Source organism: Parafrankia irregularis (assembly GCF_001536285.1).
Taxonomy (GTDB): Bacteria; Actinomycetota; Actinomycetes; order Frankiales; family Frankiaceae; genus Parafrankia; species Parafrankia irregularis.
The window spans coordinates 1-56,672 of record NZ_FAOZ01000024.1; the positions used below are offsets into that span (position 1 = coordinate 1).

The window sequence follows — 56,672 nt, forward strand, 5'->3', positions numbered from 1 at the left end:
CGGGCACGGCCGACAACGCCGCCGGAGCCGCAACGCCGCCACCGCCGCCGCCGCCAGTTCCGGTCCCGCCGCCGCCACCGCCAGTTCCGGTCCCGCCGCCGCCGCCAGTTCCGGTACCAGTGCCGCCACCGCCACCGCCGCCGGTTCCTGTTCCGCCCCCGCCCGTGCCCGTGCCGCCGCCCCCACCGGTTCCGCCGCCGCTGGAACCGGTGCCGGTTCCGCTGCCACCGCCACCGGTCCCACCGCCACCGGTCCCACCGCCACCGGTCCCACCGCCACCGGTCCCACCGCCACCGGTTCCGCCGCCACCGGTTCCGCCGCCGCTACCGGTACCGCCCGTGCCCACACCGCCGGTGCCGCCCCCGGTGCTCCCACCTCCGGAGCCGCCGGGTGTCGCTGTGGCCGTCCCGCCGCCCGCGCCGGTTCCTCCGGTCGACGTCCCGGTTCCACCCCCGCCGCCGGTTCCCGGGGTGCGGGTGGCGACGCCGCCGCCGGCCCCACCCCCGACGCCGGCCTTCGTCGGGCTCGCACCGATGCCCGGCCCGCCCGAGCAGTTGGAGACACCGACCGCTGGGACCGTGACGAGCAGGCGTCCCGTGGCCGCGCTCCACGGCGAGGCGATGACCGCGAGCGCGCGTGTTGGCAGGGTCATCGACTCGCCCGGCGCGATGGTGGAGATCCCGGAGCCCTGGCTGGTGTCGAACCAGCCGAAACCGTAGGCGTCGGTGGAGTGGTTTCTGATTTTCCAGAGCGGGCCCTGTGCGGTGCACGTGTACGTGAGCGCCAGCGGGTTGACCTCGAAATCCTCGATGCCGTTGATTTCCCGGTCGAAGGGAATCGTGAACGGCAGCAGGGAAAGGAACTGGTCGAGTGTGGCGTCACCGGTTCCGCCGCCGACCGGCCTCGCGGACGGGCTGGTGATCACGGCTCCCATGCTGGGGGCCGCAGTTGTGGCCAGCGGGCTTGCGCTGGCGCTGGGGGTGGCGCTGGGTGACCCGGTCGGGTCCAGGCCGATGGTTATTCCGTCCTGCGCGGGCCAGGTTGCCTCCGGAGTGGCGAAGATACTGCTCATGATGTCGGTGGTCGCGGTTGCCGTCGGCGTGGGCTCGGCCGAGGCGGGCAGAGCCGCCGCCGTGAGTGCCGCGCCGAGAACGCCGGCCGTCACGGCCCGCATTCTGTTGATGCGCATGAATCCCTCTCCCTGACTGTGGCGAGTCGCCAGGGCACTCGCCGACGGCGCCCGCCGAACCACCGGTTTTCCGGATGTGGTGGTTGTGCAGGGTGCGGATCAGCGCCTGCCGGACAGGCTCGACTGACGCAGAAAGCTACCCCGTTTGGTTAGAGATGGCCTAGTCAGGTCCGGTCCAGAAAAGACGTGCGAGTGTCCGTCCGCACTAATCGCGTACTGTCCGTCCGGCCTGCGGTCGCCACCGGTGGAGCGATCGACGCAGGTGGATGAATGATCACCAGGAAGATCTTTCCTGCTGGCTGGTCGGTGCTCGATCCGACGGCATCACAGGTGTCTTCGGGCTGATGACCTGTCCTTATGTCCGTAAATGCGGCGTTTCGGGGCGATCGGTGGCGGCTGCTCATCGTGCGTGAACGAGTCGCCGCTGTGACTGGTGTCGTCGCCGACCGGAGCCCCGGAGGGGGTAGGGCGAACGGGGAGCTCGAATGTGCCGCCGCTATTCTCGGCACCAACGGGTAGGCAAGTTCGGGTAGGAACCGAAGGTGTCCACCGGTACGGGGGGCAAGGCGGTACGGCGCGCTTCACGGCTCTTCCGACGGACCTGGAAGACCCCCTCGAACGGGGGTTTACAGGATGTCACTCACCGCATTGTTAACCGCTTCGGATCGACTTGTTTCGGCCCTGTCCTGGGGCGATGGCAAGGGCTGTTCTCAATGCTGGCCGTGGTCATACCCGACATCCGGTGCGCAGCCGGCTTCTCCCGCGGCCGGTGCAGACAGGAGGGCCGTGTCACGGTGAGGTAAATTCGCATGGCGGTCGGTCCGAGGTGGCAGGATTTTCGCAGATTCCGGTGCTCCATGGTGTCGGGTGCTCGGTGCCGTCGACAGCGCCCGGGAGGTGTGAAGATCTGGTCACCCCGGTGCCTCCGTGTCTCGGCGTGTCCAATCACGGGTCCTGGGGTGTAGGGAAATCCCGACCTTCGGGCCGCTGCTGCTGCCGACCAAAATCCTCGGATCTTCGAGTTCCGGCCGCGGGTTGCCGCTGCTTCCGGGCACGGGTCGCCAGGCCACTGCGCCGGCCTCCACGGATGCAGGGAGGAACAGGGCCGCCACACCTGGCCGATCAAGCCCCGACCCGCGGCTCGCGTCGGTTTCTCGGGTCAGGATGGCGCCAGCCGGGTTTTGGCGGGATCTGACCACTACCGGCTACTACCCGGCGACCATGGGGGGCGGGAGGGGTTGGAAGCCGGGAAGATCAAGGGATTTTGGTCGTTGTGACGACCAAAATCCCTTGATCTTGTCCGATGGCAACCGCGGACGCGGACGCAGACGCAGACGCGGTTGCGGTGGCGGCCGCGGCGCACGGCCAGATCAGTCGGACGGAGGCGGCGAACCTGTGTGCGCTGTCCTCCAGCCAGGCGTCCAGGCTCCTGCGGGAGATGGCTCGCGACGAGGGGCCACTGCTGGCCACCGGCGCAGGGCGCGCGACCGCGTACACCCGCCGCCCCTGGGCCCCTGGGCCCGAGCTCGCAGCGCGTCTGGGTCGGGGGCGGGTGCGCGATTAGATCGCGCATTAGAAAAATCGATCGCGCGCGCGAAAATGCGCGCAAGCGCCGGGCCGTGCGTGCGGACCGGCGGCTGGTGGCAGCCGCCGGTGTGGCCGGGGCGGGGGTCGCTTCGGGGATCGTCAGTCGGTGGTGAGCGGCGGGGCCGTCCAGTCGATCAGGTGCTCGGTCGCGGTCAGCCGGGCGGCGAGCAGGACCGCACCGGTGGCCGGGGAGATGCGCGGCCAGACGAAGCGTGCGCCGGGGCTCTCGGCCGTCACGTGGCCGGTGAACGAGTCGAGGAAGGCGGGGCCGGAGCGGAAGGCACCGCCGACCATCGAGACGGGGAAGTCGCCGGTCAGGCCCGTGCGGCGGATGACGGTCAGGGTCTGCTCGGCGAGCAGGCGGCCGGAGTCGGCGAGGATCCGGCGGGCGACGTCGTCGCCGGCGGCGGCTGCCGCGGCGACCTCGGTGGCGAACGCGGCAATCCCCGACTTGTCGAGGGTGCCGTAGATCAGATCGTCGATGTCCTCGATCAGGCTGAGGCCGTAGAAGGCGAGCAGGCGGGGGACGACGGCCGACCAGGGGGCCCGCCCGTCGCGGTACGTCACCGCCGCGCGCAGCCCTTCCAGGCCGATCCAGTAGCCCGAGCCCTCGTCGCCGAGCAGGTGGCCCCAGCCGCCGCAGCGCCAGGTCCGGCCGTCGGCGGCCACCCCGAGGGTGTTGCTGCCGGTGCCGCTGATGACCGCGACCCCCGGTTCGCCGAGCGTGCCGGCGGCCCAGGCCGCGACGGTGTCGTTGAGCACCAGCGTGTTCTCGGCCGGCGCGAGAACGGGCAGCTTGGCCAGCAGGCCGGCCTGGTTCTCCTCGGAGTCCGCGCTGGCGATCGCGAGCACCGCGCCGGCGAGGTCGCCGACGCCTGCCCCCGCCGCGTCGAGCGCCCCGAGGATCGCGTCCGTGATCGAGGCGGCGGCGGCCTCGATCCCGTTGACGTCGGGGTTGCTCGGCCCGGCGGTGAAGGTGCTCAGGGCCAGGCGCTCGACGTCGAGCACGGCTGCGGTGGTCTTGGTGCCGCCGCCGTCCACCCCCAGCAGGTGCGTGCCCGGCCGGGTGGGCCGTCGGGCCTCACCGCGGCTGGACGGACGCAGGGCCGGCGGCAGGATGATCAGTGGGCTCAGGTTCTCCCGCGGTGGGCTGTGCACCTGTGCTGTGCCTCGCAATCGGCGTCGTTCCCGGAGCCGTTCGGGTCCGGTCGATGATCTTTGTACTTCACGATCTACAAGCGTTCGCTTACGTGTGCTCGCTCTCCGGTACCCGTCCGTGGAGGCCGGACGGGGCCGGTGGCGTCGGCCCGGGCGTGGTCCGAGCGTCGCCTGAAGGTGGCTGGAACGGCCGCGTACGCCGGGCACCGGGCGAGTCGTCCGGCTGGGAGTTCGGGCGATGGAGCGGACGTCCTGGCGGCGGCGCCGGCCGCCCGGCCTGCGGTGACGTGGACGGGGCTGCCCGAGCGGCGGTGGCCGGGCGGCTTGCGCGTGGCCAGGGCCGTGTGCTTCATCCTGCCCCGGTGGGACCTCTGTATCCCTGTGCGTCCGGCCACTCCAGGTCTCGTTCCGGCTTCGCTGGGAGACGGTAGTGGGGTGACCGATGACGACGACGACTGGGCACCGCCACCCGTGCCGGACGGAGACGGCGACCCGGTGGCCGCCGTGGACGAGGCGTTCACCGAGGCCGAGCTGGCGCTGGTCGCCTTCGAGTGGCTGCCGGACGACGATGAGCTCGACGCTGCGGCGACGATCCTGCACCACACCGACCAGGCTCGTCGGCGGCCGGACATGCCCCTGCGCAGAGTGCTGCACCAGGCGCTTGGCGAGACCTACCCGCAGCTGACCGCCTGGCGGCCGCGGCCGCACTACCTGTACGCGGTGGTCAAGACGCTGCACCAGCTCGCGTCGGACCGGGCGGCCCAGGAGGACTCCGCGGCCCTGCTTGTCGGCTGGGACAGGCTGATCGTGCTGCTTCGTCAGGTGATCGAGTCGGCGGACGACGCGGGTGGCGCGGGCGGTGCGGGTGGTTCGGGTGGTTCGGGTGGTGCGCCGTCGGGTTTCGAGGGGCCGGGCGCGCGTTCATAGTCGACGTGACGACTCGGGTACGGCGGGGATCTTCAGCCGCTTCCGCGACGGAAAAGGGAAACCAGGTGGTGTTGGGAGCACTCCTCACCGAGTATCTGTCTCGTGTCCATTCCACGGCAGGGGTCCACGTCCAAAGGCGATCGTGTGAGGGGTGAACGTTCCGGGGGCGGCGCCGGCGACCTCCCCTTCGTCGTCGCCCTCGACGACTCGGACACGCCCTACGACGTCGTCGACGCCCTCGCGCTGGCGCCGTTCACCAACGGGGACCAGCCCTGGGCCCGCAGCGTGCGCATCGACCGGCTGCGGCCGGGGGCGAGCCTGCTGCCGATCGGTGCCGAGATCGTGCGCACGGTGGTGGAGGATTCGCGTGACTCCCGCCTGGCGACCGGTGACGGCTGGACGGTCCGTGCGGTGCGCTGGCGCGGCGGCAGCGCCGAGGTCCTGGTGACGGCGGTCAGCGAGGAGCTGGCCCGGACGGTGCTGGACGGCGTGGTCCGTCAGGCGGCGGCCGAACCCGGCACCGAAGGCACCGTGACCATGGGGTTCTGGTATCTCTCCGCCCAGCGCGGCCCGACCCGGATCATCCGCCGCGCCGCGACGACGGACTGGCCGTCGATCCGGCGGAACTACCCGGCATCCTCGCTGGAAGCCCTCGACCGCCTGATGACGATGCGCCCCGAATCGCTGGTGGGCCGTCTGATCCTGCTGCACGGGCCGGCAGGCACCGGCAAGACGACGATTCTGCGTGCGCTGGCGCACGAGTGGCGGCGCTGGTGCCAGGTCGACTGCGTCCTCGACCCGGAGGCCCTCTTCGGCGACCCCGGCTATCTGATGGAGGTCGCGATCGGGTCGGATGACAGCGACGACGACGAGGCCGCCAGCGGGGCGAGCATGGCGTTGGAGGCCCCGGCGGGCAAATCCGAGGATGGCACCGGGAGTGCCATGGCCGAGCTCGCCGACGCCGCCGATCCCGATGTCGGGAAGTCCGATCCCGACGCCGGGGAGCACGACGAGCACGACGAGCACGAGGAGCACGACGAGGACGACGAGGACGACGAGGACGACGAGGACGACCGGGCCGATGGCGGGGACGACGGCGGGGCCGAGGCCGCGGCGGAGGCGGAGCGGCCGCGGCGCCGCTGGCGGCTGCTCGTGATCGAGGACTGCGACGAACTGCTGCGCGGTGACGCCCGAAGCGTCTCCGGGCAGGCGCTGTCCCGGCTGCTGAACCTCACCGACGGTCTGGTCGGCCAGGGGCGGGAGGTTCTGGTCGCGCTCACGACCAACGAGCCGCTGGCACGGCTGCACCCGGCGATCGTCCGCCCGGGGCGCTGCCTGGCGCAGGTGGAGGTCGGTGCGCTCCCGCATGAGGAGGCCGTCGCCTGGCTGGGAAGCACGTCGGGCGTCCTGCCGTCGATGACCCTCGCCGAGCTGTTCGCCCTGCGGGACGGGCGGCTGCCCGCGGCCATACCGGACCGGGATGGTCATACCGGCCTTTATCTGTAGTACGTTCTCCGGCGGCGCGACCTCGGGTCGCGCCGCCTTTTCTTTATGCCCTGATGTTCCTCTTCCGGGGTATGGTCGTGGCTTTCGTGATTAGTCCGGAAGGCGAAGAAGTGGTGCCGGCTGCGGTTGGGGTGGCCGGTGGTGGCGCCGATGGGGGCGAGCCCGGCCAATTTTCGGTGATCGCTATCGCGCAATTCTCTGGCTGAATTCACCGTCGAGCGAATCGGGTAACACGCCTGGTGTCGTCCCTGTGGGACGGAACAGGTGCCGATCGACTACTATTCCAATCGCGGGAAGGGCATTTGGGGATGCTCTGTTCTCGCTGAATCATCGATCGATAAAAATGTGGGGGGTTGGTTCCGGGGTCCGACCGAGAACCGCAGGGGGAATCACTGACAGTGCCGCATAGTGTGACGCCGCATGCTGCGGCGCCGCAGCATGCGGACGGGGCCGTGGGCCCCCGTGTACGCATGCCCTGGCGCAGCGGCGGAGCGCCGTATTGCGGAGGCGTCGCGAAGCAGGCCGGGCGGGCCGCGCGTGCGGCGAACACCTGAGAGCAGCAAGTCCACAGTTTGTCATGCCCATCTCCGGCGGACGTCAGCCGCCGATCAGGAAGAAACCAACCGCGGACCGGGGCGGCGCAGTGAGCCCTGCCGCATCACCGTCTCGGACGTCATCGTCCGCCGTCGCTCGATACCGCCTGGTCATTCAGCGCCCGGGCGGCCCCAAGGAGCTTGAGAAGATGCGAATCTTTGTAGTTGGATCCGGCGTGGTGGGCACGGCCACCGGCAAAGGTCTGCTCGAGGCCGGCAACCAGGTGACCTTCGTCGACGTCGCGCCGGAGCGTGTTTCCCTTCTGCAGGGGCTCGGCCTGGACGCACGGGCCGAGCTCGATCTCCGGGCAGAGCGGGATTCCTTCATCTTCCTCACGCTGCCGACGCCCAACGTCGGCAGCCGTTACGACCTGTCGGCGTTCGTCGCAGGCACCCGCGGGGTCGGGCAGGCGCTGCGCGTGAGCGGTGGCCGTCATACCGTCGTCGTACGCAGCACCGTCGATCCGGGCACTACGGATGGCCTGGTCGGCCCGTTGCTGGAGCAGGAATCCGGCCTTCGCCAGGGCGACGGATTCCTGCTCGCCAGCAATCCCGAGTTCCTGCGTGCCGCCTCTGCGGCCGAGGACTTCCGCTGGCCGTGGATGACCGTGATCGGATCCCGGAACCGGCGCGTCCAGGAGCGGCTCGCGGAGCTCTTCGCCCCCTTCGGCGGGAGTCTGCGCATCTTCGACGACCCGATGACCGCCGAGTTCGTGAAGTGCGCGCACAACCTCTTCAACGCGACCAAGATCTCGTTCTGGAACGAGATGTACACCGTCGCCGATCGGCTGCGGCTCGACCTCGGCGCGATCGCGGACACGGTCTCGCGGTCGGCCGAGGCGTCCTTCAACCCCGCCTATGGCACCCGGGGCGGGGCACCCTACGGCGGTGTGTGCCTGCCGAAGGACACCATGGCCTTCCTCGGGTTCGCGGCGGGGGTCGGAGTGGACATGCCGATCCTGCGGTCGGTCATCGAGACGAACTCCAGATTCGTCGACCGGACCGACCGGACCGACCAGGGCGACCTGGGTGACCGGGTCGACCGGGGCGACCTCGACGGGAGCGAGGGGACCGACGGCATCGACGTCGACGGCGTCGACTACTTCCGGGAGCCGCTGCCCGGGCGTTCCGGCGCCGCGGACCGCGGGCTGGGCTCGACCGGGCGTCGGACCGGGGCCGCGGTGCTGGCCGCCGAGGCGGGGGAGCGCGGCGTCCGCTGGTCCACCAACGAGATTCGGGCGGCCGACGAGATCCCGCGCCACGCCACGGACCCGTTCGGACTCGAGCCGACGGACGGTACGCAGCGATGAGGACCGTGCTGCCGTGGCTGCTTCTCGTGGCCTTTCTGCGACCACTGATGGAGATCTTCATCCTGGCCGCCGGTGAATGGTGGTTCCACACGACCTTCCGGCAGAACCGGGACCTCTTCTCCCGCTACATAATCCAGATCACCACCGTCGGCCGGGAACAGGACAGGGTCAACGAGATCATTCGGGAGATCCGGTCCTACCCGATGACGATGGACTACGAGATCTGGGTTACCAACGAGCCCGGCAACGGGGATGTCTACCCCGACGCCGACCGGGTCATCACCGTCCCGACCGACTTCAGCTGCGTGGCGCAGTACAAGGCCCGGGCGCTGGAGTTCAGCCGTATCGTCCGCCAGCATCTCGGCTACGACACGGCGGACACCAAGATTACATTCCTGGACGATGACACCTCACCGACCTGGGAATATCTGGAGACGGCCTATGCGGCCGACTACGACATCTGTCAGGGGGTGACGGCGCCGCGAATCGACTACGGCCGGGGGCCGTTCGCGCACTTCCTGCTGAGCCACATCGACGATCTGCGCTTCCACAACTGCATGACCTACTGCTCGTCGTTCCAGGGAATTCTGGGCCGCCCGCTGTTCGTCCACGGTGAGGGCCTGACCATCACCGGCCACACCGAGCGGACCGTCACCTGGGACTGGCGGATCTTCGCCTCCGAGGATCTCACGTTCGGTTGCAACGCCGCCGCCGCCGGGCTGCGGTGGGGCTTCTTCCACGAGTACATCCAGCTGACCTCCCCGTGGACGTGGAAGGCGTACTTCAAGCAGCGCCGCCGGTGGATGTGGGGGAACATCCACGCCATCGTGAACCGGGACGTCCTGCCGCTCGGCGCGGCGATCCGGATAGCGATCCGGTATTTCCTCAGCCTCTTCACGTTCCTCGCGTCGGGTACCGCGGTCGTGCTGATCCTCACCGACGTCATCGAGGTGGCCGGCTGGGCACACTCGCTGTTCTGGTGCTCGCTCGTGGTCTGGCTTGTGAACTTCGGGCTGAGTGGCTGGGTCAACGCCGGGCTGCGCCGGCCCGGCCAGAGCAGCGCGAGCTTCTGGACCAACCGGGTCCTGCAGACCCTCGCCGCGGTCGTGCTCGCCCCGGTCACCGCGACCTTCACCATCGTCGCCCTCATCACCACCCTCTACATGGGCAACCCGCGCAGCTTCGAGGTCATCGCCAAGACCGCGGCGACCAGCGACCAGCGCGAGCGCGACGGCCGTGACGGCGACGGCCGTGACAGCCGCGGTGACCAGACCACCGCGCCGACCATCCCGACGGCCCGGGGCGCCTCCACCACGGATGACACCCAGCGGGTGCCCTCCACGATCGGGGAGCGGCTCCGATGACCACGAGATCCCCGGCCCCGGCCGCCGGCTCGGCGAACGACCTGCTGACGGCGAACCACGCGCTGACGGCGGCCCTGCTGCGCCGTGAGCGGTCCCGCAGGCGGGGTGTCCACCTGCTCATGGTGGTGATGACGCTGCTGTGCGCCGTGACGCTCAGTGTCACCGTCGGGCGCCAGTACCGGGAGCTGCAGTCCACCAGCGAGTTCTTCCACCGGCATGCCTACGTGCCGTCCTACGACCCGCTCAGCAACGTGATCCTCGGCCTGCCGCCCGACACCATCGACGTCCGGGACAGCGCGCCGGCGCCGGACATCCGCGGCATCACGCTGCGCCGGACCGAGATCGCCCTCGTCGCGGGGGGTGAACTGGTCCGCAGTATCCCGCTGACGGGCCCGGTGACCGGCCTGCCGGATGTCGTCCGGGCGGTCGACGATCCATCCTGGATCGATCAGGACGGGCACGGGAAGGTCACGCTGCACGCGGCGCTGATCGTGTCACCGGGGGGGTCGCTGACCGTGACCGCGCCGGTCACGGATCTGGTGATGACCGTTCGTCGGGGGGTGCTGCTCGGCGTCGACGGCGGCCGGCTGACCCTCAACGGCGTCAACGTCCGGCCGGACACTGTCGGTGGGGACGTCAACCGCCACGCCGTCGACGAGCGGCGCCCGTTCATCGTCGCCACCCACCAGGCACATCTCGCGATCACCCGCAGCCACCTGAGCTACCTGGGCCGGGACTGGAACAGCTCCTACGGCGTCGCCTGGTCGGACGGCTCCACCGGGAGCATGACCCATTCCGAGGTGGACCACAGCTTCATCGGGACGTACACGGACCACGCCCGGGACGTGTTGATCGAGCAGAACTGGTTCCACGACAACACGCTCTACGGCGTCGACCCGCACAGCTATTCCACCAACATCTCCGTCCGGCACAACGTGAGTGAGCGCAACGGCCGGCACGGAATCATCTTCTCGGACTTCGTCACCGGCGGCGTCGTCGAAGGCAACATCACCCGGGACAACCGGCTCAACGGCATCATGATGGACGCCTCCAGCACCGGTAACCGGATCATCGGCAACACGTCCACCGGGAACCGGGGCGACGGCATCGTGCTCGCCTCCTCGCCGGACAACGTGCTCGCGAACAACATGGTCACCGGCAACCGGGTCGGCATCCACGCTCGGGGCGACCGTGCGAACGTCCAGGTCCGCGGGAACACGGTCGAGGGCAACCAGCTGGCCAGCCAGAGCGTCGAGCTGGCCGGAAACACCGTGCGGGACAACGGCGACCAGTGGCGGCCGCGGGTCCTGATCGGGATCTGGTCGGCGGTGCCGCTGGTCGTGGTGCTGCTGGCCGGCGTGACCGGGCTGGCGCGCCGGCGGCGGGACCGGATGAGCGGCCGCCCGGCGCTGGCGGTCGGGGCCTGACTTGGCCGCCGGTGGAGGCACACCGACCGTGCCCGGCCCACGGGCGTCCGACCAGCGATCCCTGGGCACGACGTTCGCCTATCCGGGCCTGCTCTACCCGCGGGTGACCGACGCGCGGCCGCCCACCCCGGCCGCGCCCGTCGGCACCGGGCCCGCTCCGGCCGTACCCGTCGCGGACACGCCGGACAGCCCCGACCGGGCCGGCGGTCCCGACCGGGCCGGCGGTCCCGACCGGGCCGGCGGGCTGGACACGACGGACGGGTCGCCTGGTCGGCTCAGAAAGTTCCGGCCGGATATCGAGGGCCTGCGCGCGGTCGCGGTGATTTTGGTCGTCCTCGGCCACTCCGGACTGGCCCTTCCCGGTGGCTTCGTCGGGGTCGACGTGTTCTTCGTGATCTCCGGCTTTCTCATCACCCGGCAGTTGATCACGGAAAGATCCGCCCGCGGACGAATCTCGCTGGCCGGGTTCTACGCCCGCCGGGCCCGGCGGATCGTGCCGGCCGCCACGGTCGTGATCGTGGCGACGATGCTCGGCGCCTGGCGGTGGGTGTCGCCGCTGCGCATCCACTCGACCGGTGTCGACGCGGCGCTGTCGGCCGTGTCTGCGATCAATATCCGGCTGGCCCAGGCCGGCACCGACTACCTCCGGGCGGAAGGCCCGCCCTCGCCGTTCCAGCATTTCTGGTCGCTGGCGGTCGAGGAGCAGTTCTACGCGGTGTGGCCGTTGCTGCTCGTCGTGACGGCCGCGCTGGTCGGCCCGGCCCGACGGCGGCGCACCGGCCCGGTCGCGGTGCTGCTGCTCGTGGTGGTGGCGGCGTCGCTGACCCTCAGCGCGCTCCTCACGCCGCGGTCGGCGCCCTGGGCCTACTTCGGCAGCCACACCCGGGCCTGGGAGCTGGCACTGGGCGCGCTGGTCGCGTTGGGAGCACCGCGGCTGGGCCGGCTGCGGCCAGCCCTGTCCGCACAGCTGACCTGGCTGGGGCTCGCCGGCATCCTGGTGGCCGCCTGCGTGTTCGGCGAGGACACGCTGTACCCCGGGCTGGTGGCAGTGCTGCCGGTCGCGGGGTCGGCACTGGTCATCGCCGGCGGGTGCGCCGCGCCGCGCCGCGGCGCCGAACTGCTGCTGCGCCGGCGGCCGTGCCAGCTGGTGGGACGGGTCAGCTACTCCTGGTACCTGTGGCACTGGCCGGTGCTGGTTCTCTGGCCGCTGGCCTCCGGGGAGCCGCTGCGCACGGGTGAGAAGCTCGCCGCAATCGCACTGTCGCTGGTGCTCGCGGTCCTCACGTACCACCTGGTCGAGAACCCGATCCGGCGCAGGCCGGTGCTGGCCCGGCGGCCGGCGCTGGGGCTGGGGCTCGGCCTGGTCTCGTCCGGTGCCGCGGTGGTGGTCGCGCTCCTCGTCGCTCAGGCCGCCGCGCTGCCCACGGGCGGCCCGACGGCGACCACCAGCCTGGCCGCGGCCGTCGGGGCGACGGTCGGCCCCGGCCCGCTCAGCCCGGACGGACCGGCCGCCTCAGGTGCCGACCCGGCTGCCTCAGGTGCCGACCCGGCCGGCACGGGTGCCGTCACGGTTCGGTCCGCGGCGCTCACCGGGCTGATCGAGCAGTCACTGGACCTCGGCGACCTGCCGGGGGGCCTGCGGCCGTCGCTGGAGCAGGCCCCGAACGACTACAAGTCGAACCGGTGCTACACCTCGATCACCAGCGGCACCCCGACGGACTGCGTCTACGGCGACCCGCAGGGCCGGCGGACGGTGGTGCTGTTCGGTGACTCCCACGCCAACCAGTGGTTCAACGCGATGGACGAGGTGAGCCGGCGGAACGGCTGGCGGCTCGTCCCGTACACGAAGGGCGGCTGCCCGCCGGCGGACTACCCGAACTTCGTCCTGGAGACCCTCAAGCGGGTCTACACCGAGTGCAACACCTGGCGTGCCGACGTGCTGGGCCGGATCAGGGCACTGTCGCCCGACCTGGTGGTCATCGGCTCGGAGGCGCGGACGGAGGCGATTCGGGTCGGGCCCGGGGGCATGACGAAGGTCGTGCGCGACCTGCGCTCGACCGGGGCCAAGGTCGTCCTCATCGAGGACACCCCCTACCCGGGCTTCGACGTGCCGGACTGCCTGGCCCGGAACCCGACGAACGTTCGCAGGTGCATTGTTCGGGTCGCCGGCGCGAAACTGACCGAACCGCAGCGCGCCATCGAGATCAGGGGTGCGGCGGCCGGCGGGGCGATGCTCGTCGACCCGGTTCCGTGGCTGTGCACGAAGGACGAGTGCCCGCCGATTATCGGTGACACCATCGTGTACTACGACAAGAGCCACATAACCGGGACGTATTCGACGGCGTTGGCGTCCTATCTCGGTCCGGCCCTTGTGCGGCTGGCCGGCTGACCTGACCGGTCCGCAGGTGTTTCACCGGCGATACTGAGCCTTTTCCATCTCACGGAGCACGGTCAGCGATGCCGCGGATCCGAGTCGACGATGGAAAAGGCTCAGCCGGGCGCGGCCTGCACCGCCCCGGGCCGCTGTCAGGAGCAACATGTGGTCCTGCGCCCGCGGGGAACGGGTGACGCCCAGCGGCAGAAGAGACAAAACGCGGGTCGGGGGAGAACGCGGTGAGTGCAGGGTCGCGACGGAGTGTGCTGCTGGCGGCGCTGCTCGGTGCCGGTGCCGGTGCCTTGGCGGGCTGTACGTCCGGTCCGCGGCACGGTGATCCCGAACGTGCTCCCGAGGTGCCGCTGCTGGCTCCGGCGACCACGCCCGTCGCCCCGCGTCTGCAGAGCTTCTTCGGGCCCGAGCTGGTCATCCGCCGGCACGGCTCCTACGGCCTGGAGCGGGTGGCCGTGCGGCCGGCCGGCGCGGGCTGCGGGTGGAGGTCCATCCGGGTCGGCTACCCGGCCGGGTCGGCCAGTCAGCTGTCGGTCGAGCGCGACGGTGCGCCCTCCGGCGGCGCGCAGGCCTATCTCCTTTTTCGGGACGGCCCCCGCGACGACGTCCACCTCAGCTACCGGATCCGTTTTCAGGAAGGTTTCCAGTTTGCCCGGGGTGGCAAGCTGCCAGGTCTTTTCGGTGGTGACCACGTGGCTGGTGGGCACACTCCGGACGGCACCAACGGATTCTCCACGAGATACATGTGGCGTGCCGGCGGAAAAGGGCAGGTGTATGCCTACCTGCCGACGTCGACGGATTACGGGACGACTCTGGGCCTGGGTACCTGGGAATTCGTCCCGGGGCGCTGGGCGGTGGTGCAGCAGCAGGTTCGGCTCAACACCCCGGGCCTGGCCGACGGTTCGGTGGTCGTCTGGGTGGACGGCCACGAGGTCTTCCGCCAGGACGGAGTGCTCTTCCGTACCACGCCGGCGCTGCGGATCGAGGGGGTCTTCTTCTCCACCTTCTTCGGCGGCGACGACCTGAGCTGGGCCAGCCCAATCAATCAGTACGCGGACTTCGCGACCTTCGTGGTCTCGGACCGCTTCATCGAGGCGGCTCCCGCCGGCCTGTGCTGAGACGATTCTGGTCGTTGGGGAGCCTGCCGCGAGATCCCGGGCCTCGGCTTTTGGCTGCTGCCGAGCAAGAGTTGAGGATTTTGGTCGTCCTGGCAGCCAAAATCCTCAACTCCTGCGTATTGCCAAACGGTCCTGCGCCCGTTTTATCTTTCTTGAGGTGAATTGCCGGCGCGGTGCGACGGCGCCGGATGTACCGAATGCTGACCAGGCCCGGCGGCCGCGCATGGGCGCGCACGGCTGTGCGCCCATGCGCGGCCAGCTACCGACGGCCGCGGCGTCGGCTGTCCCGGCTGTCGTTGCCGCTGTCTCCCAGGGTGACCTCGTTTCCGGTCACCAGACCCGCGCGGCGCAGCGCGTCGGCCAGCGCGCCGTCGGTACGCCCGCCGCCGCGCTGACCGCCGCCGCCACGCTGGCCGCCACCGCCACCACCACCGCGCTGGCCGCCACCGTCGCGCTGGCCACCGCCACCGCCGCCACGACGCTGGCCGCCACCGCCACCGCGCCCGCCGGCCGACTCACCCGAGGACCCTCCGGCCGCCTGGCCGCCGTCCCGCCCGGCGCCACCGCGGCCGGCCCCGCCTCGGCCGCCACCGCGACCCGTGCGCCGCTCGCCCTGGCCACCGCCACCGCCACCGCCGGCCTCCGCCGTGCCCGGTGCCGCGTCGTCCAGCCGCAGGGTGAGCGAGATCCGCTTGCGCGGGATGTCGACGTCGAGCACCTTCACCCGCACGATGTCACCGGGCTTGGCGACATCCCGGGGGTCGCTGACGAAGTTCTTCGACATCGCCGAGACATGGACGAGCCCGTCCTGGTGCACGCCGATGTCGATGAAGGCACCGAACGCCGCGACGTTCGTGACGACGCCCTCCAGGACCATGCCGGGCGTCAGGTCGGCGAGCGTCTCCACGCCTTCGGTGAACTCCGCGGTGCGGAACGCCGGCCGCGGGTCACGGCCGGGCTTCTCCAGCTCGGCCAGGATGTCCGTCACGGTCGGCAGACCGACGGCGTCGTCGACGAAGTCCGTCGGCCGCAGCCCGCGCAGGGTCTTCGTGTCACCGATCAGGGCCGCCAGCTCGCCGCCGGCGACGGACAGGATGCGGCGCACGACCGGGTATGACTCCGGGTGCACGCTGGAGCTGTCGAGCGGGTCGTCGCCGCCGCGGATGCGCAGGAAGCCGGCGCACTGCTCGAACGCCTTGGGCCCGAGCCGCGGGACGTCGAGCAGGCCCGTCCTGGACCGGAACGGGCCGTTGGCGTCACGGTGGCGGACGATGTTGTCGGCCAGTCCGCCGCCGATGCCGGAGACGCGGGCCAGCAGCGGCGCCGAGGCGGTGTTGACGTCCACCCCGACCGCGTTCACGCAGTCCTCGACGACCGCGTCCAGCGAGGAGGACAGCCGGGTCTCGGACAGGTCGTGCTGGTACTGACCGACCCCGATCGACTTCGGGTCGATCTTGACGAGCTCGGCCAGCGGGTCCTGCAGCCGGCGCGCGATCGACACCGCACCGCGCAGGGAGACGTCCAGCGCGGGCAGTTCCTGCGAGGCGAAGGCCGACGCCGAGTACACCGACGCACCGGCCTCGGAGACCATGACCTTGGTCAGCTTCAGGTCCGGGTGCCGGCGGATCAGGTCCTCGGCGAGCTTGTCGGTCTCCCGCGACGCGGTGCCGTTGCCGATGGCGACCAGGTCGACGTTGTGATCGGTGGCGAGCCGCGCCAGGGTGGCGATCGACTCGTCCCAGCGGCGGGCCGGCACGTGCGGGTAGATGGTGTCGGTCGCGACGACCTTGCCGGTGGCGTCGACCACCGCCACCTTCACGCCGGTGCGGAAGCCGGGGTCGAGGCCGAGAGTGCGCCGCTCCCCGGCGGGGGCGGCGAGCAGCAGGTCGCGCAGGTTCGCGGCGAAGACCCGCACGGCGGTGTCCTCGGCGGCTGTCCACAGCCGCATCCGCAGGTCCACGCCGAGGTGGACGAGGATCCGCGTCCGCCAGGCCCAGCGGACGCTGTCGAGCAGCCAACGGTCGGCCGGACGGCCCTCGTCGGCGATGTCGAAGCGGTCGGCGATGCGCCGCTCGTAGTCGCTGGGGCCGGCCGCCGCCGGTTCGGCCGGGTCGACGGGCGCGTCCGGCTCCAGGCTGAGGTCGAGCGCCTCCTCCTTCTCACCGCGGAACATCGCGAGGATGCGGTGCGACGGGAGCTTGGTGAAGGGCTCGGCGAAGTCGAAGTAGTCGGCGAACTTGGCGCCGTCGGACTCCTTGCCCTCGCGCACCCGGCTGACGAGGAAACCGCGCGACCACATCCGCTCCCGCAGGTCGCCGATCAGGTCGGCGTCCTCCGCGAAGCGCTCGACCAGGATGGCGCGGGCGCCTTCCAGCGCGGCGGTCTCGTCGGCGACGCCCTTCTCCGCGTCGACGTAGGCCGCGGCGGCCGTACGCGGGTCGAGGGTGCGGTCGGCGAGCAGGGCATCGGCGAGCGGCTCCAGCCCGGCCTCGCGCGCGATCTGCGCCTTCGTGCGGCGCTTCGGCTTGTAGGGGAGGTAGATGTCCTCCAGCCGGGCCTTCGTCTCGGCGGCCATGATCTGCGCCTCGAGCGCGTCGTCAAGCTTGCCCTGACTGCGGATGGAGTCGAGGATCGCCGCCCGGCGCTCCTCGAGCTCCCGCAGGTAGCGCAGCCGCTCCTCCAGCGCGCGCAGCTGCGCGTCGTCGAGGGTGCCGGTCGCCTCCTTGCGGTACCGGGCGATGAACGGCACGGTCGCCCCGCCGTCGAGCAGTTCGATCGCCGAGGCCACCTGCCCCTCGCGTACGCCCAGCTCCGCGGCGATCCGCGCCTGGACAGTCACCGTCTCCGGGAGGGACACCGTCGTCACGATCCGCAACCGCCTTTGCCTGTGTCCTCATCGTCCCCGCCGGTACCTCTCCCGGGGGTTGGTACTCCAGATAATCCCTCTTCACCGATCGCCCGTGGCGGTCGGGGGGAGCACGGTGCCCCGGCGGGACTCGTTGGTGCGGGCACGCGCACATGGTCACGTCTGTACTTTTTGTGCTTATTCGGCGTGCTGGGCGCGCTTCGTCCCCCGGCTCGGGGATGCCACCGCCGGGCAGCCTCGGGCAGCCCCGAGCCGTGGCGCAGGTCTGTGCCCGCACCGGGCCCGCCCTGTGCCCGCCCTGGAAGTGCCCCGCTGTGATCCGGTGGCCTTCCGCGCGGCCACGCCGGGGATGGATACGGACCGTGACCGTGGTCCGCCGGTCGCCCGGTCGCCCGGTCGCCGGCGTTGGCGCGTTGCCGCTGGCCGGGTCAGTGCAGCCTGGCCTCAAGCCCGTCCAGGACGGCGTTGCTCAGCTTGCGGATGCCGATCGGGGCGAAGGTCTTCTCGAAGAAGCCGCCGATGCCGCTCGCGCCATCCCAGGTGGTGTGCGCCGACACCGTGCTGCCGCCCGCCCCGGCGGCCCGGACGGACCACTCGGTGCGCAGTGACGAACGTTGGTCGGCCTCCAGCAGCTTGCCGGCCGACGGGGTGCTGACGAGCGCGTCCACCTCGCGCACCCGCTTGCGGGTCGCGTGCAGCTGGTAGGTGATGCGGGTACCGGCGCCCTCGCCGCCCTCGACCACCCGATAGTCGGTGATCATCTCGGGCCACAGCTGCGGCCGGGTGCCCGCGTAGTCGGACAGCAGGGCCAGCACCCGCTCCGGTGACCCGCCGACGATCCGCTCCACCTCGACACTGATACGTGCCATTCGCCACTCCGTCCGTTCGGCTGGGCCCTGATGGCCGTCCTCCGCGCAATGCCGAGACTATCCCAGGGGCCGCAAATGCGGTGCGCGAGCCCATCGCCGCGGCCGCCGCCGGCGAATTGTGGGAACGCCGCCCGGTCGATAATGTGACCGCGCTGCCCGGCGGCGGGACCCGTCGCGCGCGGTCCGTTTGTGGAGAAGGCAGCACGAAACCTGTGTCGTGCCGGTTGGACGGGGGTCCTGTGCAACATTCTCCGCAGACGTCCAGTAATCCTGGGGAAGAAGCGGCTCCGTCGCGCGGACCGCTGCGCGCGGTCGGTGACACCCTGGTCTTCCTCGCGGGCGCACAGCCGAAATTCCTGCCACCGGCCGACCGGGCCCGGTTCGTCACCGCGGGCGTGCTGATGCTGCTGACCTCGGCACTCGCCACGTATGCCGGCGCGACTGTGGTGTCCGTAGGTTTCGGCACCGGAATGTTCCGCGCGCTTCCCTACGGGCTCTTCTACGCCCTGTTCATATTCTTCATCGACCGCTCCGTCCTGCTGACGCAGTCGTCCTACCGGTATGACGCGGAGGGTGGCGTCAAAACGACCGGACCGGGCTTCTCCGTGATGGTCCGGGTCTTCATCGCGGTGTGCGGGGCAATTATCGTCGGTGAGGCCATACTGCTCCGCATCTTCGAAACCTCGATCGCCACCACCGTCACCGAGATCCAGCAGGAGGAGAACGGTCGGATCATGGCCTCCTGGGATGCGAACCAGGAGGGTGAGCTGGCCGCCCGCACCGCTGATCTGGCCGCGAAGAAAAGGGGGCTGGATGCGGCCAGCTCACTCGTCGAGGCCAAGACCGCGGAGGTGAACTGCCAGCTCACCGGTGGCCCTTCCTGCCTCGTCGGGGCCGGGCCGATCTACCAGATCAAGCTGGCCGAGCTGGCCGCGGCCACCGCCGCCGTCGGTGACGCCACCCGGCTGCGGGACACCGCCCAGCGTGGTCTGGACGAGTTCCGCGCCACCCAGGAGAAGAACCGGACCGCCTTCGCCCGGACCGCCGCCAGCACCAGCGGGGCGGCAAACGACCTGCTCATGCGGGAGAAGGCGTTCTGGAGACTGACCACGCGGGACCGCTCGGTGCTCGCCTGGCGGCTGCTGCTGACCCTGCTGCTGCTCGGAGTGGACCTCGCGCCACTGCTGTCCAAGCGCGGTCTGGACGCGAGCCCGTACCGGCGCCGGGAACGCCTCGCCCGGTGGCGGGACGAGACATCCGCCGAGGTCGAGGCACTGCAGGTGGGTCACAACGCGCGCGAGCGGCGGGATCTCGCGCCCGCGGTGGCGGCCCGGCTCGCGGCCCGATGGGAGGACTACCAGATGCGGCGGGACGGAGTGGAAGGCGCGGTCCGCTGGACGGCCGACACCGCCGACGCACGTCTGGCCGAGGAGGAGATCAGCGCGGATCGGCAGTCGCAGCTGCTGGAGCTGCGTGCCCGGCACGGCATCGTCGCGGTCCCGCGCACACCAGGCCTTCCGACGGCTCAGGTGCCACCGGCCGCGCCACCGTCGGCTCAGGTGCCACCGGCGGCGGCACAACCGAGCCCGACGGCATCGCCGAGGCCACCGGCGGACGCCGCCGAGCACTGACCGTTGCTCACCCGGGGCTAGTTGTGACCGCGCCGGTGGCGGCGGCGTGCGACGACAGCGGTCAGGACGCCGAGCGCGGCCGCGCCGCCAGCCGCGGAGCCGGCGATTCGCGGGTTCTCCCGGGCCCGGTCCCGACCCACCATCGCCAGCGAGGTCGCCTTCGTGCGTCCCGCCGTGCCAGCACCGGCCACCTTGGTCTTCACGCCCTGCGCGGTGCGTCCGGCGACCTTGTGCGGGCGGAGCCGGTCGGACAGCACGTCAAGGTCCTGGCCGAGCTGCGCACGGGTCGCCTCGATCTCAGAACGGATTTCGTCGGGCTTGGTGCTGGTCACGTGCGCCATCCTTTCGACGATGCCGGGTGCCTGCCGTGCCGGATGCCTGCCGTGCCGGGTGCCGGCGCGGGGTGGTCAGTGCCGCGGGGTGGTCAGTGCCGCCGGTTCTGGGCCCAGTGGATGTCCTCGCGCAGCGTCTCCACCGTCTGCTTCGGTGCAGGGTGCACCGCCTTGACCGTCCGGCGGCCCAGCAGTGCCAGTGCGCCCGCCGCGGCGGCCAACACGACGCCCACGATCAGCGCGGCCCATCCCAGGGCCATGACTGAGCCGAGCCCGAACATGACGGCGAGCAGGACGAAGACGAGTGCGAAGAAGCCGGCGCCGCCGGCCGCCGCGAACATGCCGGCACCCTTGCCGGCCTTTGTCGCCTCCTCGCGCAGCTCGGCCTTGGCGAGGGCGACCTCCTGGCGGAACAGCGTCGAGACGTCGCTTGCCACCTCGGCGACGAGATGCCCGGTCGACGCCGGTCGTCGACGTTCGAGGCCGGCACCGGTCGCGCTCCCGGCCTCGGTGCCGACGGCGACGGCCCCAGAGCCGGGGCCGGAGCCGGGGTGAACGGCGGTGCCGGCGCCGACACCGGATGCCGTCGGGGTGGCTGTGGCGGTCCCGTGCGGGCTGGCTCCCCGTGCGACCGTGCTCGCCCGGCGCGCTCCCGTGGCCGCGTTCGCCGGGGGTGAGCCGTCGACCGGCACACGCACGGTGACCTGCGCGTCCGGCGGTATCCCCGTGCGGTCCACGGGGGGTGTGGCCGGTGTCGTCGGCTGGCGGCTGAGTGTGCTGGTCATGCCATCCCCTTCTCAACCGGACCGGAGACCCGCCCTCCGGCGGTGTCCATACGGATCGGTGTAGACCCGGATGCCCGCCGGTCGCCGTATAAACCGTGGTCGGGGGGGACGGATCGGGGCGACGAGGGGGTGGGGAGGCGTCAGTCGGCGCGTTCCTGCGGGGACGAGTGCTCCCAGTCGGCGAGAATGGTGCGAATCCCGGTGACCAGTGACAACGGCTGGTCGAGCATCACGTGGTGCCCGGCGAGCGGAATCTCGATCACTGGCGCGACCCGGCCGAGCAGGTTGTACATCAGGTGGCCGATGTCCGGTGTCACCAGGCCCTTCTCGGCGCGGAACAGCACGACCCGGCAGTGGACCTTGCGCAGGATCTCGGGGGACGGTGTCCGGTTGCCGAACACGTTGGGGTCGAACTTCCAGGCCCAGCCGCCCAACATCGCCCCCATCGAGTTCCGTGCGATGTGATCGATGATGTAGGAAAGGCTGTTCGGCTGTTCGGGAACCGTGCGGAACCGGGCCAGCGCGTCGGCCGCGGTCGCGTAGACCCGAAGGGGGCCGAACGCCGTCCGCTCCCGCGCCGCCCGCTCCTCGGGGGTGGACTCCTTCACCGGCGAGTCGATGACGACGATTCCGGCGACCCGGTCCGGGTACTCCGCCGCGGTGGTGATCGTGACCCAGCCACCCATGCTGTGGCCGATCACGATCGGCGGAGAGGTGATCCCCGCGTGGTCGATCACCGCGATGACCTCGGACGCCCAGGTGCTCAGCGAGTACTCTTCGCGCCGGCCGCTGTCGCCGTGACCGGACAGGTCCAGCGCCAGGACCCGGTACTCGGCCGGGATCAGCGGCGCGATGTGGTCCCACCAGCCGGCGTGGGCCGCCCCGCCGTGCACCAGCACGATCGCGGGCCCGTCGACCGGCCCCCAGCACCGGTAGCTGATGGCCGTCCCGTCGACCTCGGTTTCCAGCCGATCGGGGCGAGTATCGATGGCGGCCTCGAACCAGGCCGGTGCTTCGTCATACATCCATGTCTGCCGTTCGGCTCGTCGTTGTGGTCCTCGGCGACTGCCGCATCCCTGATGAAACACCGTGGACGAGCTCGCGCCGGTGTCTGCCGGTTCGGTGACGGATTCGTCGGATTTCCGACTCACCGGTGGAGACGGAATCGCACCTGCTCCAGAACCCTCCGGAATCGGTCGCATGGTTGCCGCCACGCTGCGTTGGCGCAGCCGTACCGTTCATCGTGGCAGGGCGCGGTAGAAGGCCACATGCCGGGACGCGGCGAGGTCCCAGCTGAAGCGGCTGGCCACCGCCCGGCCGGCGGCGGTCCGGGCGGGATCCGGCAACGTGCCCGGCCACGGCTCGGCCGCGTCGAGAACCCGGTCCAACGCGGCCGCGAAGCCCGTCGGGGACGACGCGAAGGACACGGCGCTCCCGGCCGCGCCGAGCACCTCGCGCAGCACCGGCAGGTCGCGGGTCACGACGGGCACCCCGGCGGCGAGCGCCTCCAACGCGGCGAGCCCGAAGCCCTCCTTCGCGGACGGGAACGCGAACACGCTCGCCGCGGCGACCAGGGCGGGCAGCTCCTCGTCCGGCACCGGCCCGAGCAGGACGGGCTCGATGCCGAGCTCGGCGGCGCGGGCCAGCACATGATCACGGTAGGCACGGTAGTCGAACAGCGTCTCCCCGCCGGCGAGGACCAGCGACACCGGCGTCGAGCGGCCGCGTAGCAGCGCGAACGCCTCGATCAGGTCGGCCGTCCCCTTGCGGGGCTCGATCCCGCCGACGGTGAGGACATACCGGCCGAGCCGGGACTGCCAGCGTTCCCGGGCCGCCCGGGCGGGGCCCTGCGGGGCCGCCGCGGCGGTGAACCGGGCCGCGTCCACGCCGTTCGGGATGACGGTGGCGTTGATGCCCCATCCGGCCGCCAGCTCCGCGGCGACGGCGGTCGAGACGCACACGTGCGCCCGCGGGCGGCGCAGCGCGCGTTCATGGCAGGTGACCAGCTCAGGGGTGGTGAACGTGTCGAGGTGGTGCACCGTGCGGACGCAGTCGGCCACCGCGTTCGCGGAGATGCAGTCCTGGGCATGTACGACGTCGTAGGCCGTGCCGGAACCGGAACCGGAACCGGTGCCGGTGCCGGTGCCGGTGCCGCGGTGCGTGTCGAACGCCTCGCCGAGTACGGCGATCGAGCGCAGGATGCGCTGCCCGACCGACTCGTCGTCCGGGGCATCCGGGAACGGCACCGCACGCACGCGCACGGCGGGGTCGACCGGCCGGAAGAAACCCGTGTCGCCGCCGCGGGCCAGCGTCCACAGGTCGACCTGGTGCCCGGCCCGCGCCAGCGCCTCGGCGAGCGCGAGGGTTGCCACCACCCCGCCGCGTGGCCGGGTCGAGTAGGTCAGCAGTGCCACCGAGAGCGGCCCGGTGCCGCTCGGCCCGTTCCCGCTCGTGGTGGCGCCGCGCTCAGTTCCCACGGGCACGGGCGCCGGCGCCCTCCTGGGCGAGGGCCTCGGTCGCGACTCCCATCAGCTCCCCGTGGCTGGGGCCGGGTACGGGATCCGGCCGCCAGCCCGTCGCCAGGACGTCGCGGACCCGAGCGACGAACGTGCTGTCGGTCAGCACGGCGGACGGCGGCAGCAGCGCGTTCTGCAGGCGGGTGAAGCGGTCCCACACCCAGGGGTCGCGGCGGGCGGCCAGGTACGCCTCACCGTTGGTGACGCCGGCCCCGGCCGCGGCCAGGGCGCCCGCCCCCCACTCGGGTCGCGGTGGCCACGGGGTGTATCCAGTCGGCAGCGCACCATTGGTGGGCGACGGGTGGCCGCCGCTGCGTACGCCCGGATTGTCCGGCCGCCACCGCAGCAGGCGGGCGGCGTCCTGGTGGACGGAGTCCTCGAACCAGGGGGCGAACTCCGTGCGCAGCGACTGGTCGAGGGCGAGCGCCCGGTCGGCCGGGTCGCGGATCGCCCGGACCGTCTCGGCCAGCCGCACGGCGCCCAGCAGCGCGAGCGTCACCCCCCGCGTGTGCGCGGGGTTCGTGATGATCGCCGCGTCGCCGACCGTGAGCAGGCCGAGCACCCCTGGACGCCCGTCCGCCACCAGCGGCCGTAGCCGGTTGCTCAGATGCGACATCGCGGTGACGGGTGAGACCGGCACGACCTGCTCGGCGTCAAGCCATGGCACGAACATCTCGATGGCCCGGGCCGCCGCGTCGAAGGCCGCGCCGTGACGAAGCACCCGGATGTCGCCGTCCTCCGGCAGGACGCCGAAGGTCATCGAGAAGACGTCCCGGTCGGCGGGGAACATCAGGCAGGAGTAGCGGTCGAAGGACGCGCCGGCGGTGTGCCCGCGGTTGAGCGCCACGGCGGGCTCGGGGCCGCGCCGCCGGTAGAAGCGCGAGTAGTAGGCGATGCCGCAGTCGACCTCGGCCGGCGGTGGCAGCTCCGCTCCCGCGTCGACGAGCCAGCGGCGGACCGGCGACAGCCGCCCCGCGGCATCGACGACCAGGTCGGCGGTGCGGCTGCTGCCGTTGGCAAGGCGCACGCCGCGAACCACCAGCGGCGCACCCGCCCCCGACGCGGAACCCGCTCCCGACGCAGACCCCGACCCGTGCGCTTCGGTCAGCAGCCCGGCGACCCGGGCACCGGACCGGATGGTGACACCGGGCTCCCTGCTGACCACCTCCCGCATCACCCAGTCCAGGGTGGCGCGGCGGCACCCGAGCACGACGAGCTCGTCGTCCTCCGGTGGGACGTCGGTCAGCGTCGGCGGGGCATGCTCGCTCAGCCGCGTCTCCCGGACACCCACGGCCCGCAGGCCGTCGAGGATCTCCGGGGCGTGCTCGCGGAGCAGGGACCGGCCACGGGCCAGGAAGGCGTGCGAGTGCCAGGTCTGTGTCGCGCCCGGGCGATGCCAGTCCGCCACGTCCGCGAGGTCGGAAGGCCGGTCGTCGGGGTCGCGATCGAGGACGTCGACGCGCCAGCCGCCGCGGGCCAGCAGCAGGGCGACGGCCAGCCCGGAGGCCCCGGCGCCGATCACGATGGCGCCTGGTATCAGTGCGTCCGGCATCAGCGGGCCACCGCGCCGAAGCGCCGGGGGTCGTACGGGTCACCGGCCAGCAGGCACGGCGGCTGGTAGGTCGCGGCACGCCGGTCGGCCAGCAGGTTCATCCCGCCGCGTGCGCGGCGCAGCGCCTCGGTGACGTCGATGGTCGTGACAGCCTGGCCTTCGGCCGTGCCGGTGGTGGCCAGCACCGAGCCGTCCGGATGGACGACCTTCGCGTTGCCCACGAACCGCAGCGACCCGAAAGCGCCGGTCTGGTTCGACGCCACCCAGACAACCTGGTTCTCCAACGCGCGAACCTGGTCGTAGAGATTGAACCGGTGCAGGGAGCGGTCGTCACCGACCTCCTGGGCCGGCTGGGTGCTGGAGATCGGCCACGCTGACAGACAGGCGATGATCGCCGCGTCGGCGAGGGCGAGGCTCCGCCCGGCTTCCGGGAACGCCTTGTCGTAGCAGATCATCATTCCCATCCGGCCGAGCGGGCTGTCGAAGGCGGTGAAGGAGCGGCCGGCCTCGAACACAAGGCCCTCGCCGAGTGGCTGGTGCACCTTGCGGTGGCGGCCCAGCACGCCGTCACCGTGGACACACACCGCACTGTTGTACCGGTAAGGACCGTCACGCTCCGTGTAGCCGGCGCAGACCACCATATCTTGGGCGAGCGTGACGAGCCTGGCGATTTCCGGTCCGTCCGGATCGAGTGCGGGCGGCCCGCCGTCCAGCGCCAGATCGGTGCCGCTGGGCGGCAACGTGTGCAGGTAGCCGCCGAGTGCGGCCTCGGGCAGGACGAGGAGATCCACGCCGCGCTGCCGGGCCGCGTCGATGTGCGTACCGATTCTCGCGAAGCATTCGTCCAGGTCACGGCCGAACGGCGCGGCGACCGCGGCGATGGTCACCCGGCGGCGGGTGGGCCGCGCCCACCCGCCGCGCGCCTGCGGGCGCCGCGTCGTGCTCACGCGTGGCCCAGCCCCGTCACATGGCCTGACAGCGCCGGGGTGAGGACTCCGTCCGGCCAGCGCAGCGTCACCCCGGAGCCGTTGAGCAGGCGGCCGCAACGCCCCGAGGTCGCCGGGCGGGGCGCCGGCACCGGGCGGTCGTCGACGTCCGCCGTAAGCATGGCGTAACCGGGGAAGCAGGTGAGCCAGTCACCGACAGTCGCCTGCGCCGGCCGGGGAACCGCGGCGACGTCCAGCTCGGCGGCGCAGCCGCTCGCCTCGGCGAGCATGCCGAGCGTGCCGACGATGCCGACCATGCTGACATCCTTGGCGGCGCACGGCCGGTGCCGGCGGGGCAGGTCCAGCATCGCGCGCAGCTCGGCGGTGCGCCGTGTGGACGTCGAGTCCCACTGCCGGCCGGAGTACCCGGCCCGCCAGTCCCCGCCCAGGTCGGCGGTGAGGGTGACCGCGTGCCCGGGCAGGCCCCCGCCGGCGGGGACCGGCTGGTCGGAGCGGCCCAGCGCGGTGACGGACAGTGCCGAGGCCACTCCGAGCTGGGTGTGCCCGCCCAGTATGGGGACGCCGTACCGCTCGGCGGCGGCCCGCAGCCCGCCGATCACCCGGGCCACCCGGGAAGCGGTTGGCCCGGCGACCGCGTCGAGCAGGCCCACCGGCCGCGCGCCCATCGCCGCCAGGTCGTTCAGATTGACCAGCACTCCGCACCAGCCGGCCCAGTACGGGTCACGTTCGACCATGGACGGGATGATCGCGTCGCAGGCGGCGACGACGTCGGTGCCGGGCACCGGCGCGCCGTCGTCGCCGACGAAGCCGGGGCCGCCCGGACGCAGGCCGGCCAGCAGGTTCGCCAACGGTGCCTTGATCGAGGCGGCGACCGCGGCCAGCCGGTTGATCGGCCAGCGCATCAGCACATGGGGGCGGCCCGCGACCGTCGTCGTCCCGGCGATCATCCAGCCGAGGCGGCCGAAGAAGCGGACACGCTCGGGCTGCACCGCCGCGTCGAAGCGCAGCACCCCCTCGTTCTCGGCCCGTGCGCAGGCCGCCCGCACCAGTGCGGCACCGACCCCCGCGTACCGGGCGCGCGCCGCGGCCGCGACGACGAGCCGGCCGCCCTGCCAGGCGCCGATGTCCTCACCGCGCCAGATGGGTGCGAGCCGTACGCCGCCGATGACGACCCCGTCATCCGGGCCGCCGACCACCCGGGCCACCAGGACGATGCTGCGCGGATCGGTGTCGACCTCGTCGAGGTCGCCGGCGACGCCGGCGGGGAAGAGGCCCTGCTCGTCGACGAAGACCTCGCGCCGCAGCCGCGCATAGGCGGTGAAGGTCGCCAGGTCGTCGGCCTGTTCGACGCGGTAGGGCGGCTGTGCGTCCAGCGTGCGCCGGTCGCCCCAGACGGCCAGCGTGTCCACCGTCTCCGCCCGGTTCCGGGATGGAGCGCGATCTCCCGGCAACAGACCGTACATGATCATCCCCCGGCCTGGGGCAGCGCCGAGCACGCCCCGCAGGCCGCGCAGCCGGCGCCCTGATCGGCACCACGCATCCCGGCCGCCGCCAGCGCTGCCGCGACGCGGGCCGTCACGTCCGAGACGAGCTCGGGGTCGGGCGCCTGGGCGCCGTCGCGTGCCGCGAGCGTTCCAGCCAGCGGCCGGAACGGGACGACGAAGGGGTACACGCCCAGCGAGATGAGCCGGCGTGCGCCCTCGACCAGCTCCTGGGGGTCCTCCCCGAGCCCGACCAGCAGATAGGTCGACACCCGGTTCCAGCCGAAGACCCGAACCGCTTCCGCCCAGGCCCGCTCGTATTCCGCGAGGCTGACGGTCGCCTTGCCGGGCGTCCAGCGGCGCCGGACCTCGTCGTCCAGCGACTCGATGTGGATGCCGATCGTGCTCGCCCCGGCGGCGCGCAGCTCACCGAGGACGGCCAGGTCCTCCGGTGGCTCGCACTGCACCTGGACGGGCAGGCCGGGAACGGCGGCCACCACCGCGCGCACACAGTCGGCGAGCAGCTTCGCTCCCCGGTCGGGGCCGGCGGTGCTGCCCGTGGTCATGACCATCTGACGGACACCGTCGAGCGTGACCGCGGCCCGCGCCACCTCGGCGAGCTGCTCCGGGGTCTTGAGCCTCGTCGTCGCGTCGGCGCGCAGTGACTCCTCGATGGCGCAGAAGCGGCAGCGGTCGGGCTCGCGGTACCGGACGCAGGTCTGCAACACGGTGGTGGCCAGGACGTCCGCGCTGTGCAGGCGGGCGAGCCGCGAATACGGCACCCCGTCCGCGGTCGTCAGGTCGTAGAAACGCGGCCGGCGTACCGGTGTGGCTTCGACGCCGAGATCCGTCCCGGCGAACAGGAGCCGGCCGGCGTCGATGGAGTAGGGGCTGGTCGGGACGATGGGCAGGGCCAGGCCTCGGCCCGCGACGACGACGTGGCCGTCGTCGCTCGGCCCGGCACCGCTGCGGCGCTGGACCGGAGCGCTGACACGCACTCCGTGGACGGCGACAGCGCTGCGCACGGCGAGGTCGAAACCCCCGGGAGGCCGGGTGTCCGCCGCCTCGTCCGGCCGGCGATCGGTCGCCAGGCCATGGTTCATCTGTGTCTCCCGTCGGGGATCCGCGCCTGGCCCGTCGGCGCGCGTGGGCATCCAACGGCGGGCCTGGGCGGGAGATCGGGGTGGAGCGGTGAGATCGCGCCCGCGCCGGGCGCATGGTCCGGCGCGGGCGGCGCGGCCTGATGCGGCGTCAGAGCATGTACGTCGAGTTCACGATCGCGCCCTTGCGCGTGTAATAGATCACGCAGTCCTGGATGTCGAGGGGGTGGGCGGGGATGACGCCCTCGATCAGGTCCTCCTCGCGCAGGCCGTGCAGCGACAGGCCGAACCGGCAGACGTAGACCTTCCCGCCCTCCTTGATGAAGGTCTCGATCTGCGCGTTGATGTTGTGCTCGCCGGCGAACGCCGAGTCGCCGGTGTGCGGGAAGCCCCGGGTGGCCATGCAGTTCATGGCGCCGGGACCATAGAAATAGATGACTGTTTCGAAGCCTTTGCGCAGGGCCCGGGTCGCCTGCAGGATGGCCACGTAGGTCACCGAGGACTCGTGCGCGATGCCGTGGATGAGCGTGAGGTAGGACTCGCCGTTCTCGGCCTGGAAATCGGGGAACAGCTTCGTCGAGCCGTACAGGTTGCTCCCCGGGGGGAGCGACGGGTGTGGCACCTCGGTGAGGCTCTGGCGCTCCAGCTCCGTCAGCTCCATTAGTGCTCCTGTCCTGATCTGGTCCTGGTCTGGCCTGGAGTGATCGACTACTGCATCTTCGCCTGGATGGGCTACTTCAAGTAGTCGTCGGGTGTGGTCGTCCTGTCCGCTTTCGGAAGTAGAGGTCCTGGAAGTTCTCCGACAGGACCCTGCGCGCGAGCTCCGGGTCGTCGATCGCGGCGGTGAGCCGCGCGAGCTCGCCGGGGTGGTCGCTCCACGGCTCGTCACTGGCGAAGAGCAGCCGGTCGTGGCCGAAGCCGCGGCGGGCGACCTCCGCCGCGTACCAGCGGGGCGCGAAGCCGACCGCCCAGCTCGCGTCGGTGTAGACCCGCCGGCCGGCCGCGATCCAGTCGAAGAACCGCCCACCGATCAGCTTGATGTGCCCGCTCACGCCTCCGCCCAGGTGCACCAGATGCACGGCGACCCGATCGGCGTACTCGTCGACCAGCCGACCCATCCGGTCGACGTCGGCCGGGCCGCCGGGCGAGGTGTGGACATGAACGACGAGGTCGTGGGCGGCCGCGACCGCGAAGATCCGATCGAGCCGCCCCTGGCACGCCGGGTCGTCCGCGTCCCCGCCGAGCAGGAAGCTGAGCTTGAGCGCGGCGACGCCGGGTTCGCCGGCGAGCGCGAGCGCCCGCTCGGTGGCCGCCGTGTCCCGTACCAGCGGTGACACCCACAGGCCGGCGAGGATCCGCTCGTCCGCCTGGGCTGCCTCCACGCACAGCTCGTTCAGCCCGAACGGGACCGACGGGTCGGGCACGCCGTAGTTCGGGATCACCAGCGCCGCGGACGTGCCCTCGGAGTCCAGGTCGGCGCGCAGCTCGGCGATGGTGGCGCGGGCACCGACCGTGGGTAGGACCGCTGGCCCGCCGTAATAGGGATGGGCCGGCAGCACACCGAGATGTCGATGCCCATCGTGTACGTCCGGTCGCGGCACGGTGGCAGTGAAGCACCCTGGTGTTTCCCGTGTGTGGCCAACGTGACAATCCGGTCGCATCACTGGCTCCTTTGGTCCTCGCGTTGCCGGAAACTGGTCCTCGGATGACCCCTCTGGGTAGTCGGAGCGCTGTTTCCGTCCGCTCGATGTGATCTTTCCGTTGATCGTCCCGTCCGCCCCCTCATCGTTGGAGCAAGCTGGAAACATGCGGTACGCGGTGATGGCAGACCTGCATGGGAAGCGCAAGGCACTGCGCCGGGTCCTCGCGGCCGCCGACAAGGTCGGGGTCGACGAGGTGGTGTGCCTTGGGGACTACCTGGAGGCGAAGGTGCCCTGGCGCAGGCACGACCCGGCCCGGTTCTGGCCACTCGACGAGGTCGTCGATCCCGACCCCGAGCTGTGGGCCGACCTTGTCGCCGTGCGGCGCATCCTGGGGAACCAGGAGGAGCGGATCCGGGACCTGCTCACCCCCGAGCAGACGCCGGACCTGCTCGCGCCGCTGCTCTCCGGGCAGTCGATGACCCACATCGACTGCGCGCTGGGGATGCACGGGCACCAGATCGGCTGGAGTCACGACGAGGTCTCGGATTCCTACCTGCCCCGCGTCGAGGACGTGCCGGCGGTTCCGCTCATCCTGGTCGGGCACACGCACCGGCGAGCGGTGTTCGAGATCCGCTGGGATGCCGAAGTGGGTGACGGAGGCGCCCACGCGCCCGCGCCCGGGGCCTGGCGGGAGGATGAGCCCGAGGTGGATGAGCGGGTCGGGTCGGTCAGGTCCGTCCCGGTGGTCTCCGGTGTACCGGTACCGGTTCCCACCCGGGCGGTCGGCGGGCGTGGGCTGGTGACAACGGTCGTCAACGTGGGCCCGGCGATCGGTCGGCCCAGCAACTGGCTCTTCTTCGACGCGGATCGCGGCGAGATCGTTTTCGAGGAGGCCTGAGGCCCAGGCCCCTGGGCGCCAGACCGAAGGCTCTGGCTGGACGGCTCGACGGCTCGACGAGGCCCTGACACGGTGTCCAGTTGCACAGGATCACCCCTCCATGTCGTTGGTCCCACAGGGTGGGGACTTTGGTCCTGTCGCGTCTGACATCTGGGGGTCGTAAGGTGGATATACGTCCCGGCGAGACCCGCGCAAACCCTACGTTCCCCCCGTACGTCAGGAGTTGCTCGGCCCGCCGGGGCTTCTTCCTTTTCCGGCTCCGACGCGTGACCTGCGCCCGCCTTGGAACCGAAACAAGCCCACAACATCGCTGAAACGTGTCGATGAATGGCACATCCGGTGGGCTGGTGGTGCGAGAACCGCCGAGTGGCCATCTGGCGCGCGGGTCGATTCTCCTGGTCGAGTTCATCCGGTTCGCCCATGGTGAGCTGCTGCACTGATCCCGGCCTTCACGTGAGGGTGCTCTTTTCCTGACACGGATGACCGCTGTCGGCTGTGATAGCCGCGGACGGCGATAGCGGGCATGCCGATCGCTGCGGCCAGTACGACATGTGCACTGGTTCGGTCGCCCGTTCCGCTTGCAGGATCGAGTCGGTATCAGCTCGGTATCGCCGCGGCGGGGAGGCCGGAACGGTGACGATCGTCGTGTGTACGACACCGATCGGGCGAACCCATTCGGTGACCTACCATCATCATGATGATGACGATACGAATGCGGTCGACCCCGGTTGGGCAGCACTCGGCCGGCGTTGGCCTTCGTTCGTCGCATAGGCAATATGTGTCGTCGCTTTGGGTTGGAATTGCGTCGGGGGTGGAGCTCACCTGCGAGGCGTGGTCGAGGGTCACTCGGCTGGGCTATGAAAGTCGTGGCGGGTGCCGCTCACGGGGTCTGTAGCCTTCCAACAGCAAGGTGGGGGCAAATACACGCGATCCGGGCGGGTCGGACCTTTGGTTTTGATCAGTCGGATGGTCTGGTTTCGCGACGTTGCGAGCCGGCCTGGGGGCGAGCCGGTAGCGTGCAGAGCCGATCGCATTGCGTATGCGGTCGGTTACAGGCAGCTGGCCTTGTTGACCTAGGGGGTGAACTGGTGCAGGTCCCCGCGGCGCGCATCGTGTTCTCGCAGGAAGACCGTGCGGAGGTCGCGTCAGTCGCGGCCGAGGTACTCACGACCGGCGCAATGACTCTTGGCAGGCAGACCCAACAATTCGAGGCGGCCTTCGCCGCGGCACACGGTGCTCCGTACGCCGTCGCAGTGAACAGTGGAACGGCCGCGCTTGAGATCATCCTCAGAAGCGTCGACGTGGACGGATTCGACGTCGTCGTGCCGACGAACACCTTTGCGGCCACTGCTTTCGCCGTCCTGCGGGCGGGCGGAACCCCCATCTTCGCCGATGTGAGTGCGGACACGTTCGCGTTGAGCCCCCAGACCGTCCTGGCCGCGGTGACCCCGCGAACGAAGGCGGTGGTCGTCGTGCACATCGGTGGGCTGATTCCGCCGGACATTGACGAACTGCGAGCTGTTCTCGATGAGCGTGGGATCGTGCTCGTCGAGGATGCGGCGCACGCGCACGGATCAAGCCTCGCCGGCCGGTGCGCCGGTTCCTTCGGAGTCGCCGGATCGTTCTCCTTCTATCCGACCAAGCTGATTACAAGCGGTGAGGGCGGAATGGTCGTCACCGCGGACGAGCGCCTGCGTGACGAGGCTCTCGTCTATCGGGACCAGGGCAAGGCCGGATTTCTCGGCAACATCCATATCAGGCAGGGATACGCCTGGCGGATGAGTGAGGTACACGCGGCGACCGGTCGGGTGCATCTGCGTCACCTCGACCGGTTCCTGGGCCACCGGCGTGGCGTCGCTGCCTGCTACGACCTGGCGATCGACGAGATGGGGGTGGACCGGCCGCGTGCGGTCGAGGGCGGAGCGACCAACTACTACAAGTATCCGGTCCTTCTTCCGCCGGGTGCTGATCGTGCCCGGGTGAAGTTGGAGCTGCGAGATGGTCACGGAGTTTCTCTTGCAGGCGAGGTGTACGAGGTTCCGCTACACCGGCAACCGGTCTTCGAAAAGTTCGCGCGGTCCGGTCTGCCGGTGGCCGAGGACATCTGTGCCCGGCACGTGTGCCTCCCGCTGCATTCCGACATGACCGAGGCGGAGGTCGAGCACGTCATCGCGTCTTTCCGCACGGTTGTGCGCGCTCTGGAACTGGACGGGGCGGCGCGATGAGGATCGCCGTCACCGGAGGCTCCGGCTTCATCGGCGGTCACGTCGTCGATCGTCTGCTGGACGCCGGCCACGAGGTCCTGTCCCTTGATCTGGCCACCTGCTCCCGGCCGGATCCGCGCGCGGTCTACCGCGAGATCGACGTGCTGGATCTCGAGGCGCTGACCGACGCGTTCGCCGGTGTCGAGGTCGTCTTTCACATCGCCGGCATGTCCAACGTCGACTTCGCCTTCGCGGACCCGGTGCGCACGGTCCGCCTCAACGTCGAGGGCACCGGCAAGGTCTGCGAGGCGGCCCGGCACGCCGGTGTCAGGCGCGTCATCTTCGCCAGCACCGTCTGGGTCTACGGAGCCGCGGCCGACCCCGTCGACCTGGCCGACGTCTCGGACCCGTCAGGCGGCCGAATCCCGCCGCCCTCGCCGCATTCCGACGGCCCGGAACCCGACCCGCTCACCGAGGACGCCCAGATCGTGCTCGCCCGCGCCGGGCATGTCTACACCTCGACCAAGCTGGCGGCCGAACTGCTGCTGCAGAGCTATCTGCAGACCTACGGGCTCGCGTTCACGATCCTGCGGTACGGCATCCCCTACGGCCCCGGTATGCGCGACGAGCTGGTCCTCGCCAGATTCGTCAACAACGCGATGGCCGGCCGCCCGCTGACCGTCGCGGGTGACGGCAGGCAGTTCCGGAAGTACGTCTACGTTCGTGATCTCGCGGATGCGCACGTGCTCGCGCTCGCGGATGCCGCGGAGAACACGACGATCGCGCTCGAGGGCAACGAGCGGGTGAGTGTGCTGGAGATGGCGCAGGCCGTCCAGGCGTACTTCCCGTCGGTGGCGATCGAGCGCATTCCCGCCCGGCCGGGGGACTTCCGTGGCCGGGAGATCTCCGCGCAACGTGCGGCGGACCTTCTCGGCTGGCGGCCGACAACGCCGTTCCGGGACGGGGTTCGGCAGTACATCGAGTGGTATCAGGCAAACCGGCAGCCACCTGCGGCGGCTGCGCCATCCGTCGGGGATCTCGGCGTCTCCGCGGCCTCATCGGAGTGAGCGTGACGAAGATGGACGAGATCAGCGGAACTGTGAACGAGACCCTTGCGGAAAGCGGGGCCGAGTCGCGGAGAGGCAACGTGCTGTTGCTCTCCGGCTCACTTGGAATGGGCCACGACGTGATGGCGGAGGCCTGCACGACCTCGCTGGAACGCCGCGGGTTCACCACCCGCACGGCGGACAGCCTGCGGATGACCGATGGCCGTAACGGTGCGCTGGGGCAGAACGTCTTCCGTGGCCTGATCGCCATTCCCGGTGTCTACGACGCGCTACATTTCTCCCAGCTCCGCACCGGAGGCCGCGTGGCCCGCGCGATCGAGCAGACGTCCAGCAGGTTTCTGGTGCCGCGCCTGCGTGAGGACCTGCAGGCCCAGCCGGTGGACATGGTCATCTCGATTTTCGCCTCCGCGGCGGCGGCGGTCAGCCGGCTCAAGCCGGAGTTCCCGGGCCTGGTTACCGCTGTGTTCTCCTCCGACTGCTGCGTGCACCGGATCTGGGTTCAGGAGAACACCGACCTGTTCCTCGTGACATCCCAGACGGCTGCCCGCTACGTGCGCAGGTTCTCGCCGCAGGCGCGGGTCGCCGTGGTGCCGACACCGGTGCGGACGCCCTTCTACGACCCGCCGACCCAGGAGGAGGCCCGGGGCAGTCTCGGTATTCCGCTGGAGAGCCGGTGCGTGCTGCTCATGTCCGGTTCCTGGGGCCTGGGCCCGCTGGTGGAGGCGGCCGAGGCGCTTGCCGCCGCCGGTGTCTGGGTCCTCGCGGTCGCCGGGCGTAACGAGAAGCTCGCCGGCCAGCTCGCCGCGCTCGCGGAACGCGACCACCGGGTGATCCCGTTTGGATTTACCAACCGCATTCCTGAACTGATGGCTGCCAGTAATCTTGTGGTCACCTCTTCGGGAGACACTTGCAGTGAGGCCCGTGTGATCGGGCGCGATCTGCTGCTGATGGACGTCGTGCCCGGGCACGGGCGGGACAACCTCCAGAAGGAGCTCGACCGCGGTCACGCCGAGGTGACGAGTACGGATTCGCTGTCCCTGACCCGGTCGGCGTTGGCCTGCCTGGATCGGGTCAAGCCGCCCTCGGAGCGCGTTGTCGGCACCCCCCAGGCGTGGGAGCAGGCATTCGGTGCGGCTCTTGCACAGGTGGGCCTGGGCGCCAACTGGTGAGGCAGCGAGTTACCCGAGTCGGGGTGACCTACCCCGGCTCGGATGCCGTCATAGGCGGATGGGACGCTGCGGGGGTGAGCCGAGCATGAACACGGCGCTCGTTGTCGGGCTGCCCACAACCGTCGTCTCCGCGGCCCTGTATGGGGTCGCTCCGCTGATTCAGGCGATGGCCGCGCGCAGGGAGGAGGCCGGAACCGGGCTTGGCCTGGGGCTTCTTGCGCGTCTCGCGACCCGTCCGCTGTGGCTGGTCGGCCTTGCCGTCGAGGCAGGGTCGTTCCTGCTGGAGGTCTACGCGCTGTCTGTGGCACCGGTCGCCCTGGTGGCGCCGGTCATGGCGCTCGACATGATCGTGTTCACCCTGCTGGCCCGCCGGCTTCTGGGGGAGCACATCAGCCGAGGCGGCTGGAGCGGGGTGGGCCTTATGGTGGTCGGCGTCGTGCTGCTGGCCTACGCGTTCCAGCATCACGCCGAGGTCGGAAGTCCCGCGGGCAATGATGTGCTGCTCGCGTTCCTGGTGCTGGGGTTGATCTTCTCGTTGCTGTGTGCCTTCGGCGCGAACCTGGCCTCCGCCCGACAACAGATCGCGGGCGCGGCGCTGGGCTTCGGGCTGGCGGCCGGGGTCAGCTACGCCATCGCGACGTTGGCCACCCGGCAGATCGGCCTGGCGGTGAACGAACGCCGCAACGGTGACTCCACGTTGATCGATCTGCTGTCGACGCCCACGCCGTATCTCCTGGTGCTCTTCTCCGTGCTGGCGCTCGGGCTGGAGCAACGAGGCCTGCAGGGGCGTGCCGCGGTGATCGCCTTTCCGGTGACCAGCGGGGTCTCGGCCTTTCTACCGGTGACGCTCGGGCTGACCCTGTTCGACGAGCCCGCGCCGGACGGCCCGCGCCTGATCGCGTTCGTCATCTCGCTGGTCCTGGTCGCGGCTGGTATCGCCGCGCTCGGCCGGGACCGCTCGGCTGCCAACCGGTCGATCGAGGATGAGGAGGCGCTGGCAGACGGGCCGACGGACGAGACGCATTCGGGTGGCACGCATCCAGGTGGCACGTACCCGGGCGGCGACGCGCGTTCCGGGGGTCGGCACTCGGCCGAGACCGTCGTGGGAGCCGGTGCCAGCTACGGCTCGATGGGGGGCGAGGGCGGCTACCGGCGTTTCGACGGCACCGATGAGGACGACGAGGGGTGGCCGGGATCGGCGTCGCCGGACGGCCCCCGCCTCGGCGGCAGTGGTTCGGCACCGCGGGGCGCCCAGGGACGGGGCCCCGAAGCAGGTTCCGGTGACCGGTTCGGACTTGTTCGCGACCCATTGCGGAGTGCGCAGGGCTGAGTAAAGATGGATTTTGTGTTTGAAATGTTCGGCGGCTCGGTCGCGTCTGATGGCTCGGTCGTGTCTGGTGGTTCTGTCGTGTCTGGCGGTTCTGTCGGTCGGTGAGAGCCGCACTCGGCCGGGATTGGTGGGTCGCATGTATGCGGACGGCTCGGGGTTCGGCAATCCTGGCCACCAGGAGCAGGGATATCAGGTCGTCTCCGTCAGCCTGCCGAGCGACCTGCTGGACGTCGTGTTGCGCCGGGTGGGTCCGAACGGGCTGTCGGCGTATGTCACGCAGGCCCTGTGGCGGCAGGAGCCGCGGGCGTCCCTGATTGATTTCCACCGCTGGACCGCGGCGCTCGGCCGAGTGGCGCTGGAGCAGGATCAGGCTCGGGCCGAGCCGCCTGCCCTGCACTGACTCGCTGCCACCGCAGTGGCGTGGACGGCCGGGCGCCCGGGCGATCGGGGGGTGAACCCGGGCGGCCGGCCACGACGACTATCTCACGCACGGCATCTGGAGAGTTACCAAGAGTTTCTGAAAGTGTGCATCGCGTGAGCGGCTCTACGGATAGAGCTGCATTCGCGGCGGCTCGCCCCTTCTGATCTGGTATGGCGCCGCGATGGTTCCGCGGTGCCGGCCCCTGCGCTGTTGGCCTTCAGGAACCGGCACCCGGTGTGCGGCGACACGCGACGGGCTCCCGCGCCTCAGAGCCCCAGCGCTTCGGAGCCCAGTGCCGTGGTGCCCTGGTGGGCGCCGACGGTGGGCGTGAAGCGATCGATGGCCTTGCGGACCCGGGAGTTGGCCTGTGCGAAGCTGATCTTCCCGTCGACGTAGGCGGCGAGGGCTGTGCGCCGCACCCGCTCCACACGTGGATCGGGCAGAGGAGTGTTCAGCAGGTTGGTCGTGGCGGTGGCCACGGCAATCACCTCCCGGTACCAGGGGAACAGGCGGACTACTACGAAAACCGCGGCGGAGTGGACACCCCGATCGACCGGACCCGGACTCACCGGAACCCGGTGGAGACGCGACTACGGCGGCGCGAGGCGGTGGGCGGACGGCCCGGACCGCGCGCCGCTACGAGGAAAAGGGCGTGACGGTCTGGCTAGCGCCGCAGTCGGGCCGGTGCGCGTTCGGTGGCCTTCACGGGATCGCTCCTCCGCTACGAGATGGGCGCCGTGGTGGAGCTGAGCCCATCGAGCGGAGCCCATCCTCAACGCTACATAGCCGCAACATTTGTCACCTTCAGTCAATGATGACCGGGTGAACATCTACAGAGTGCGTGACGGTGGCCGGTTACGCAAGAGGCGATGAACGACCGGCTGCGTCCTCGTGGCGGTGTTGCCCGGTGCGGGACACTCCGGCCTCAGCCAGCCCGGGCACCCGCGTGCGATGCAGGTCGAAGCGGCGGTTTCCGCGGGGCCGGCTGCCGGCGGGCCGTCGGCAGCCGCGAACCGCCGGGGCCGTCGAGGTACCGGCCGGTGTGCCCGTCGCCGGTCGGGCGTCGGGCGAGCGCTCCTCAGGGGCGGTTGATGGTCGTGACTGTGCGTAGGGCCGGCGGGTCGTCGAACTGGCCGTCCCGGACGCCGGCGAGGAAGGCGCCCCATTCGGCGCCGCTGAAGAGGAGGATCGCGCCGAGGGGAGCCTTCGAGTCGCGGACGGCGACGCCGCCGTCGATGTGCGCCACCTCCACGCACATCCCACCCTCGCCTCCGCTGTGGCGGCTCCTGATCCATTCCAGCGTCGCCGGGTCCGCCACTGTCGGTTTTCTGGACGTATTCACCGAAAATCCTCCGAAGCGTCAGAAATCAGGACCAAGGAGTCCGCCGGGCTCAGTGCGGACGCCATCAGATGATCGAGCCTGACTCTATAGCGGCGAATTTCGGAAGGGCGTTCGAGGTAGAGGCTTCCAGCCCCTTTCTCTATATAGACCACATCGTGATCCGTCTCATCCGCAAAGCTCAGAACGGAGAACGTGCTGCCCAGCCCGGCATGTGCCCCGACAGCGAAGGGAAGTACCTGAACGGTGACATTCGGGAGCTCGGCCGCCTGCGCAACCTGCTGAAGCTGGCGGTTCATGGTGATGGTCCCGCCCACCGGCCGCCGGAGCACGGCTTCGTCGAGAATGACCCAGAGCCGGGGTGGGTTCTCGTCGCGCAGCCGTGACTGCCGGTCAAGCCTGAGTGCCACCCGGCGTGCGATCTCGTCGTCGGAGGCCTCCGGCAGGCTTGCCCGCATCACCGCCCGTGCATAGTCCGCGGTCTGGAGCAGGCCGTGGACCAACTGCGGCTCGTAGACGCTGATCGAGGAGGCATCGGCCTCCAGGCCGATGTAGACCTCGAACCAGGCGGGGACGACATCCTGGTAGGCCTGCCACCAGCCGTGCCGCCGGGACTCGCGGGCAAGGGCGAGCAACGCGGCGCGGTGCTCGCCGTCAGGAACCCCGTACAGCGCCAGCAGGTCGGCGACATCCCTGGTGCGTACGGGGATGCGCCCGTTCTCCAGTCGGCTGATCTTGGACGTGGAGCAGCGCAGTGCTTCGCAGGCCTGCTCGACCTCGATGCCCGCGGTCTCCCGCAGCCGGCGCAGTTCCGCGCCGAGCCGACGACGGCGCACGGTCGGACCGCTGTTCCTCGCTGTCACCGCGCCCTCCTGGGGTACTTGTCCGCGATGCCCACTGAGTGGAGATCCTCGGGACGCATTTCGTCACGCATCCACAAACTGATCGCATAGATAGTGCGCAATCTGTAGCGAAACCATCACACAAGACCTTGCATATGCGTGGTGCAAGCTCCATGCTGCAGAAGCGGTGCTCACCTTGAGTGGCGAAATCCAGCTCCTGGGTGAGATGTTGTCGATGAATAGACCTACCAAGGGGAGCGTCGGTGCTGGTCGGGACGGCTTGGGTAGCCACGGCTCGACGCGGCCCCGGGCGGCCCGGGTACCTCGTGCGCTTCGGCTGCCCCGACTGGCCGGTGCAGCCGTCCGGGTGGGCTGGTGCAGGGGTCCGCCACTCTGATCGTCTCAGCGATCGCGGCGTGTGTCCGCCGGTGCGGGCATCCCAGCAGAACTGGAGTCCCGTTGAATCGTTATTCGCGTACCGCATCCGGCTGTGGCAGACGAGTCCGGCCGGCGATGCCACGGCCGGTGGAGGGCGGCGATATCGACCCATCGTCGATGTTCGGGGTGATTCTCCTGTCCGGGGGTGCGCGTCGCGCGCGGCGGATCGTCCTGGCCTTTGACTCCGCATCCGAAGCGGATGCGTTCGCGGTCGAGAACCACTACGTGGACTACCTGGTCGCGCCGTTGTCCTTCCTGTCGCCGACCGGTGTCCGTGGGCTTCGGTGAAATGCGTGGTGAAACCGCCCGAACGGCGGGGAGAAGCGAGGGTGATCAATGATGATCCGACGATTCCTGGTTTTTGACGGCGACGGCGAGCTCGTCGGCACCTTCGCCGGCTGGGAGGACGCTCATACCTGGGCGCACCTGCGGTCCGCCGAATCGGCGACCGTCGGCCCGATCCAGGTGGAGGACCGTGCCGAGCGCCGCACCTGGACGGTGAGCGCGGACCACTGCCGGCTGACGGTCTGGCGGCGCCAGGTCGAGTACGGCTACTGCCTGCCGCCCTCGCCGGCACCGGTACCGCCGTCGACCTTCGTGCCACCGTCGGCGCCGCCCCCGGGCACGGTCAGCCCACGTCCGCGTAACCGGCTGCGCCGGCAGGTCACGGCCTCCTGAGCACCGCCGTGCGGGGCGCCGTCGTTCGGATCAACGCCATTCGGATCAACGCCGTACGGATCCGCGCCGTACGGATCCGCGCCGTACGGATCCGCGCAGTGCGGATCGCCCCAGCCACGCCGTGAGCGGGACAGGCGCCGCCAGCAGAACAGGAGCAGCGACGCCAACAGGCCGAGCGCCGCCACGAAATAGCTGTTCGCGCAGGCGGTCTGCCAGGCGTTGTGCGTGAACTCGACGTTGTCGCCCCGAGGCACCCACCAGATCGGTGCGAGGGCAGCCAGGGCGTAGCCGGTCAGCGCCGCGGCCCGGCCCCAGGGCGGTCTGGCCGGGTCGGTGAACAGGCAGAGCAGGAGCGGCACCAGCCAGACCCAGTGATGGCTCCAGGAGACCGGTGAGACGAGCAGCCCGGTCAGGGCGCAGGTCGAGGCGCCCAGCAACGGCTGACCGGTGCGGCACAGGAACACCGCGGCGGCCAGCCCGGCGACGAGTAACAGCCCCGCGATCGGCAGGTAGAGGGGCTGTGCCTGGTCCTGGCCTGCCAGCAGGCGTGACAGCACACCCAGCAGCGACTGGTTCCCGACGTACGGGACGCCGCCCACGTGGTCCGCGTCCAGCATGGTGTGCGTCCAGAACGTGGTCGAGGGGCCGGCGCTTACAGCGAACCCGACCGCCACGGTGACGCAGAACGCGGCCGTGCCCGTCACGGCGTCACGCCACCTGCCGACGCACAGCAGGTACGGAAGGAAGATGAGGGGCGTCAGTTTGATCCCGGCGGCGATGCCCACCAGGGTGCCGCGCGGGAGGAGCCGAAGCCGACCGAAGAGATCAATCATGATCATGAGTGCGAGGATCGTGTTGATCTGACCAAAGCTGAAGGTGTTACGAACAGGTTCGAGCAGTAGCGCGAAACCGGCGACAGCCCCGTGGGTCAGGATCCGTCCGCGCCGATCCGACCTGGGCTGGGGTCGCACCGCCTCGTTCGACACCGCGTCCATCGACACCGCGTCCATCGACACCGCGTCCATCGACACCGCGTCCATCGACACCGCGCCGAAGAAGTAGAGGCTGACCAGCAGGGCGGTGGTCCACAGAGTCTGGGCGACCCACGGCGGCGGAAGCGAGATCGGCGCGAAGAGAGCGGCGGCGAAAGGCGTGTAGGTGAACGGGAGCCCGGAATCGGGCTGCAGCCGCGCATAGGGATCCGCGCCGTCGAGGACCGCGGCGCCGCCCAGGCGGTAGACCGCGAGGTCCACCAGCCTGCTTGTCACGGCGAAGTAGAGGAAAGCGCTGGTGAAGACGAGTCCGAGCGCGATCCCGACGACGCGAAACGCAATCCGGGGCTGGATCCGCCGCAGAGTTCCCGGCAATGCGTCTTCCACGGCTGGCCCCCCGGTCAGTGGGCCGCGTGAATCTCACGGCGCACCTGTCGGGGTCGCTACGGCGACCTTCGGGCACACTCGCTGCCGGGTGGATCCCGGTCAGGCCCCAAGGAACTGTATTCCCCGAAATGGCCGGTGGGTGTGGCGGGGTCCGCTATGAGCCGCTGGAGGTTTCCGGCGTCGAAATGCCAACGACAGGACGCGGGGAAGGCAACGGCCGACAACTGTTCGTGGTGCAACTATTCCGGCTGACCGCCCGGTCGGTCGGTCGAGGCCGTCGTAGCGGACCCGACGGCCACGTGAGATAGAAGGTGACGCCGAGCCAACTCACGAAGACGGGCCGGCTGAAGCTGAGCCCGACGTCGCGGAGCAGGGCGTCCAGTGGCTCGGAACCGAGGTCGATCGGCAGGAACCTGACATTTTCCGGCACCGGAATTCCGGCCGCGGCCAGTCGCGCGATTTTCCAGCGCTGGGTGGCGGCAAATTTATTTCAATGATCCGGCGGGGTGTGTCGCGATTGGTTGCGGCGGGTCGGGGTGTTCAGCGGGCCGAGTGGTGATCGTCCAGCTGCTGCAGGAGGCGGACAAGCTCCGCGCGTTCGGCTGAGGTGAGTGGCGCGAGCAGCTCCTCCTGGGACTCGTCGACGAGTCGGTCCAGGGTGCTCAGGTGGTCGCGTCCGGCGGGGGTGATCGTGACGATGTTGCGGCGGCGGTCGGCGGGGTCGGGGGTCCGTTCGACGTATCGGGCGTCAGCCAGGCCGCCGAGCACCGCGACCATGTCGCTGCGGTGGATGCCGGTGCGTTCGCTCAGTGCCGCCTGGCTCGCCGGGCCGCTGTCGCGCAGCGTGACCAGCGCCGAGTAGTGCCACCGGGTCGCGCCGGCCGTGGCGAGATGGGCGTTCGAGATCCGCTCCGCGTGCAGCGCGCCGCGGCCGAGGAGCCGGCTGGTCAGCGACCGCAGGCGCGCGGGGACGGCGGCGGGGTTGATCGGCGCGTGGTGGTCGTGCTCCGGCATGGACCGCATCCTAGGCCCTTGCGTTTGTGTTCCCAACGATTTATCGTTCGTGACACAAACGTTAGTCAGGCGAACGGATATGGACGATGACGATCGAGCGGACGATGACGATCGAGCCTTTTCGGATCGACGTACCTCAGAGCGACCTCGACGACCTGCACGCCCGCCTCGACCGCACCCGCTGGCCCGACGAGCTGCCAGGCGTCGGCGACGAGTTCGGCGTGGCGCTGGGCAGGGTGCGGGAGCTGGCCGACCACTGGCGCCACCGGTACGACTGGCGTGCCGCGGAAGCCGAGCTGAACAGCTACCCGCAGTTCGTCACCGAGATCGATGGCCAGCGAATCCACTTCCTGCACGTGCGCAGCCCGCGGCCGGATGCGCTCGGCCTGGTGCTCACGCACGGCTGGCCCGGGTCGATCGTGGAGTTCCTCGACGTGATCGAGCCGCTGTCGGCCGACTTCCACGTGGTCGTCCCGTCGATTCCAGGCTGGGGCTTCTCCGGCCCCACCCACGAGCGCGGCTGGGATGTCGACCGGGTGGCGCGGGCCTGGGCCGAGCTGATGCGCCGGCTGGGATATCAGCGCTACGGCGCCCACGGTGGTGACTGGGGCTCGGCGATCTCCCGGGCGCTGTCTGCCCACGACGCCGAGCACGTCGTCGGTATTCACCTCAACTACCTGCCGACCCCGGCGGTTCCCGGCGACCCGGACCGTACCGAGCTCACCCCACAGGACCAGGAGCGGCTCAGGCAGACCGAGGCCTACCTGCGGGCCCAGCCCGGCGTCCGGCAGATCAACGGCACCCGGCCGCAGACAGTGGCCTACGCGATCAACGACTCGCCGGTCGGTCTGCTCGCCTGGCTGCTCGACGTGATGACGATGTGGGCGGCGGAGGATTTCCCGATCAGCGATGACCGGGTGCTCACCAACGTGACGCTGTTCTGGCTGACCGGCACCGGCGGCACCGCGCCGCGCCTGCACCGGGAAACCAGCGGCCCGCCGTCGTGGAGGACCGTCCAACCGGTGGGTGTCCTCGTCCTGCCCGAGGACATCACCCGCTCGGTCCGGCCGTACGCCGAGCGCCGGCTGCCGATCACCCACTGGACGGAGGCCGACCGCGGCGGTCACTTCCCCGGGCTCGAGGTGCCTGAACTGCTCGCGGCCGACATCCGGGACTTCTTCCTGAGCCTGTGAACGCCTCCTGAGCCTGTGAACGCCGCCGTCGTCAGGCGGGTACCCGGCCAGGCGGGCATCCTGATCAGGCGGCCACGGCACCCGACGGGACGTGTGGGATGGCCGAAGCCGGATCAACACCCGCGAACGCCAGCCCGATGACGAAACCGGCGACCTCCTCGAGCTGACGCGCCCGGCTGAGCGGCCCCAGCACCGCCGGCACGCCACCGACATCCCGGACGAGATCGCTGGTGATCCGCAGCGCCGTCTCGTCGTCGCCGCATATCGCCACCGTCGGCCCCGGGGCGCCGCCGCTGTCGTCGCCGCCGCCGTTGCCGCGAGCGCGCGTCCACTGGTCGGCCGGGAAGAGATGGAACGCCTTCACGACGTGCGCTCCGGGGGCCGCCGCGGCGATCTGGCCGGCCGCGCCGCCAGGGTGTGCGGGAAGCAGGACACCGACGCCGTGCTCCACCGCGTTGGTCGGGTCGATCAGCGGAGTTCCCGCAAGCTGGCCGTCGGCGGCGCCGGCGCTGCGCAGGACGTCCTCGACGCCCTCCCACAGCACGGCGAGCAGCACAGCGTCACGTCCCGTGGCGGCCTCCCGCGGGGTGCCCGCCCGGGTCGGCCCGCCCAGGCGCTCGGCGAGTGCGTCCGCCTTCGCACGGGACCGACCGCCGATCACCAGCTCGTGCCCGGCCTGGACCCAGCCTCGCCCCAGGCCCTCGGCCAGACCGCCCGTCCCCAGAATCCCGATTCGCATGCTCTCCGGTCCCTCTCGTCCGCTCTCGCGTTTCGCGCTCTGCGCGGAAACGCACGTCGAAAACGAACGCTAGGGATCCGTCACGCACCGATCGGTGCGTGCGAATCCTGCGACGATGTAGGGGATGAGCGAGCACGGGAACCACTGCGAGCGGCTGATCGTGGACTGCCGGCTGCGGGCCGCGACCGAGCTTTTCGCCCACACCTGGGACCCGGTCGTGCTGGCGGCGCTGCAGTCGGGCGCCTGCCGGCGCCGCGAGCTGCGCGCCGCGATCGGTGGGATCAGCGACAAGGTCCTGACCGAGGCGTTGCGTCGGCTGTGCGCGCACGGCCTGGCGGAGCGCCGCGCCTTCGCGCAGGCCCCGCCGCGGGTCGAATACGCGTTGACACCGCTGGGGCGCAGCCTCGTGGAAGGGCCTATGCGGGCGCTGGCGGCCTGGATAACCGAACACGGCGACCAGCTGCTGGAGGCTCAGGAAGGCACGGCCGAACTGCGACCCAGCGGAAGCTGACGCCAGCCCTCGCCTGGCAATCGGCAAGAGCGAAGAATTTTGGTCGTCGGAACGACAAAAATCCTTCATTCTTGCGACTTGTCAAACCGGGTCGCCGAACCAGCAGGCTCTCGGAGGTCCGCCCGTCGACTACCGATCTTGACCGGTGTCATTCTGTGACCGGCTCGCCACCGCCACCGATGCGACGTGTCGGACGCCGGCCCCGAGACCGCGGCGGACGGCGAGCTCCACCGGGGAGTAGGCGCCGTCGGTGCGCTCCAGGTCGAGCAGGCCTGCCGGGTCGAGCGGCGGCTGGGCGAGGAAACGCGGCACGGCCCCGCGGTGCCGTTGCGCAGCGTGGATGAGGAACGGATGGCACAGGTAGACGTCGCCGGCCTGACCCGTCGCGAGAGCCGTCGGGCGGTCGGGGCTGTCGAGCCTGCCGGCCGCGTCCATCTCCCGGCACAGCTCCAGGCCGTCCCGGCCCTGGTCGCCGGCGGGCGCGAGGAAGGGCGGGACGTCGAGATGGGATCCGGCCTTGATGCGGGTCGGGGCGTCGTCGGGGCCGACATCGGAGAACAGGAACAGCATCAGCAGCGCGCGGCCACGTGATCTGATGTTCAGCCAGGGCCAGGTCGCACCGTGCGGAAGATAGCCGCCGTCCATGTGCCAGCCGGTGTCACCAGGGTCGTCGGCGTGGGGGAACCGGATCGGGAAGGTACCCAGGCCGGTGCGGGGCAGCCACCGCCCGGCCCCCACGAGCTGGTCGTAGGCGCTGCGCAGCCGTGCTGTGTTGGCGGCCTCGTGGAACGGCCTACCGGCGCTTCCGCCGAGGCGGATGACGGGTCTCGTCCAGGTCGCTGGGTCGTCGGGGTCAAGGCCGGTCATCCGCCACAGCATCGACCGGCCCTCGTCGGCCAACGTTCGCGGGAACGCCTCGGGCACCCGGACGAACCCGTCGTCCACGAAGCTCTGAACCTCACCCTCCGTCAGCGTCGGTGCCGCGGTCACCATGCACCACCTCCGCCCGAGACGATCGCCGACCGGTCTCGATCGCTCAAACGAATTTCGCCACCGAGCCTCTCGTGGCTCTTCGTGCCCGAAGGTCGACGGATCCGCGTCATCGGATCCGCGTCATCGGGTCCCGGGTGGACGCAGACCGTCGAACACGACGGTGAGCGTTCGAGTGCGCAGGTCCTGGTCCCAGTCACCGCGCAGGGCCGCCTGACAGACGGCGGTGAGGAGCGCAAGCACCTCCGGTACGCGGACGTCGGCCCGCACGGCGCCGACCTGCTGGGCGCGGGTGAGGAGCGCCTCGATCGGTTGCCGCAGCGCGTGGACGGGCTTGGCCACCGGCAGATCGATGCCGGAGGTGGCGAGGAGGTCGACGACGGTCTTCTTCGCCGCCGCCTGCTCGACCATGCCCGTGAAGAAGGTGAACAGACTGGTGGCGGGATCACCTTCGGCGACCAGGGCCTCGACTTCGGTTCCCAGCCGCTCCACAAGATCGCCGACGAGCGCCCCCAGCAGGGCTTCCTTGGTCGGGAAGTGCCGGAAGACGGTGCCGATGGCGACCCCGGCCCGTCGGGCCACCTCCTCGGTCGACGCCGAGGTGCCCTTCTCGGCGAAGACGGCCTCAGCGGCCTCCAGGATGCGTGCTCGGTTACGCCGGGCGTCCGCACGCAGGCCCTGACTCGCCGGCCGGCCGTCTCGATGGGCCGACGATGCGCTGTCTGTGGTCATAAGCGATGTCCCGGGTTGGCGTTGACAACATGAGTCATGACTCACTATATTCTGAGTCTCTACTCATGTTAGCTCGGCGGCTGCCCTGCGCTGCCGGCGGTCGCCCACCACCGAGCTGGAGGGATCGCACGTGGTGTCGCCTTCCGTTGTCCGAAACCCCGGTCCGCGTGCCGCTTATGCTCGATTTCAGGAGATGCTGCTCGGGGATGCCCCTGAAGCGGCCGACGATCTGTATGCCGATGATGTGGTCATCGAGTTTCCGTTCGCCCGTCCGGGCATGCCAAACCGCTTCGAGGGGCGCGAGTCGTTCAAGGCCTTCACCTCGACGCAGAGCGTTGCGTTGCCGGTGCGTTTCGAGGGGTTCCGGAACGTGGTCATTCACGACACGGCCGACCCTGAGGTGATAATTGTGGAGTACGACCTGGCCGGGACAGTGACCACCACCGGCCAGCGGGCGTCACAGCCGTTTCTTCTCGTGCTCAGGGTCCGTGGCGGGCGGATTGTCCACCTTCGCGAATACCAGAATGTCCTCGGTATGGCCGCCGCGCTGGGGCAGCTCCCGGCCCTGTTGGCCAGTATTCGCCCCGAGTCGGTCAACCCCTAGGCTGGGACTGCCCGTTGGGCCAGCGAGGCCAGGTGGTCCAGGGCGCGCATCGCCGTCTCGGCGTCGGTGACGGGAAGCAGGCTGAACAGGATGCGACGGACCCCGAGGGTCGCGACCTTCTCGACGGTCGCCTCGTCGGGATCGGCCAGGGTCGCGATCACCGGCGGCGTGGGCACTCCGGCCCTGTCGTGGCGGGCGGATTGTCCACCTTCGCGAATACCAGTGAGGGTCAAGCGCGACAGCGGAGGCGGTGCCGGATGCGGATCGGTGAGCTGTCACAGCGATCCGGCGCGAGCGTGCGCTCGCTGCGTCATTACGAGCAGCACGGCCTGCTCGTGGCCGACCGTGGCGCGAACGGTTACCGGCATTTCCCGGAGTCCGCGGTGGAGGCAGTTGCCCGGATCCAGGCGCTGCTCGGCGCCGGGCTATCGGTCGCGACGATCCGCCGGGTGCTTCCCTGCACCCTTGACGCGACGCCGAGGATCGTCCCGTGTGCCGAGCTGTCGGCGACACTGCGCCGCGAGCTGGCTCGGCTCGACAGGCAGGCCGCGCAACTCGAGCACGCCCGAGGCATGATCTCGGCGATGCTCACAGCCTGACGCTCCGCGCTCCCGCGTGGTGCACGGTGCGGCACCAGGAAAGCCGGACAGGAAAGCCAGAAGCGGTCGGCTAGGATCGAGGGACGCATCGCGTGTCGGTCACCGGCAGGGTGAGGCATGGAGGTGCTGAGATGCCTCTGGAGGCACTCCACTCATGTCAGTCGAGCTGAACCACACCATCGTCCATGCGCGGGACAAGCGCGAGTCGGCGGAATTTCTCGCGCAGATCCTGGGGCTTGCGGTCGGAGCCGAATGGGGTCCGTTCATCCCGGTTTCCACCAGTAACGGCGTGACTCTCGATTTCGCCACCGTTCCCGACGGTTCCATCACCATGCAGCACTACGCCTTCCTCGTCTCGGACGAGGAGTTCGACGCAGCCTTCGCCCGGATCCAGCGGGCCGGTATCACCTACTATGCGGATCCGCATATGAAGCAGGTGGGTGAGATCAACCATCATCACGGTGGGCGCGGTCTGTACTTCCTCGATCCGTCCGGGCACGGCATGGAGATCATCACCCGCCCCTACGACTTCGCGTCCTGAGACGGGGAGTGCCGGTCTCGTAGCCTCGCCGGGGCTGTGGGAGGGGCGTCGGTTCCGCCCACAGCCCTGTGATCGAACGGCAGAATTTTTCGCCGGGGTGTCGAGAAGTCGGTGCCGGCTCCGTCCCAGGGGCATGAGTGGCCAGGGCAGGCCACCCGACGTACCAGGAGGACGAGAGTGAAGTACCTGCTGCTCAAGCACTACCGTGGCGGCCCGGCCCCCACCTGGGACTGGGCACCGATGGACCAGTGGACGCCGCAGGAGGTCGACGCGCACATCCAGTACATGCGCGACTTCGCGGACCGGCTGAAGGATTCGGGCGAGTTCGTCGGCGAGGCGGCGCTGGCACCCGAAGGCACCTTCGTCCGGTACGACGGTGAGGGGCGACCGCCGGTGACGGACGGACCGTTCGCCGAGACCAAGGATCTCATCGCCGGCTGGATGATCATCGACGTCGATTCCGGGGACCGCGCGCTCCAGCTGGCCGGGGAGCTCTCCGCCGCTCCCGGGCCAGGCGGGAAGCCGATCCACGAGTGGCTCGAGGTCCGCCCGTTCCTCACCGAGCCACCGAAGACGGTCACCGAATAACGGCAGGCGTCGAGTAACGGCAGGCACTGGGTGAACGAGCAGCTGCTGCGGGAGCTCGTGCCCGCGGTGATCGGTGTCCTCGTCCGGCGCGGAGCGGACTTCGCGTCGGCCGAGGACGCCGTGCAGGAGGCCCTGATCCGGGCGCTCGGAACCTGGCCGGACGATCCGCCGCGCGATCCGTTGGCCTGGCTGGTCACGGTCGCCTGGCGCAGGTTCCTCGACGCGGCCCGCGCCGAGGCGTCGCGGCGAGGCCGCGAGCTTGTCGTCGACGCCGAACCACCCGCCGGCCCGGTGGCCGCCGAGGACGACACGCTGCGGCTCTTCTTCCTGTGCGCGCACCCCACCCTGCCGCCCGCCTCGGCCGTCGCCCTGACGCTGCGCGCGGTCGGTGGCCTGACCACCCGGCAGATCGCGGCGGCATACCTCATCCCGGAATCGACCATGGCGCAGCGGATCAGCCGGGCCAAGCGGCGGATCGCCGGGCTGCCGCTCAACCGGCCCGGCGATCTCGCCACCGTGCTGCGGGTGCTCTACCTGGTCTTCAACGAGGGATACAGCGGCGATGTGGACCTCGCGGCCGAGGCGATCCGGCTGACCCGCCAGCTCGCCGCCCTGACCGTGAGCCGGACCCCGACCCCGACCCCGACCCCGACCCCGACCCCGGGCTCGGGCCCGGGCCCGGCCCGGACCCGGGCGGCCGATCCCGAGGTCGCGGGGCTGCTCGCGCTGATGTTGCTGCACCACGCGCGCCGGGCGTCGCGCACCGGCCCAGGAGGCCGCCTGGTGCCGCTCGCCGAACAGGACCGGTCGCGCTGGGACACCGGCCTGATCGCCGAGGGGGTGCGGATCCTGCAGGCCGCGCTGGCCGGCGACCAGCTGGGTGAGTACCAGGCGCAGGCCGCGATCGCCGCCCTGCACGCGGACGCGCCCAGCACCGCCGAGACGGACTGGGTGCAGATCGTCGAGTGGTACGACGAACTGCTGCGCCTCACCGCCAGCCCGGTGGTGCGGCTCAACCGCGCGGTGGCACTCGGCGAGGCCGACGGGCCGCGGGCCGGGCTGGCGGCGCTGGCCGACGTGCGCCCGGACCTGCCCCGCTACGCCGCGGTGACGGCCTACCTGCACGAACGGGCCGGCGACCTCGCCAGCGCCGCCGAGCTGTACGCCGAGGCGTCCCGCACCGCCGTCAGCGTGCCGGAGCGTGACCATCTCATCCGCGAGGCCGCCCGGGTACGGCAACAGCTGCGGCGGTGAGCGCCGGAGATGTTCTCCCCTCCCTCGCCCGGTCGCGTGATCCCTAGCGGGACAGCGGACCTTCGGCGACCTCGGCGAGCTGCTTGGTCACGCTGCCCCAGCCGTCGAAGAAACCGAGCTCCTCGTGACGGGCTCGGGCGGCCGGGTCGCCGTGGCGGACGACAGCCCGGTAGGTCGTGCCGTCTGGATGGTCCGCCAGGATGATCTCCGCGGTCATGGCGACCGGAGCGGGGCTTGTGGGCCGCCAGGCGCTGTCGATCGCGTTCGTGAAGACGATGCGCTCGAGCTCGTCGACGACGAGGAAGGTCGCGTCCATATGCGGGACGAACTCGACCCCGTCGTCGCTGAGCAGGGTCACGAGCCCACCGCCGGGCCGGACGTCCAGACGCTCGACCCGGCACAGGGTCGGCGCGGGTAGCCACCACTTCTCGAAGCGGGACGGGTCCGTCCACGCGCCCCACACGGCGGCCCGGGGGGCGCGGATGACCCGCTCCAGGGTGAGGTCCAGGTCGGGATTCATCGGTTCTCCTCCGGGTCGTCGATGAGGCGTTCGGTGACGGGCTGTTCGGTGACGGGCTGTTCGGTGACGGGCTGTTCGGCGACGAGGTGTTCTGTGGCGAGGTGTTCTGTGACGAGGCGTTCGAGGCGATCGGTGCGTGCCTCCCAGAGCCGGCGCTGCTCGCCGAGCCAGTCGTCGACGAGCGCCAGGCGCTCGCGGTTGAGCACGCAGGTGCGCACCCGGCCCGACTTGACCGTGTGGATCAGGCCGTTCGACTCGAGCGTGCGTACGTGCTTCATGAAAGAGGGAAGGGTCATCGGGAACTCGCGGGCGAGGTCGCCGACGCTCGTCGGTCCCTGGCCGAGGCGCCGGATGACGCCGCGCCGGGTGGGGTCGGCGAGGGCGACGAACACGCCGTCGAGCTCCGCCGAATACTGTGCCATGAAGCTAAGTATTGCCGTGTCGAGATACTTAGCGCAAGGGCAAAGTATTCGATCGGCGTGTCACTCCAGGTCCTGGTGCGGGTGCCAACCGCGTAGCCTCACAGCGTGTCCGAGTCTGTGAACTTCGACCGCATGGCGGACCGTTACGACCAGACACGCGGCGGTGAGGAACGTGGGCGTCGGGTGGCCGCTGCGCTCGCGCCGCACCTGGGCGGCCACCCGCACGGCGGCACACTGCTGGAGATCGGCGTGGGCACCGGCCTGATCTCCGCCGGGTTCGCCGGGCTCGGATGGTCCGTGGTCGGTGTGGACGTTTCCGAGCGGATGCTCGCCCACGCCGCCCGGCGGCTGCCCGGCCGGGTGCTGCGCGCCGACGCGGCCGCGATCCCCTTCCGGGCCGGAGCCGTCGATGCCTGCGTGGCGGTGCACGTGATCCACCTGGTCGGAGATCCGGGCGCGGCGCTGGCCGAGGTGGCCCGGGTGCTGCGCCCCGGCGGCCGGTTCGCGTTCGTCGGAGCTGGGAAGCATCATGGATCCGACGTGGCCGAGATCGTCGGCGCGATGCAGGCCGAGCTGAGCGGCGGGGCGCCGCGCCGGGACGACCCCGAAGCCGTCACCCGCCTCGCCGAGCGGGCCGGCCTGCGCCAGATGGCAGGCCTCGCCATCACAGACTCGGGACGCCCGTCGACCCCGCTGGAGTCCGCCCGCCAGATCGAGCTGCGGACCTGGTCGCATCTGTGGTCCGTCCCCCCGGCCCAGTGGACGTCGGTCGTCGAGCCGGCGCTGGAAGCGCTGCGTGGCCTCCCGGACCCCACCGAGCCCCGGTCGGACCGGATCAGCACCCCGTCACTCGTCTTCGCGAAGCCCGCCGCGGCCGGCTGACGTGGCCCGTTCCGTCTCATCCAGCCAGTCGGTCCACGACAGGTAGTTGCCAGCCCGACGACCGGCGCCGGTCAGCGCGGTGTGTGTTCCTGCGCTGCGGGTCGGCGCACGGCGCTGTCGAGTGCCTGCCTCAGGAGCTGGGTCAGGGTGGCCCGTTCCTGCGGAGAGAGCCCGGTGAGGATCTCGTCCTCGATCGTCTCCTGGGCGTGCTCGGCCTGCTCGAGCGCGCGGCGGCCGGCCTCAGTCATGGTCACGAGGTGGCGGCGGCGGTCGGCCGGGTCGCGGTGCCGCTCGGCCAGGCCGGCGGCCTCCAGCTCGTTCAGGAGCAGGACGCAGTAGTTGGCGTCGACGCAGAGGCCCTGGGTCAGGGCCCGCTGCGTGGTCGGGTCGTGATCGCGCAGGTAGGCCAGGGCTGCCAGCTCCTTGAGGCTGATGCCCAGCAGCTCCGGCGTGCTGGCCCGGTGGACCAGCCGGGACAGGCGGGTGAGCAACACGATCGGACCCGAGGTGATGGCTGTGTCCGACACCGTTCTAGAGTAGCGTGAGCGAGACCATCACTCCTTCGTGATGATTGACAAATCTTGATTGTCGCGATGGATCGACGATCGCGACCTCGACCGGCCCGGAGGAGATCCTCAGATGGCCCACACAGCCGATGTCTGACCCCACGACGGCTCCCGGGGCGGCTCCCGCGGTGGCACCCGCGACCGTTCCCGTGGCTGCTCCCGCTCCGGGCGGGTCCGACCGCCGCCGCTGGATCGCGCTGGTGGTCGTGTGCATGGCCATGTTGATGAACGCGCTCGACGGGTCAATCGTCAACGTGGCGTTGCCGTCGATCCAGAAGGATCTCGACTTCACCCAGTCCGGCCTCACCTGGGTCGTCGACGCCTACCTGATCTCCTTCGGGAGCTTCCTGCTGCTGGCGGGGCGGCTCGGCGATCTCGTCGGGCGCAAGAAGGTGTTCCTGGCAGGGGTGCTCCTGTTCACCGTCGCCTCCGTGCTGTGCGCTGTCTCGCCCGATCAGGGCACGCTGATCGCCGCGCGTTTTGCCCAGGGGCTCGGTGGCGCGGTCTCGTCGTCGGTGATCATCGCGATCATCGTCACCGAGTTCCCGGACCCGGCCGAGCGGGCCCGGGCGATGAGCGCGTACATCCTGGTGACCGTGGGCGGCGGGTCGCTGGGCCTGCTGGCGGGCGGGGTCCTCACCCAGGCTGTCAGCTGGCACTGGATCTTTCTGATCAATCTCCCGATCGGGATTCTCACCTTCGTGCTCGGAATCCTGCTGATCGAGGAGAACGCCGGCCTCGGCCTCGGCCGCGGCGTGGACGTCACCGGATCACTGCTGGTCACCGGGGCGCTGCTGGTCGGGATCTACGGGATCGTCACCGCGGCGACGCACGGCTGGGCCTCGGCCCACACCGTCGGCCCCGGCGCGGTCGCGGTGGTCCTACTGGTGATGTTCTTCGTCGTCGAGGCCCGGCGGAGCAACCCGATCATGCCGCTGCGCATCCTGCGGATCCGCAGCCTGATCGGCTCCAGCGTCGTGCGCGGCTGCCTGTTCATCGGGATGCAGGTCCTGTTCTTCTTCGGGGCGCTCTATCTGCAGCAGATCCGTGGCTACAGCCCGCTGCGCACCGGTCTCGCGTTCCTGCCCACGACGATCGTCGTGGCGGCGCTCTCGATGGGTGTCGTGAGCCGGCTGCTCCTGCGGTTCGGACCGCTGCCGATCGTTGTCCCAGGCCTGCTCGCGGCCCTGGCCGGGCTGCTCATGCTGGCCCGCGCGGACGAGCACACCAGCTACGCCACCGGTCTGCTGCCGCCGCTGGTGATCCTCGCGGTCGGCATCGCCTGTGCCACGGTCCCGCTGCTGTCGCTGGCCATGGCCGAGGTTCCGGCGGCCGATGCCGGGCTCGCCTCCGGGATCGTCAACGTCTCGATCTGGCTCAGCTCATCGGTTGGCCTCGCCGTGGTCTCCTCGGTGGCCGCCAGCCGGACGAAGGGCCTGGTCCAGGACGGGCATTCCGCCGTGAGCGCGGTGGTGAGCGGCTATCAGCTGGGCTATCTGATCGGTGCCGGCTGCGTGGCGGTCGGTCTGCTGACCGTCCTGACCGTCCTGCTGGGGCCGGCCCGGGCGGTGGCGACGGCGATGTCCAGCCCGGCGGGTGCCGGCGCGCCCGCCAGCGAACCGGCCCCCGCCGACACCGTCGCGACGTAGGCCGGCACCGGCACCGGCGCCCGCACCGGCGCCGGCTTCGGGAGCGGTGCGGCGGCCTGCCCCGGCGCCGTCGGCTACGGCGCCGGGTGCCGCCCGGCCTGCGTCCTCGGCGAACTGAACAGGTCCGGTGCTGGAAGTGGCAGGGGCTGAGTGGCTGGCGAGCGCAGCCCTTCGAAAACCAGGGCGAGGTAGCGGCGCCACAGGGTCGGCTGATGGTCGCAGAGCGGCGCGGCGGCCTGGTAGATGCCCCGCAGGAGCAGGATGACGTCCTGCCCGGTCACGTCGTCCCGGATGCCCTGCTGCGCCTGGGCGCGGGCGGTGAGCACCTCGGCGATCTCGGTCAGCCGGTCGGCGGCGGCCTGGACCGCCCGGTTGTCGGCGAAGGCCTCGCCGGAGGCCTGGCAGAGCGAACGGTCGCGGGACTGGAGATCGACCGCCGTGGTCATGAACTCGAACAGGGCCGCGGTGGGGTCGGCGGCCTCGGACAGCCGCGTGCCGACCGCGGCGAGAAGGTCGAGCTGATCGCAAATGATCGCGGCGACCAGATCGTCCTTGGTGGGGAAGTGGCGGAAGACCGTGCCCTTGGCGACGCCGGCCTGCTGGGCAATCTGTGCGATCGAGGCCTGCGTGCCGTGCTCGGCGAAGACCGTGGCCGCCGCGTCGAGCAGCAGCCGCCGGTTGCGTGCGGCATCGGCCCGCAACCCGGGTGGTTCTGACGCGGCCGACATGCCTCACCCGTCCGTGTGCTTCCGCTGGACCAACACAGCCTATGGGTCAACACGGTCCAACAAGATGACCGCCCGGTCATGTTCTCTGTTACGCTCTCGAAAAATGACCGATGGGTCATCTTCTGGTTCTGGTGCGGGTGGACGACGAAGGAAACGAGGATGCCGGTGACCATCACGATGCGTGCTGTCGTCGCGGACGACTACGGCCCGGTGGAGCGGCTGGAAGTCAGATCACTGCCTGTTCCCCGGCCAGGCCCCGGGCAGATTCAGGTGCGTGTGCGCGCCTCGACACTCAACCCCGCCGAGGTCCGGGTGCTCGACGGCTCGATGCGCGACCTCGCCCCACTGAGCTTTCCGCATGTGGTCGGCCGCGACTTCGCCGGCGTCGTGACCGAGACCGGAGACGGCGTGCGCCGGTTCGCCGTCGGAGACGAGGTCTTCGGCTTCGGATTTCCCGAGAGCATGGCCAACCTCGCCGCGATGGTCGGGTCGCCGCCCTCACTGGCGACGGGCACGCTGGCCGAGTACGCGGTCTTCGAAGCCGACACCCCGGGCCTCGCGCTTCGTCCCGCCGGTCTGACGGCCGAGCATGCCGCGACGCTGCCCACCGCCGGCCTGACCGCGCTGGCGCTGGCCCGGGCCGGAGAGTTTCAGCCCGGTGACGTCGTTGCGGTGATCGGGGCGACGGGCGGTGTCGGCAGTGTGCTGCTACCGCTGCTGTCCACGGCGAAGGTGCACGTCGTCGCCACCGCGAGCCCCGTGGACGACGGCTACGTGCGCGACCTGGGAGCGGCCGAGGTCATCGATCACCGCGCCGTCGACGTCGCCGACGAGATCGTTCGGCGCCACCCCGACGGCGTCGACGCCGTTGTCAACCTGGCGCTTCCCGGTGACGGGCTCGTCGGTGCGGCCACCGCGATCCGGCCCGGCGGCCGACTGCTCAACATCGTCTTTCCCGTTCCCGACGCTGCCGCGTTCAGGGGCAAGGACCTCACCGTCCAGACCGTCATCACCAGCGCGCAGCCGGGCGATCTGGACCTGTTGGCCGCGCAGGCGCTGGACGGATCGCTGCCCGCCGCGATCAGCAG

General features: G+C 70.6%; 53 protein-coding genes and 1 pseudogene (1 of these 54 running past the window's edge). 26 read left to right on the forward strand and 28 right to left on the reverse strand.

Annotated elements, in window-relative coordinates:
• On the reverse strand, positions 1 to 1,189 hold a 1,189-nt coding region (locus AWX74_RS40215; protein ID WP_091282863.1), incomplete at its 3' end, for a hypothetical protein.
• Positions 1,190 to 2,492: 1,303 nt separating this feature from the next.
• Here AWX74_RS40215 and AWX74_RS27305 point away from each other — a divergent pair.
• Positions 2,493 to 2,753 (forward strand): hypothetical protein, encoded by a 261-nt coding sequence (locus tag AWX74_RS27305; protein ID WP_091282865.1) that lies wholly within the window; start codon positions 2,493 to 2,495, stop codon positions 2,751 to 2,753.
• Between the two features lie 122 nt (positions 2,754 to 2,875).
• Here the strand turns inward: AWX74_RS27305 and AWX74_RS27310 are convergent, their stop codons facing one another.
• Positions 2,876 to 3,952 carry a BadF/BadG/BcrA/BcrD ATPase family protein gene (locus AWX74_RS27310; RefSeq protein ID WP_226931121.1) on the reverse strand — a complete coding sequence of 359 codons (1,077 nt, stop codon included), beginning with the start codon at positions 3,950 to 3,952 and terminating at the stop codon, positions 2,876 to 2,878.
• Positions 3,953 to 4,369: 417 nt separating this feature from the next.
• Between AWX74_RS27310 and AWX74_RS27315 the strand changes: the two genes are divergently transcribed.
• From AWX74_RS27315 to AWX74_RS27345, 7 genes are all read left to right on the forward strand, one after another.
• Positions 4,370 to 4,861, forward strand: a complete 492-nt coding sequence (locus AWX74_RS27315; protein ID WP_091282870.1) for a hypothetical protein — start codon at positions 4,370 to 4,372, stop codon at positions 4,859 to 4,861.
• A gap of 144 nt (positions 4,862 to 5,005) precedes the next feature.
• Entirely contained in the window at positions 5,006 to 6,367 is a 1,362-nt protein-coding gene (locus AWX74_RS27320) for a DUF5925 domain-containing protein (protein WP_091282872.1), read from the forward strand.
• Between the two features lie 742 nt (positions 6,368 to 7,109).
• The gene (locus tag AWX74_RS27325) at positions 7,110 to 8,270 is read left to right on the forward strand and encodes a Rossmann-fold NAD(P)-binding domain-containing protein (RefSeq protein ID WP_091282874.1); all 1,161 of its coding nucleotides are present in this window, start codon (positions 7,110 to 7,112) and stop codon (positions 8,268 to 8,270) included.
• Positions 8,267 to 9,634: a glycosyltransferase family 2 protein gene (locus tag AWX74_RS27330; RefSeq protein WP_091282876.1), complete on the forward strand. Its 1,368-nt coding sequence runs from the start codon at positions 8,267 to 8,269 to the stop codon at positions 9,632 to 9,634. Before AWX74_RS27325 ends, AWX74_RS27330 begins: the two co-directional genes overlap by 4 nt.
• The gene (locus AWX74_RS42645) at positions 9,631 to 11,061 is read left to right on the forward strand and encodes a right-handed parallel beta-helix repeat-containing protein (RefSeq protein WP_091282878.1); all 1,431 of its coding nucleotides are present in this window, start codon (positions 9,631 to 9,633) and stop codon (positions 11,059 to 11,061) included. Before AWX74_RS27330 ends, AWX74_RS42645 begins: the two co-directional genes overlap by 4 nt.
• A gap of 28 nt (positions 11,062 to 11,089) precedes the next feature.
• Positions 11,090 to 13,450 (forward strand): acyltransferase family protein, encoded by a 2,361-nt coding sequence (locus tag AWX74_RS27340; RefSeq protein WP_242666443.1) that lies wholly within the window; start codon positions 11,090 to 11,092, stop codon positions 13,448 to 13,450.
• A gap of 224 nt (positions 13,451 to 13,674) precedes the next feature.
• A complete protein-coding gene (locus AWX74_RS27345) occupies positions 13,675 to 14,565 on the forward strand; it encodes a polysaccharide lyase (protein ID WP_091282881.1) in 891 nt (296 codons plus the stop codon).
• Between the two features lie 259 nt (positions 14,566 to 14,824).
• Here the strand turns inward: AWX74_RS27345 and AWX74_RS27350 are convergent, their stop codons facing one another.
• Positions 14,825 to 17,431, reverse strand: a complete 2,607-nt coding sequence (locus AWX74_RS27350; RefSeq protein ID WP_165615803.1) for a Tex family protein — start codon at positions 17,429 to 17,431, stop codon at positions 14,825 to 14,827.
• A 428-nt stretch (positions 17,432 to 17,859) separates the two neighbouring features.
• Positions 17,860 to 18,300, reverse strand: coding sequence for an SRPBCC family protein (locus AWX74_RS27355; protein WP_091282886.1), 441 nt, complete (start codon positions 18,298 to 18,300; stop codon positions 17,860 to 17,862).
• Positions 18,301 to 18,539: 239 nt separating this feature from the next.
• Between AWX74_RS27355 and AWX74_RS27360 the strand changes: the two genes are divergently transcribed.
• Entirely contained in the window at positions 18,540 to 19,931 is a 1,392-nt protein-coding gene (locus AWX74_RS27360; RefSeq protein WP_091282888.1) for a DUF4407 domain-containing protein, read from the forward strand.
• Positions 19,932 to 19,948: 17 nt separating this feature from the next.
• On the opposite strand, the gene AWX74_RS27365 is transcribed toward AWX74_RS27360, so the two are convergent.
• The 10 genes from AWX74_RS27365 to AWX74_RS27410 form a co-directional block, all read right to left on the reverse strand.
• The gene (locus AWX74_RS27365) at positions 19,949 to 20,263 is read right to left on the reverse strand and encodes a DUF3618 domain-containing protein (RefSeq protein ID WP_091282890.1); all 315 of its coding nucleotides are present in this window, start codon (positions 20,261 to 20,263) and stop codon (positions 19,949 to 19,951) included.
• A 92-nt stretch (positions 20,264 to 20,355) separates the two neighbouring features.
• Positions 20,356 to 21,048, reverse strand: coding sequence for a phage holin family protein (locus AWX74_RS27370; RefSeq protein WP_091282892.1), 693 nt, complete (start codon positions 21,046 to 21,048; stop codon positions 20,356 to 20,358).
• Between the two features lie 140 nt (positions 21,049 to 21,188).
• The gene (locus AWX74_RS27375; RefSeq protein WP_054568512.1) at positions 21,189 to 22,073 is read right to left on the reverse strand and encodes an alpha/beta fold hydrolase; all 885 of its coding nucleotides are present in this window, start codon (positions 22,071 to 22,073) and stop codon (positions 21,189 to 21,191) included.
• Positions 22,074 to 22,286: 213 nt separating this feature from the next.
• Positions 22,287 to 23,531, reverse strand: coding sequence for an MSMEG_0565 family glycosyltransferase (locus tag AWX74_RS27380; RefSeq protein WP_091282894.1), 1,245 nt, complete (start codon positions 23,529 to 23,531; stop codon positions 22,287 to 22,289).
• Entirely contained in the window at positions 23,515 to 25,116 is a 1,602-nt protein-coding gene (locus tag AWX74_RS27385) for an FAD-dependent oxidoreductase (protein WP_226931118.1), read from the reverse strand. Before AWX74_RS27385 ends, AWX74_RS27380 begins: the two co-directional genes overlap by 17 nt.
• Positions 25,116 to 26,063 (reverse strand): carbon-nitrogen hydrolase family protein, encoded by a 948-nt coding sequence (locus tag AWX74_RS27390; RefSeq protein WP_091282896.1) that lies wholly within the window; start codon positions 26,061 to 26,063, stop codon positions 25,116 to 25,118. The genes AWX74_RS27385 and AWX74_RS27390 overlap by 1 nt, the downstream gene beginning before the upstream one ends.
• A complete protein-coding gene (locus AWX74_RS27395; RefSeq protein WP_341271980.1) occupies positions 26,060 to 27,472 on the reverse strand; it encodes an MSMEG_0567/sll0787 family protein in 1,413 nt (470 codons plus the stop codon). Before AWX74_RS27395 ends, AWX74_RS27390 begins: the two co-directional genes overlap by 4 nt.
• Positions 27,473 to 27,528: 56 nt before the next feature.
• Positions 27,529 to 28,647, reverse strand: a complete 1,119-nt coding sequence (locus AWX74_RS27400) for an MSMEG_0568 family radical SAM protein (RefSeq protein ID WP_091282898.1) — start codon at positions 28,645 to 28,647, stop codon at positions 27,529 to 27,531.
• 148 nt (positions 28,648 to 28,795) lie between these two features.
• The gene (locus AWX74_RS27405) at positions 28,796 to 29,305 is read right to left on the reverse strand and encodes an MSMEG_0572/Sll0783 family nitrogen starvation response protein (protein WP_054568510.1); all 510 of its coding nucleotides are present in this window, start codon (positions 29,303 to 29,305) and stop codon (positions 28,796 to 28,798) included.
• A gap of 76 nt (positions 29,306 to 29,381) precedes the next feature.
• Positions 29,382 to 30,305: an amidohydrolase family protein gene (locus AWX74_RS27410; RefSeq protein WP_207550426.1), complete on the reverse strand. Its 924-nt coding sequence runs from the start codon at positions 30,303 to 30,305 to the stop codon at positions 29,382 to 29,384.
• Between the two features lie 145 nt (positions 30,306 to 30,450).
• Between AWX74_RS27410 and AWX74_RS27415 the strand changes: the two genes are divergently transcribed.
• From AWX74_RS27415 to AWX74_RS27440, 6 genes are all read left to right on the forward strand, one after another.
• Complete coding sequence (locus AWX74_RS27415) at positions 30,451 to 31,185, forward strand: metallophosphoesterase family protein (protein ID WP_091282901.1); 735 nt, start codon at positions 30,451 to 30,453, stop codon at positions 31,183 to 31,185.
• Positions 31,186 to 32,273: 1,088 nt separating this feature from the next.
• Entirely contained in the window at positions 32,274 to 33,410 is a 1,137-nt protein-coding gene (locus tag AWX74_RS27420) for a DegT/DnrJ/EryC1/StrS family aminotransferase (protein ID WP_091282902.1), read from the forward strand.
• Positions 33,407 to 34,456: an NAD-dependent epimerase/dehydratase family protein gene (locus AWX74_RS27425; RefSeq protein WP_091282904.1), complete on the forward strand. Its 1,050-nt coding sequence runs from the start codon at positions 33,407 to 33,409 to the stop codon at positions 34,454 to 34,456. Before AWX74_RS27420 ends, AWX74_RS27425 begins: the two co-directional genes overlap by 4 nt.
• 11 nt (positions 34,457 to 34,467) lie before the next feature.
• Positions 34,468 to 35,625: a glycosyltransferase family protein gene (locus AWX74_RS27430; RefSeq protein WP_006544133.1), complete on the forward strand. Its 1,158-nt coding sequence runs from the start codon at positions 34,468 to 34,470 to the stop codon at positions 35,623 to 35,625.
• An 85-nt stretch (positions 35,626 to 35,710) separates the two neighbouring features.
• A complete protein-coding gene (locus AWX74_RS27435; RefSeq protein WP_091282905.1) occupies positions 35,711 to 36,955 on the forward strand; it encodes a hypothetical protein in 1,245 nt (414 codons plus the stop codon).
• 136 nt (positions 36,956 to 37,091) lie between these two features.
• Positions 37,092 to 37,355: a type II toxin-antitoxin system CcdA family antitoxin gene (locus tag AWX74_RS27440; protein WP_091282907.1), complete on the forward strand. Its 264-nt coding sequence runs from the start codon at positions 37,092 to 37,094 to the stop codon at positions 37,353 to 37,355.
• 287 nt (positions 37,356 to 37,642) lie between these two features.
• On the opposite strand, the gene AWX74_RS27445 is transcribed toward AWX74_RS27440, so the two are convergent.
• From AWX74_RS27445 to AWX74_RS27455, 3 genes are all read right to left on the reverse strand, one after another.
• The gene (locus tag AWX74_RS27445; RefSeq protein WP_091282909.1) at positions 37,643 to 37,855 is read right to left on the reverse strand and encodes a hypothetical protein; all 213 of its coding nucleotides are present in this window, start codon (positions 37,853 to 37,855) and stop codon (positions 37,643 to 37,645) included.
• Positions 37,856 to 38,454: 599 nt separating this feature from the next.
• Positions 38,455 to 38,718, reverse strand: a complete 264-nt coding sequence (locus AWX74_RS27450) for a DUF397 domain-containing protein (RefSeq protein WP_091282911.1) — start codon at positions 38,716 to 38,718, stop codon at positions 38,455 to 38,457.
• Positions 38,715 to 39,578: a helix-turn-helix domain-containing protein gene (locus AWX74_RS27455; protein ID WP_091282913.1), complete on the reverse strand. Its 864-nt coding sequence runs from the start codon at positions 39,576 to 39,578 to the stop codon at positions 38,715 to 38,717. The genes AWX74_RS27450 and AWX74_RS27455 overlap by 4 nt, the downstream gene beginning before the upstream one ends.
• 492 nt (positions 39,579 to 40,070) lie before the next feature.
• On the opposite strand from AWX74_RS27455, the gene AWX74_RS27460 reads away from it, so the two are divergent.
• The gene (locus tag AWX74_RS27460) at positions 40,071 to 40,283 is read left to right on the forward strand and encodes a hypothetical protein (RefSeq protein WP_091282915.1); all 213 of its coding nucleotides are present in this window, start codon (positions 40,071 to 40,073) and stop codon (positions 40,281 to 40,283) included.
• A gap of 263 nt (positions 40,284 to 40,546) precedes the next feature.
• Here AWX74_RS27460 and AWX74_RS27470 read toward each other — a convergent pair whose 3' ends face one another.
• The 3 genes and pseudogenes from AWX74_RS27470 to AWX74_RS27480 form a co-directional block, all read right to left on the reverse strand.
• A complete protein-coding gene (locus AWX74_RS27470; protein ID WP_091282916.1) occupies positions 40,547 to 42,052 on the reverse strand; it encodes a glycosyltransferase 87 family protein in 1,506 nt (501 codons plus the stop codon).
• Between the two features lie 154 nt (positions 42,053 to 42,206).
• Positions 42,207 to 42,521: pseudogene (locus AWX74_RS42650) on the reverse strand (class I SAM-dependent methyltransferase); the annotation flags it as partial.
• Positions 42,522 to 42,592: 71 nt separating this feature from the next.
• Positions 42,593 to 43,066 (reverse strand): MarR family winged helix-turn-helix transcriptional regulator, encoded by a 474-nt coding sequence (locus AWX74_RS27480; protein ID WP_091283091.1) that lies wholly within the window; start codon positions 43,064 to 43,066, stop codon positions 42,593 to 42,595.
• An 86-nt stretch (positions 43,067 to 43,152) separates the two neighbouring features.
• Here AWX74_RS27480 and AWX74_RS27485 point away from each other — a divergent pair, with 86 nt between their 5' ends.
• Complete coding sequence (locus AWX74_RS27485) at positions 43,153 to 44,259, forward strand: epoxide hydrolase family protein (RefSeq protein WP_479724501.1); 1,107 nt, start codon at positions 43,153 to 43,155, stop codon at positions 44,257 to 44,259.
• 64 nt (positions 44,260 to 44,323) lie between these two features.
• On the opposite strand, the gene AWX74_RS27490 is transcribed toward AWX74_RS27485, so the two are convergent.
• Entirely contained in the window at positions 44,324 to 44,998 is a 675-nt protein-coding gene (locus tag AWX74_RS27490) for an NADPH-dependent F420 reductase (RefSeq protein ID WP_091282920.1), read from the reverse strand.
• Positions 44,999 to 45,122: 124 nt separating this feature from the next.
• On the opposite strand from AWX74_RS27490, the gene AWX74_RS27495 reads away from it, so the two are divergent.
• Positions 45,123 to 45,509 (forward strand): winged helix-turn-helix transcriptional regulator, encoded by a 387-nt coding sequence (locus AWX74_RS27495; RefSeq protein ID WP_091282922.1) that lies wholly within the window; start codon positions 45,123 to 45,125, stop codon positions 45,507 to 45,509.
• Positions 45,510 to 45,638: 129 nt separating this feature from the next.
• On the opposite strand, the gene AWX74_RS27500 is transcribed toward AWX74_RS27495, so the two are convergent.
• Both AWX74_RS27500 and AWX74_RS27505 read right to left on the reverse strand, forming a co-directional pair.
• Positions 45,639 to 46,502 (reverse strand): phytanoyl-CoA dioxygenase family protein, encoded by an 864-nt coding sequence (locus AWX74_RS27500; protein ID WP_091282924.1) that lies wholly within the window; start codon positions 46,500 to 46,502, stop codon positions 45,639 to 45,641.
• Positions 46,503 to 46,622: 120 nt separating this feature from the next.
• On the reverse strand, positions 46,623 to 47,231 hold the full coding sequence (locus AWX74_RS27505) for a TetR/AcrR family transcriptional regulator (protein WP_091282926.1): 609 nt from the start codon (positions 47,229 to 47,231) through the stop codon (positions 46,623 to 46,625).
• Between the two features lie 193 nt (positions 47,232 to 47,424).
• Between AWX74_RS27505 and AWX74_RS27510 the strand changes: the two genes are divergently transcribed.
• Positions 47,425 to 47,835, forward strand: a complete 411-nt coding sequence (locus AWX74_RS27510; RefSeq protein ID WP_165615805.1) for a nuclear transport factor 2 family protein — start codon at positions 47,425 to 47,427, stop codon at positions 47,833 to 47,835.
• Here the strand turns inward: AWX74_RS27510 and AWX74_RS27515 are convergent.
• Positions 47,832 to 48,011 carry a hypothetical protein gene (locus AWX74_RS27515; protein ID WP_193209767.1) on the reverse strand — a complete coding sequence of 60 codons (180 nt, stop codon included), beginning with the start codon at positions 48,009 to 48,011 and terminating at the stop codon, positions 47,832 to 47,834. The two genes, AWX74_RS27510 and AWX74_RS27515, sit on opposite strands and share 4 nt — an antisense overlap.
• An 81-nt stretch (positions 48,012 to 48,092) precedes the next feature.
• On the opposite strand from AWX74_RS27515, the gene AWX74_RS27520 reads away from it, so the two are divergent.
• The 4 genes from AWX74_RS27520 to AWX74_RS27535 all read left to right on the forward strand — a co-directional run bounded on the left by AWX74_RS27520 (position 48,093) and on the right by AWX74_RS27535 (position 50,817).
• On the forward strand, positions 48,093 to 48,434 hold the full coding sequence (locus AWX74_RS27520; RefSeq protein WP_091282928.1) for a MerR family transcriptional regulator: 342 nt from the start codon (positions 48,093 to 48,095) through the stop codon (positions 48,432 to 48,434).
• Between the two features lie 154 nt (positions 48,435 to 48,588).
• On the forward strand, positions 48,589 to 48,975 hold the full coding sequence (locus AWX74_RS27525) for a VOC family protein (RefSeq protein WP_091282930.1): 387 nt from the start codon (positions 48,589 to 48,591) through the stop codon (positions 48,973 to 48,975).
• Between the two features lie 177 nt (positions 48,976 to 49,152).
• Positions 49,153 to 49,563 (forward strand): YciI family protein, encoded by a 411-nt coding sequence (locus AWX74_RS27530; RefSeq protein WP_091282932.1) that lies wholly within the window; start codon positions 49,153 to 49,155, stop codon positions 49,561 to 49,563.
• 30 nt (positions 49,564 to 49,593) lie between these two features.
• Positions 49,594 to 50,817 (forward strand): RNA polymerase sigma factor, encoded by a 1,224-nt coding sequence (locus AWX74_RS27535; protein WP_091282934.1) that lies wholly within the window; start codon positions 49,594 to 49,596, stop codon positions 50,815 to 50,817.
• A gap of 43 nt (positions 50,818 to 50,860) precedes the next feature.
• Here the strand turns inward: AWX74_RS27535 and AWX74_RS27540 are convergent, their stop codons facing one another.
• Positions 50,861 to 51,337: an SRPBCC domain-containing protein gene (locus tag AWX74_RS27540; RefSeq protein ID WP_091282936.1), complete on the reverse strand. Its 477-nt coding sequence runs from the start codon at positions 51,335 to 51,337 to the stop codon at positions 50,861 to 50,863.
• Entirely contained in the window at positions 51,334 to 51,759 is a 426-nt protein-coding gene (locus AWX74_RS27545) for an ArsR/SmtB family transcription factor (RefSeq protein ID WP_091282938.1), read from the reverse strand. The genes AWX74_RS27540 and AWX74_RS27545 overlap by 4 nt, the downstream gene beginning before the upstream one ends.
• Before the next feature lie 105 nt (positions 51,760 to 51,864).
• On the opposite strand from AWX74_RS27545, the gene AWX74_RS27550 reads away from it, so the two are divergent.
• Positions 51,865 to 52,641 (forward strand): class I SAM-dependent methyltransferase, encoded by a 777-nt coding sequence (locus AWX74_RS27550; RefSeq protein WP_091282940.1) that lies wholly within the window; start codon positions 51,865 to 51,867, stop codon positions 52,639 to 52,641.
• 71 nt (positions 52,642 to 52,712) lie between these two features.
• Here the strand turns inward: AWX74_RS27550 and AWX74_RS27555 are convergent, their stop codons facing one another.
• Positions 52,713 to 53,135 carry a MarR family winged helix-turn-helix transcriptional regulator gene (locus tag AWX74_RS27555; RefSeq protein WP_242666444.1) on the reverse strand — a complete coding sequence of 141 codons (423 nt, stop codon included), beginning with the start codon at positions 53,133 to 53,135 and terminating at the stop codon, positions 52,713 to 52,715.
• Positions 53,136 to 53,296: 161 nt separating this feature from the next.
• Between AWX74_RS27555 and AWX74_RS27560 the strand changes: the two genes are divergently transcribed.
• Positions 53,297 to 54,856, forward strand: coding sequence for an MFS transporter (locus AWX74_RS27560; RefSeq protein WP_226931117.1), 1,560 nt, complete (start codon positions 53,297 to 53,299; stop codon positions 54,854 to 54,856).
• 74 nt (positions 54,857 to 54,930) lie between these two features.
• Here AWX74_RS27560 and AWX74_RS27565 read toward each other — a convergent pair whose 3' ends face one another.
• The gene (locus tag AWX74_RS27565) at positions 54,931 to 55,584 is read right to left on the reverse strand and encodes a TetR/AcrR family transcriptional regulator (RefSeq protein ID WP_091282944.1); all 654 of its coding nucleotides are present in this window, start codon (positions 55,582 to 55,584) and stop codon (positions 54,931 to 54,933) included.
• A gap of 159 nt (positions 55,585 to 55,743) precedes the next feature.
• Here AWX74_RS27565 and AWX74_RS27570 point away from each other — a divergent pair, with 159 nt between their 5' ends.
• A protein-coding gene (locus AWX74_RS27570; RefSeq protein ID WP_091282946.1) for an NADP-dependent oxidoreductase crosses the window boundary here: on the forward strand, positions 55,744 to 56,672 show its 5' portion. It continues 103 nt past the right edge of the window; only the first 929 of its 1,032 coding nucleotides appear in the window; it begins with the start codon at positions 55,744 to 55,746; its stop codon lies beyond the right edge, outside the window.

Excerpts from the sequence above, each read along its gene's own strand:
- AWX74_RS27305 (WP_091282865.1), top strand. The coding sequence starts at position 2,493 with ATGGCAACCGCGGACGCGGACGCAGACGCAGACGCGGTTGCGGTGGCG.
- AWX74_RS27325 (WP_091282874.1), top strand. The coding sequence starts at position 7,110 with ATGCGAATCTTTGTAGTTGGATCCGGCGTGGTGGGCACGGCCACCGGC.
- AWX74_RS27330 (WP_091282876.1), top strand. The coding sequence starts at position 8,267 with ATGAGGACCGTGCTGCCGTGGCTGCTTCTCGTGGCCTTTCTGCGACCA.
- AWX74_RS42645 (WP_091282878.1), top strand. The coding sequence starts at position 9,631 with ATGACCACGAGATCCCCGGCCCCGGCCGCCGGCTCGGCGAACGACCTG.
- AWX74_RS27355 (WP_091282886.1), bottom strand. The coding sequence starts at position 18,300 with ATGGCACGTATCAGTGTCGAGGTGGAGCGGATCGTCGGCGGGTCACCG.
- AWX74_RS27370 (WP_091282892.1), bottom strand. The coding sequence starts at position 21,048 with ATGACCAGCACACTCAGCCGCCAGCCGACGACACCGGCCACACCCCCC.
- AWX74_RS27375 (WP_054568512.1), bottom strand. The coding sequence starts at position 22,073 with ATGTATGACGAAGCACCGGCCTGGTTCGAGGCCGCCATCGATACTCGC.
- AWX74_RS27385 (WP_226931118.1), bottom strand. The coding sequence starts at position 25,116 with ATGCCGGACGCACTGATACCAGGCGCCATCGTGATCGGCGCCGGGGCC.
- AWX74_RS27400 (WP_091282898.1), bottom strand. The coding sequence starts at position 28,647 with ATGAACCATGGCCTGGCGACCGATCGCCGGCCGGACGAGGCGGCGGAC.
- AWX74_RS27405 (WP_054568510.1), bottom strand. The coding sequence starts at position 29,305 with ATGGAGCTGACGGAGCTGGAGCGCCAGAGCCTCACCGAGGTGCCACAC.
- AWX74_RS27410 (WP_207550426.1), bottom strand. The coding sequence starts at position 30,305 with ATGCGACCGGATTGTCACGTTGGCCACACACGGGAAACACCAGGGTGC.
- AWX74_RS27415 (WP_091282901.1), top strand. The coding sequence starts at position 30,451 with ATGCGGTACGCGGTGATGGCAGACCTGCATGGGAAGCGCAAGGCACTG.
- AWX74_RS27425 (WP_091282904.1), top strand. The coding sequence starts at position 33,407 with ATGAGGATCGCCGTCACCGGAGGCTCCGGCTTCATCGGCGGTCACGTC.
- AWX74_RS27430 (WP_006544133.1), top strand. The coding sequence starts at position 34,468 with ATGGACGAGATCAGCGGAACTGTGAACGAGACCCTTGCGGAAAGCGGG.
- AWX74_RS27435 (WP_091282905.1), top strand. The coding sequence starts at position 35,711 with ATGAACACGGCGCTCGTTGTCGGGCTGCCCACAACCGTCGTCTCCGCG.
- AWX74_RS27440 (WP_091282907.1), top strand. The coding sequence starts at position 37,092 with ATGTATGCGGACGGCTCGGGGTTCGGCAATCCTGGCCACCAGGAGCAG.
- AWX74_RS27460 (WP_091282915.1), top strand. The coding sequence starts at position 40,071 with ATGCCACGGCCGGTGGAGGGCGGCGATATCGACCCATCGTCGATGTTC.
- AWX74_RS27480 (WP_091283091.1), bottom strand. The coding sequence starts at position 43,066 with ATGCCGGAGCACGACCACCACGCGCCGATCAACCCCGCCGCCGTCCCC.
- AWX74_RS27485 (WP_479724501.1), top strand. The coding sequence starts at position 43,153 with ATGACGATCGAGCGGACGATGACGATCGAGCCTTTTCGGATCGACGTA.
- AWX74_RS27490 (WP_091282920.1), bottom strand. The coding sequence starts at position 44,998 with ATGCGAATCGGGATTCTGGGGACGGGCGGTCTGGCCGAGGGCCTGGGG.
- AWX74_RS27495 (WP_091282922.1), top strand. The coding sequence starts at position 45,123 with ATGAGCGAGCACGGGAACCACTGCGAGCGGCTGATCGTGGACTGCCGG.
- AWX74_RS27500 (WP_091282924.1), bottom strand. The coding sequence starts at position 46,502 with ATGGTGACCGCGGCACCGACGCTGACGGAGGGTGAGGTTCAGAGCTTC.
- AWX74_RS27505 (WP_091282926.1), bottom strand. The coding sequence starts at position 47,231 with ATGACCACAGACAGCGCATCGTCGGCCCATCGAGACGGCCGGCCGGCG.
- AWX74_RS27510 (WP_165615805.1), top strand. The coding sequence starts at position 47,425 with ATGCTGCTCGGGGATGCCCCTGAAGCGGCCGACGATCTGTATGCCGAT.
- AWX74_RS27520 (WP_091282928.1), top strand. The coding sequence starts at position 48,093 with ATGCGGATCGGTGAGCTGTCACAGCGATCCGGCGCGAGCGTGCGCTCG.
- AWX74_RS27525 (WP_091282930.1), top strand. The coding sequence starts at position 48,589 with ATGTCAGTCGAGCTGAACCACACCATCGTCCATGCGCGGGACAAGCGC.
- AWX74_RS27540 (WP_091282936.1), bottom strand. The coding sequence starts at position 51,337 with ATGAATCCCGACCTGGACCTCACCCTGGAGCGGGTCATCCGCGCCCCC.
- AWX74_RS27545 (WP_091282938.1), bottom strand. The coding sequence starts at position 51,759 with ATGGCACAGTATTCGGCGGAGCTCGACGGCGTGTTCGTCGCCCTCGCC.
- AWX74_RS27560 (WP_226931117.1), top strand. The coding sequence starts at position 53,297 with ATGTCTGACCCCACGACGGCTCCCGGGGCGGCTCCCGCGGTGGCACCC.
- AWX74_RS27565 (WP_091282944.1), bottom strand. The coding sequence starts at position 55,584 with ATGTCGGCCGCGTCAGAACCACCCGGGTTGCGGGCCGATGCCGCACGC.